Consider the following 56,096-nt stretch of genomic DNA (forward strand, 5'->3'; position numbering starts at 1 on the left):
GAAGGCCTGTCGACCAAGGAGATCATCCGCTGCCTCAAGCGTCTGATCGCCCGCGAGCTCTACTACCTGATCATCAACCCGACATCGGTCGCTGCAACCACTTGACGATCCATAGGAGCATCCCCGGGCACGCCACCGCCCCGCAGCCGAGGGGGCTGCGGGGCGGTGGCGCGGTGGCGCGGTGGCTCAGAGCGTCTCGGCGCAGAAGACCTGGCCCTCGTCGCCGGTGTTGCCGTACCAGAGCGAGACGCCGTCGGTGATGTTCGACTGCGTGGCGGCCTCGAGGCAGACGTCCTGGGCAGCGCTGAACTCGGACTCGGTCATGTCGTCGTCGGTGCCGAAGATGCGGAACTGGGCGTCGTCGGAGTCGCAGTCGACGACGTCGTAGGAGGACCCGTCCTGCTGGACGCAGTCGCCGACCTCGGGGGCGCCGCCGCCGAGGAAGCTGCGCACCAGGACGCCGACCACGATCACGGCCACGACGCCGGCGATGATCGGCAGGACGCGGGCCAGGCCCGACTTCTTGGCCGGCTGCTGCGGCTGGGCGCCGGGGGCACCCCACGGCTGCTGACCGGGCTGGCCGAACTGCTGGGGCTGGCCGTACTGACCGGGCTGGCCAGGCTGCTGGGGCTGGCCGTACTGACCGGGCTGGCCCGGCTGCTGGGGCTGGCCACCGGGAGGCGCCCACTGCTGCCCCGACTGCGCGGACTGGTCGGGGCCGGACGAGCCGGACGGCGGCTGCTGCCCCCAGCCCTGGCCGGAGTTCGGGCCGGGGTTCTGCGGCTGGTCGCCTGAGCCGGGCGTGGTCACGAAGGTCCTCCAGGGGTTCGACGGGCCCGCCGATCATGCCTGCCGGACCGTCCAGTCCGCACACCGGGGCCGCACAGCATCACCCGTCTGCGGGAACGGTCCCGGGTCGCCGCACGTGGTCAGTGGTGTGGACGGACTCCGGCTCCTGCTCAACCTCGTCTGGCTGGTGTTCCAGGGCTGGGTCCTGGCGCTGGCCTACCTCGTCGCGGGCGCGCTGGCCTGCCTCACCGTGGTGGGCATCCCGTTCGGCATCGCCGCCTTCCGGTTGGCGTTCTTCGTCGTCCTGCCCTTCGGGCGCACCACCGTCGCCGACCCGCACGCGGGGCTCGCCTCGGCGCTGGGCAACCTCGCCTGGTTCGTCGTCGCGGGGTGGTGGCTGGCGCTGCTGCACATCCTGTCGGGCATCGCGTTCTGCCTGACGATCATCGGCATCCCGTTCGGAGTGGCGTCGTTCAAGCTCGCCCTGGTGGGGCTGTTCCCGCTGGGCAAGCGGGTGGTCGAGACCCGGGCGCCGCACTCGTGGTTCGGCGCCGGCCAGGCGGTGGCCGCGCCCCGTTGACCGGCTGCGCGGCGGGGCCGGGGCGCGGATGATCGACGGCATGACCACCGCAACCTGGAACGGCACCGTCATCGCCGAGTCCGACGACATCGTCACCGTCGAGGGCAACGCCTACTTCCCGCTGAGCTCGGTGCGCGAGGGCGTGCTGACCCCGACCGACACCACCAGCCACTGCCCCTGGAAGGGCGACGCCAGCTACTTCTCGGTCGAGGCGGGCGGGCAGACCAACACCGACGCCGCGTGGACCTACCGCGAGCCCAAGGAGGCCGCGAAGCAGATCACCGACCGCGTCGCGTTCTGGAAGGGCGTCACGGTCAGCTGAGCGGGGTCAGCTGACCGTCTCGCGCCGGGCATCCGCCCACACGGACGGGACGTCCGGCGTGAGCCCGGCCAGCTCGGCCGCCGTCGGGCCGTCGTCGTGGGTCTCGACCACCTCGCCCTGCCACGGGGAGGGCTGGTCGATGAGCACGAGCGCGTGCTGGGCCATGGCCAGCGAGGGTGCCGCCTCGGCGATCACTGCCAGGTCGGCGTGCAGCTGCCGATGCACCGTGGTCAGCCGTCGCAGCGCCGCCCGGCAGGAGGCCCGGTCGCCGGTCTCGGTCCACACGAGCTGGTCGACCAGCACGCGCTGGTCGGCCACCGCGTCGACGAACTCGGCGCCGCCGGCGAGCCGGTTGAGCAGGTCGAGGTGGGCCTGGTGCCGGAACCCGGCGGGTTCCCGGCCCGGCTCGCGCTTGGTGCCCACCCATGCCTTGTGCGCGGCCAGCCCGTGCTGGGCGAACCGGCGTTCGGCCTTGGCGGCGAACCGCTGGTCGCGCAGCTCCCAGGTGGCGTGCGAGTCGTCGATGCGGAAGAAGAGCAGGGCGAAGCCGCGGCGGTTCAGCTCGCGCATGCGGGCGAAGGGCAACGGGACGACGTCACCGCCCACCGTGCAGCAGTAGAGCGCGCGGTCGGTCAGGACGGCGGTGCGGGCGTCGTCGCCGACGGGGACGTCGAGGGAGTCCGACAGCGGGACGCACTCGCTGACCGCCAGGACCGACTCGCCGTCGGCCAGCGCGGACACCAGCCGTGTCGGCGCGCGTCGTGTTCCCCAGCTCACCCCTCCGTTGTCGGCCGACACGCCGGGTCATCAAGCCGAAACGGCCCTCCTGGGTGACGGAGTCCAGCCGCCCGGGGGACGCCGGGAAAACCAGGAGCGCGGAGCGTCACGAGCGGGTTGACTCCGTCCCCGGCCGGCGCCGGCCCCCACCCCATCGACCAGGGAAGGACCATGCACACCATCAACGGACGCCTGCTCAGCTGGGCGTCCATCCTGGAGGACACCACCCGCGAGCAGGCGCAGCGCACGGCCACGATGCCGTTCGTCTTCCCGCACGTGGCCCTCATGCCCGACGCCCACCTCGGCCTCGGCGCGACCGTCGGCTCGGTCATCCCGACCGACGGCGCGATCATCCCCGCCGCGGTCGGGGTCGACATCGGCTGCGGCATGGCCGCCGTCCGGACGCAGTTCACCGCCGACGACCTGGCCGGCCGCGAGCTGTCGCCGCTGCACGCGCAGATCAGCCGCTCGGTCCCGCTGTCAGCCGGTGGCCGGAACCAGAAGACCCGCGCGTCGGCCGAGCCGCGCATCGCCGAGCTGCGCGCGATGCCGGGCATCGAGCAGGCCGACGTCGTCGCGAAGCACTGGCCGCAGCAGCTGGGCTCGCTCGGCTCGGGCAACCACTTCATCGAGGTCAGCCTCGACGAGTCCGACCGGGTCTGGGCGTTCCTGCACTCGGGCTCGCGCGGGGTGGGCAACAAGCTCGCCCAGCGGCACATCGCGGTGGCCCGCGAGCAGTGCCGCCGGCGGTTCGTCGAGCTGCCCGACCGGGACCTCGCCTACCTGGTGGAGGGCGAGCCGGAGTTCGACGCCTACCTCGAGGCCCTGCTGTGGGCGCAGCGGTTCGCCTACCTCAACCGCGAGGAGATGATGGACCGGGTGCTCGACCAGCTCGGCCGGTTCCTGCAGGCCGACGTCGAGCGCGTGGAGGCGATCCGGTGCCACCACAACTACACCGCCCGCGAGCGGCACTTCGGGCGCGAGGTGTGGCTGTCCCGCAAGGGCGCGATCTCCGCGCGGCCCGGTGAGCCGGGGCTGATCCCGGGCTCGATGGGTGCGGCGTCCTACGTCGTCGCGGGCAAGGGCGACGTCCGGTCGCTGCACTCGGCCCCGCACGGGGCCGGGCGGAGCCACAGCCGGACGGCGGCGCGGAAGCTGTTCGACCGGGCCGACCTCGACGCGCGCATGGCCGGGGTGGCGTGGGGCGAGTCCGACGCGTTCCTCGACGAGCACCCCGACGCCTACAAGCCGATCGACCAGGTGATGGCCGACGCGGCCGACCTCGTCGAGGTGCGGCACGTGCTGCGCCAGGTCGTGAACGTCAAGGGCAACTGAGCGGCGCCGGGGTGGGAGGTGGTCCTGCACGGTGGGAGGTCATCGGCGACGACCTCCCACCGGCAGGGACCACCTCCCACCCCGGTGTGCGGGCGCGTCAGCTGACGCCGACGGCCTCCTTGGCCAGCGCGGCGAGCTGGGTCTGCGCCGCGGAGACCACGGACGCGCGGTCCTTGTGGGCCTCCTCGTAGCGGATGACCGCCTCGATGTCGGCGGCGTCGTCCAGCTTCTTGACGGCGTCGACGGCCTTGCCGACGGTCAGCTCGTCGTAGGAGGGAATGGGCAGCTCGCCGGCCTCGAGGGCACCGAGCTCGCGACGGGTCCCGTGCAGCGCCTCGGCGGTGTCGCGGGCGCCCTCGCGGCGGGCCTGCTGCTCGGCCTCCTTCAGCGAGGCGTCGCGGCCGACGGCGAGCGACTCGCGCACCGCGCCGGCGAAGGTGGTCGCCCGGGACGCGGCCGCGTTGATCTTGGCCTGGGCGCTGTCGCCGGCCTGCTGGGTGGTGTCGATGACCTTGTTGACCGAGTCGGCGACGTAGCGGGCGGGCAGGGCCGCCAGGCGGGTGGCGCCGCCGGCGACGCGCTGCAGCGGGGTGGCCCGCAGCGCGGCGGGCCCGCCGAGCGCGGTCTCGGCCAGCACGACGGTGAGCCACTCGACGGTGGCGGTGTGCGCGGCCACCAGGCGCTCGGCCAGCCGGGTGATGCGGGGCAGCTCGGCGGTCTCGGCCAGCACCTTGAGGTAGGTGGCGCGGTCGAGCAGCTGGTGCTCCAGCGAGAGGTCGGACAGCAGAGCCTCGTCGAGCGGGCCGGCCTGCTCGACCGTGGCCTTGACGATGGCGCCGAGCCGGCCGAGGGCCGGGGTGACGACGTCGGGCACGCCGCCCAGGTCGCGCAGCGCGCGGGTGATGTCCTCGGCGCGGGCAAATGCGTTGTCGGCGTTCTGCTGCAGTTCGCGACGGACGGCCTCGGTGCGGGCCTGCGCGATGCGGGTGCGGGCGACCTGCTCCTCGGTCTGGGTGAGCAGGAGGAGGGCGCGCAGCTGGGCGGTGAGCGTGGTCGTGTCGGCCATGACATCTCCCTGGGGGTGTGGACTGTGGGCCGACCACAGTCTTCCCTGGTGCTAGCCGCAGCAAGCATGGAGCTAGCGGTGTTCTCCGTCACCCGTTCGTGTGACGGTCGGGACAGGTGGGACGACGGGGCGCGGGGACACGGCGCACCTCCCCGGTGCGCCCGCCGCGCGGGGGCACGCTGGGCGCATGGGGTTCGTCTACGGCACGGCGCGGGCCGAGGTGATGGTCGGTTCGCTGGTCGGTGCCGGCGCGCGGCCGACGCTGATCGGCCCCGTGCACGCCACCATCGGCAGCGCCGCGGGCGGCCGCCGCAACTCCCTCTGCGGCGCCTGGGTCACCCACGACGACGACGTCCCGTGGCCCCCGGACCCGCGCGAGCTCGGCGCCCTGTGCCCCACCTGCGCCGAGCTGGCGCAGTGGTGACCGTCAGGCGCTGACTGTCGCCAGGGCCTCGGCGAGCAGCTGCACCGAGCGCAGCCGCTGCTCCACCGTCGGCGAGGCGTGCCCGACGATCAGCTCGTCGGCGTCGGCGAACCGGCGGAACTCGACCAGCTGCTCGCGCACCTGCGCCGGGGTGCCGACCGCCGAGTGGGTCAGCATCGCGTCGATCTGGCGACCGGCGCCGGACTCCATGAGCAGGTCGGCCTCCTCCTCGCTGAAGTCCTTGCCGCGGCCGAACAGCCGGGTCGCGCGGTCCCGGCGCATGGCCGCGAACTGGGCGCGGGCGTCGTCCTCGGTGTCGGCGGCGACGACGTTGACCCCGGCGATGACGTGCGGAGCGGCCAGCTGCGCCGAGGGCTGGAAGTCGCGGCGGTAGAGCTCGACGGCCGCCTCCAGGGCCTGCGGGGCGAAGTGCGAGGCGTGCCCGTAGGGCAACCCCAGCGCGGCGGCCAGCTGGGCGCCGAAGGTGGAGGACCCGAGGATGTACAGCGGGACGTTGGACCCCTTGCCGGGGAACGCGTCGACGCCGGGCACCCGGGTGGCCCCGGTCAGGTAGGCCTGCAGCTCCAGCACGTCCTGCGGGAAGCGGTCGCTGGAGCGCGGGTCGGTGCGCATCGCGTACATCGTGTTCTGGTCCGAGCCCGGGGCCCGGCCCAGGCCCAGGTCGATGCGGCCGGGGTACATCGCGTCGAGGGTGCCGAACTGCTCGGCGATCACCAGCGGCGAGTGGTTGGGCAGCATGACCCCGCCGGCACCCAGCCGGATCGTCGACGTCTGCGCACCGACGTGGCTGATGAGCACGCTGGTCGCCGAGGAGGCGATGGCGTCCATGTTGTGGTGCTCGGCGTACCAGACCCGGGTGTAGCCGTGCTCCTCCGCGGCCTGCGCCAGGGCGACGCTGTTCGCGATGGACTGCCCCACCGACTCCCCGCGCGCGACGGGGGCGAGGTCGAGGACGGAGAGCGGGAACGACATCGGTACGGCCTTTCGCAGAGGGTGTCTCTGCTGGGGACCAGCGCGCCGCCCCCGCTCCGCATTCCCTACGGGCGGCCGCCGGCGATGTCACGGGCGGTCGCGGCGGACCCGGTGTCCAGGCCCTGGGTGGGGTCCGAGCGGTGCAGTCGGGCCTGGTCGTCGATCCACTGCTGGTGGGCGTCCCAGGCCAGGCCGGCGTCGCCGTCCAGGGCGGTGGCGATGTCGGACCAGGTGGCACCCTCGCGCAGGGCCGCGTGCATGCCCAGGTGCCGGCTGTCGTGGGCCTTGCGGTAGACGACCTCGCCGAGCGCCAGCAGCTCGAGGGCCTCGTGCCGGTCCAGCGAGGTGCCGGTGTTGCGCAGGTCGGCGAGGAAGTCGTCGGCGTCGTCGGGGGCCGTCGCCTCGACCACGCCGGCGTCGCGCCGGGCCAGGAAGTCGATGCGGTTCGCGGCCACCTGCAGGGTGACCTCGTCCTCGAGGTCGCGGGGGCTGATGGTCATGCCGACAGCGTCCCGCACTCGTAGCCTGCCCGCATGGCTGCCCGCACCGCGTCCGGTTCCGTCGTCGTCCCCGCTCCCCCGGCCGAGGTCTTCACCCTGCTGGCCGACCCGCGCCGGCACGCCGAGATCGACGGGTCGGGCACCGTGCAGAGCATCGTGGACGCACCCGAGCGCCTCGAGCTGGGCTCGACGTTCTCGGTGGCCATGCAGATGGGCGCGAAGTACCGGACGACGAACACGGTGGTCGAGTTCGAGCCCGACCGGCGGATCGCCTGGAAGCACTTCGCGCCGCACCGCTGGCGCTACGAACTGGAGCCGGTCGAGGGCGGGACCCGGGTCACCGAGACCTGGGACGCCTCCCGCTACAACGCGGTGACCTTCCTGCCGGTGCGGGCCTTGGGCTTCCCCGCGAAGGCGCAGCAGGGCATCGACGGCACCCTGCAGCGCCTGCGCGAACGGTTCAGCTGACGCCCGAGGTCCCCCTGACCGGTCGTGGGGACTGCGGTTCAGCCCTTGCGGCCCCGCTTGGCCCGGGCGTCGGCGATGAACCGCTTGGCCTTCGCCTGGTTCTCGGGCTTGCGGGCGGCGGCGATGAGCTTCTGCGCCGCGGCGCCCTTGAGCAGTCCGCTGAGCATCCCCACGGGGTGCCTCCTGAGGTCGTGTCGACGATGGAGGTGCTCGGGTGCGCCGGGGGCCGCAGGTGCACACGCCAACCGGTCCGTCGCGCACCGGACCGTCCGCGCCGCCCCTGCGCGCAGGATGTCGTGGGTCACATCTAGGGTCCGGCCATGACGCTCTCGACGTTGCTGACCGGCGGTTCGTTCTTCGAGGGCCCCCGGTGGCACCAGGGCCATTGGTGGGTCTCGGACTTCTACCGCGGCACGGTCAGCCGGGTGACGCCGTCGGGCGAGGAGACCGTCGCCCTGGAGGTGCACACGCAGCCCTCGGGGTCGGGTCGGCTGCCCGACGGCTCGCTGGTGGTCGTCTCGATGACCGACCAGCGGGTCCTGCGGTGGGACAGCAGCACGCTGGCCACCTACGCCGCACTGGCGCCCTACTGCGGCGGGCTGCTGAACGACCTGGTGGTCGACGCCGCCGGGCACGTGTTCGTGGGCGACTTCGGCTTCGACCTCATGGGCGGCGGGGCGCCGGGCCCGGCGTCGCTCAAGCGGGTCGACCCCGACGGCACCGTCACCGTCGTCGCGGAGGACCTGCTGTTCCCCAACGGGATGGCCATCACCGGGGACGGCGGCACGCTGGTGGTCGGGGAGACCTTCGGCAACCGGTGCACCGCCTTCGACCTGGCCGCCGACGGGTCGCTGTCGAACCGCCGGGTGTGGGCGGAGTTCGGCCCGGTGCCCACCGGCGGCACCCTCGACGAGGTGCTCGGGCAGGTCGTGGTCGCCCCCGACGGCTGCACCGGCGACGCCGAGGGCCACCTGTGGGTGGCCGACGCGGTCGGCGGCCGGGCGGTGCGGGTGGCCGAGGGCGGCGAGGTGGTCGACGAGGTCCGCGCCCCCGACGGGCTGGGGGTCTACGCCTGCGCCCTGGGTGGGGACGACGGCCGCACCCTGCTGCTGTGCTGCGCGCCGGACTTCCTCGAGCACAACCGCCGCGCGGCCCGCGAGGCGGTGCTGCTCACCACCCAGGTGGAGGTCCCGCACGCCGGCCGCCCCTGACCTGCGCCCCCCTCCCCCGCCGATGATCACGGACCTGTGCCACCGACACGCCGGGTCGGGGCCGCCCCAGGTCCGTGATCAACGGCGGGTGGGCGGCCCGGCGGCGTCGCGGGCGGTCTGCCAGAACTCCTCGGGGCCGTCGTGCGGGCCGGTCATCACCCGCTGGGTGAGCAGGACGGCGACCAGGTCCGGCGTCGGGTCGACGTAGCCGCTCGTGCCGGTGCCGCCGACCCAGCCGAACCGGCCGGGCGTCGTCCACGGGTCGGTGACCTCGAGGGTGACCTCCAAGTTGCCGGTGGCCCAGGTCCGGCCGGGGCCGAGGAAGGCCTGCGCGGCGGCGCGCTGGCCGTCGGTGAGCCCGTCGCGGAGGACGTCGGCGGCTCGCACCCCGCCGGGCAGCGCGTCGTCGGCGACCGCGCCGAGGAAGGCGCACACGTCCGCGGCGGTGGACACCAGCCCGCCGCCCAGGGAGGGGAACACCGGCGGCCGGGACCACACGCCGTCGGGTGGGTCGAGCACCTCGAGCCCGTCCGGGCCGGGGGTGTACTGCACGGGCAGCGGGTCGGGCGACCAGAAGCCGGTGCCGGTGAGGCCGAGCGGGCCGGTGACCCGCTCGACGAGCAGCTCGGGCAGCGACCGGCCGGTCATCCGGGCGAGCAGGACGCCGAGCAGGTCGCTGCCGGTGTGGTAACGCCAGCCCTCCCCCGGCTGGTCGGACAGCGGCAGCGAGGACAGCCGCTGCACCCAGGTGTCGGGGTCCAGCGCCGGGGGCAGCGGGCCGGGGCTGACGCCCCGCTCCCACATCGCGTGCGCCAGCGGCGAGGTGTCCATCCGCAGGCCGGTGCCGCAGGTCATGTGCAGCAGGTCGCGCACCGTGATCGGCCGCTGCGCCGGGACGGTGTCGGTGAGCTCGGCGTCCGGGTGGCGCAGCACTCGCGGTGCGGCCAGCTCGGGCAGCCAGCGGGCCGCACCGGCGTGCAGGTCCAGGACACCGTCGGCGGCCAGCGCCAGCGCCAACAGGCCGCCGAACGGCTTGCTGAGCGAGGCCAGCCGGAACGGCGTCTGCGGGGTCACCGGGTCGTCCCCGCCGACGGCGAGCGTGCCGGCCGCGTGCACCGTCGTCGTCCTGGCCTGCCGGACGGCGACGACGGCGCCGGGGTACCGACCCTCGGCGACGTGCCGGTCGACGAGGGTGAACAGCGCGGTGGGGTCCATGCGGTGCAGACCGCCCCGGCGGGCGTCGCTCATCGCGGTCTTCGGTGTCGACATGACGCCACGTCGACACAGGGACGTCGCGCCGGTCAGCAGGCGGGCACCACCGGCAGCCCGCGGGACACCGCCCCCAGCCAGGCGCTGAACAGCGGCAGGCTCTGCGGGAGCCCGGTCACGTGCTCGGCGGGCAGCACGTCCAGCCGGGTGGTCGCGCCGGCCGCGCACCAACTCCGGTGGAGTTCCTGCGCCTGGCCCAGGGCCACGATCTCGTCGGCGCCGGCGTGCGACTGGTAGACCGGGACGGTCGGCGCCGGGCGAGCCCCGAGGTCGTTCTCGGCGATGACCGCGGCGATGTCGGGCTCGGCGAGCAGCTGCTCCAGCGTCGACCCGTCGGCGGTGTAGTCGCCCACCGACGTGAACGCAGTGGTGAGGGTGCCTGCACCGCCGACGCACTCACTGCGCAGCTGCGCCACGACCTGGCGTCCGCGGTCGTTCAGCCGCTCGTCGAGCCGGATCGCGTCGGGGTAGGCGGCGTCCAGCCCGATGACGCCCAGCAGCCCGAAGTAGGCCGCGGGACCGCCGTCCAGGCTCTGCGCGAGCGCACCGAGGTCGGCCGGGACGCCGCCGACGGCGGCGCCGGTGACGTGCAGCTCCGGGGCGTACTGCGGCGCGAGCGAGGCCGCCCAGGCCGCGCCCCCGCCGCCCTGCGAGTAGCCCTGCAGCAGCACCGGCGAGGCGTCGGTGCTGCGTGCACCCGGGACGGCGGAGGCGGCGCGGGCCAGGTCGAGGACGGCGTGGGCCATCGACGGGCCGGTCGTGTAGGTCGGCGACCCACCGTTCAGGTAGCCGTCGTAGTCGGTGACGGCGACCGTGAAGCCCTGCGCCAGCCCGGCCGCGACCGCCGCCGACTCGTACTCGGTGCCGGCGACGAACTGCTTGCTCGGCGCGCACTGCGGCCCCAGGCCCTGCGTGCCGGGGGCGATGGTCAGCACCGTGCCGGCGCGGCTGGAGAGGGTGGGGGTGAAGACGGTGCCGGAGACGACCTGCGGGTCCCCGGTCGCCGACGTGGAGGTGTAGAGGACCGTCTGCGCGGTGAAGGGCAGCACGCCGGCCAGCGGGACGGCGGCCGGCCGGGTGCGCAGCACGGTGCCCGGCGCCCCGGTGGGTGCCGGCGGGTCGTAGAAGGGGTCGACCTGCGCGGTGGGCGCCGGGACGGCGGTGGCCGGGGTCAGGTCCCCGACCTCGGGTGCGGCCTGGGCGGGGGTGGCGCCGAGGGCGACGGTGCCGGCGGTGAGCGCGGCGAGGGCGAGGCGACGGGACATGGGGGCGACTCCGGTGTCGGTTGTCCGTGACGGTCACCCGCACCAACGAGCGGGAGTGCTCCAGGTCACGCGCCGGCGAGCTCGGCCAGCCGGTCCAGGAACGGCAGCTGGCCCTTCACCAGCTTGGTGCGCGCGGTGGGCAGGTCAAGCCACGCGGCCCGGTCGAGCTCGGGGAACGTCTGCAACCGGCCCGAGCGCGGTGGCCACTCGAGCTCGAAGGTGTTGCTGACGACCGCGTCGGCGTCCAGGTCGCCCTCGGCTGCCCAGACCGTGAGCACCTTCGAGCCGCGGACGACGCCGAGCGGGATCAGCCCGGCCGGGGCGGGGTGGCCGGTCTCCTCGGCGAACTCGCGGCGGGCGGCGGTCTCGGCGTCCTCCTCCTCGCCGTGCTCGCCCTTGGGGATCGACCAGGCGTGGTCGTCCTTGCGGGCCCAGAACGGCCCACCCATGTGGCCCAGCAGCACCTGCAGCTGGGGCGTCCGGCGGAACAGCAGGATCCCGGCACTGCGGCGAGGAGGCACGCGTCCATCCTCACCGATGAGTCCGGAACCGCCCTACGGTCTCCCCCACCATGACCCACCCGACCACGCACACCCTCGACGCCCCCGGCGCGACGCTCTCCTACGAGGTCCACGGCAGCGGGCCGGTGCTGCTCATGGTCGGGCACCCCATGACCGCCGACGGGTTCCGCGCGCTGGCCGACCAGTTCCCCGACCGCACCGTCGTGCTGCACGACCCGCGCGGCACCGGGGGCAGCCCGATGCCCGATCCGACGCAGCCCCCCGACGTCGACGTGCTGGCCGAGGACCTGTCCCGCGTGCTCGCCGCGGTGGGTCAGGGCCCGGCCGACGTGTTCGGCTCCAGCGGCGGCGCGATCACCGCGCTGGCCCTGGCCGCGGCCCACCCCGACCAGGTGCGCACGGTGGTCGCGCACGAGCCGCCGCTGGTCGAGCACCTGGCCGACGCCGACGCCGTCCGCGCGCAGCTGGCCGAGGTCGCCGCCACCCACCGCGAGCACGGCGCGGGCGCGGCGATGGGTGCCTTCGCCGCGGTCGCCGGGTTCGCGTTGCCCGAGCCCGCCCCCGACGCACCCCCGCCACCGGCGCCCTCGGAGGCCGACCAGCGCGCGATGGCCCGCATGCTGCTGGGCATCGAGAGCGTGTGCACCTACCGGCTCGACGCCGCCGCGCTGCCTCCCGGCCGGGTGCGCATCGGGGTCGGGGCGTGGTCGGGCGAGCAGGTCCTCACCGGGCGCACGTCACGCGCGGAGGCGGCACACGTGGGCGTCCCGCTGGTCGAGTTCCCCGGCGGGCACGGCGGCTTCGTCACCGAGCAGGGCGGCGACGCCGTGGCCTTCGCCGCCGTGCTGCGGGGTCTGCTGGAGTGATCAGCCGGCGGGCTGCCAGCCCAGGGCAGGACCGAGCCGGGTGGCCGTGTCGGTGAGGATCTGCACGTAGTCCTCGTGGTCGAAGCTGAACGGCAGCGCGAACGCGACCTCGGTGACCTGCCGGAAGCCGGCGTGGGCGTGCAGCTGCTCGGCGATCTGCTCCGACGTCCCCACGAGGTCGGGGGCGAACAACAACTTGCCCGGGCCCTGCGGCTCGCGGGTGCGCGGCAGCCGGGCGGCGGCGTAGGCGGCGTACTTCTCGCGCTGCGCGGCGGTGGCGGTGTCGGTCGGGACGACGACCAGCCCCTGGGACACCCGCCCGTCGGGGTTCCGGTCGAGGTAGGCAGCGATCTGCTCGCCCTGGATGGCGGCGAAGTCGGTGCCGGTCGCCCCGGTGACGACGCTGGAGGTCAGCAGGTTCAGGCCCTGCTCGGCGGCCCAGGTGGCCGAGCGCAGGCTGCCCGCGCCGTACCAGACCCGTTCCCGCAGACCAGGGCTGTGCGGCTGCACCCGGTCGGAGAACACCTCGATGCCCTGGGTGCCGGCCGTCGCCACCGGCTCACCCCCCACCGCGCGCAGGAAGCGGTCGACGCGGGTGTAGCTGAAGTCCTCGACGTCGGCGGTGTCGGGGTAGAGCACGTCCTTGACGTCGTCCCAGCGCATGGGCGGGCCGACGCTGATGCCGGGGTTGACCCGCCCGCCGCTCAGCAGGTCGACGGTGGCGAGGTCCTCGGCCAGCCGCAGCGGGTTCTCCCACGCCAGCGGGGTGACCGCCGTCCCCAGCTCGATGCGGGAGGTGCGCTGCGACGCCGCGGCCATGATCGCGACGGGTGAGGAGACGCCGTGCTGCAGGTGCCGGTGCCGCAGCCACGCCGAGTCGAAGCCGAGGTCCTCCCCCAGCTGGATCTGGGTGAGCAGGGCCTCCATGCCCGGGCGCGGGTCGTCGCCGTCGAAGGTCCCGATGGTGAGGAAGCCGAGCTTGCGCAGGGGCACGTCAGCGGTGGGCACGCCGGGTGAACCCCGGAGGGGCGCAGTGCCTTCCCGGGGTCCGCCGCGCCGAGTGGCGGCTGAGGGTCCCAGATCGGCGCGACCTGGACCCTGAGACGCCACTCGACCGCATTCGGGGTCTCGGCCTCCCGGCGCCCCCGGCCACCCGGCCTCCCCCGGCGCCCCCGGCCACCCCCGGCATGGGAGCCCCTGCACCCGGCCACGGGCCCCATCACCGGGTGCATGGGCTCCCATGCCAGCTTCGGGGCGGGGCGGGGCGGGCGGCGGGGCGGGCGCGGGCGGGCGGCGGGCGGCGCGGGCGGGGCGTCAGCTCCAGCGGGGGTCGGGGGGCAGCCGGGGGTTGAGGAGGTGGGCGACCAGCGCCGTCCAGCCGGTCTGGTGGGTGGCGCCCAGGCCCTCGCCGGTGTCGCCGTCGAAGAACTCGCTGAACGTCGGGTGCTCGCGCCACAGCGGGGAGTCCGAGGACTCGATGCGGTCGCCGTCGGCGGGGCGTTTGCCGTCGACCGGGCGGAACAAGGCGGTCAGCCCGTTGTCGATGAGGTCGGCGGCGTCGACCAGCGTGCACTGGTTGCCCGAGCCGGTGGGCAGCTCGATGGTGAACGAGTCGCCGTAGAACCGGCCCAGCGTGCGCAGCTTGTCGGCCAGCAGCACGTTCACCGGGAACCAGACCGGCCCGCGCCAGTTGGAGTTGCCGCCGAACAGCGCGGTGCGCGACTCCCCCGGCTCGTACTCGATGCGGGCGTCGCGGCCACCGACCTTGGCGATGACCTCACCGGTGGACTTCGACAGCGACCGGATGCCGAACGGGGACAGGAACTCCTCGGTGTCGAACATCCGGGTCAGGATGCGGCGCAGCCGGTCCTTGTCCACCAGCGAGAGCAGCATCTTGCGGCCGTCGGGGGCCGAGCGGCTGCGCAGCGGGGCGACCAGCTCGGGACGGCGACGCTGCAGCCAGCGCAGCCGTTCGGTGACGTCGGGGACCTCGTGGGTGATCCAGTGCGGCACCTCGGTCACGCCCAGGATGGGCAGCAGGCCGACCATCGAGCGCACCCTCAGCGGCTGGCCCTCGCCGTCGGGGGCCACGAGGACGTCGTAGAAGAAGCCGTCCTCCTCGTCCCACAGCGACACCTCGTTGGAGCCGAAGGCGTTCATGGCCTCGGCGATCGACAGGAAGTGCTCGAGGAACTTCGTCGCCGTCCCGTCCCAGGCCTTGTCGTACCGCGACAGCTCCAGGGCGATCTTGAACATCTGCTGGCAGTAGAACGCCATCCAGCTCGTGGCGTCGCTCTGCTCCAACCGGTACCCCGGGGGCAGCGGCGCGGAGCGGTCGAACAGCGCGATGTTGTCCATCCCGAGGAAGCCGCCCTCGAAGACGTTGGACCCGTCGGCGTCCTTGCGGTTGACCCACCAGGAGAAGTTGAGCAGCAGCTTGGTGAACACCCGCACGAGGAACTCGCGGTCGCGGTAGCCGTCGATGCGGTAGACGTGCCAGGCGGCCCAGGCGTGCACCGGCGGGTTCACGTCGCCGAAGGCCCACTCGTAGGCCGGCAGCTGGCCGTTGGGGTGCATGGCCCACTCGCGGCACATGAGCACGAGCTGCTCCTTGGCGAAGTCGGGGTCGACGTGCGCCAGGGGGATGGTGTGGAAGGCGGTGTCCCAGGCGGCGAACCAGGGGTACTCCCACTCGTCGGGCATCGAGATCACGTCGGCCAGTGCGACGTGCCGCCACGTGGTGTTCCGCCGTCCCTTCTTCGCCCGGTCGGCGGGCGCGGGGATGTCGGGGTCGCCGTCGAGCCACTGCGAGACGTCGAAGCGGTACAGCTGCTTGGTCCACAGCAGGCCGGCGTAGGCGCGGCGGGCGACATGCCGGTCCTCGTCGGACAGGCCGGGGTGGATGACGGTGGCGTAGAAGGCGTCGGCCTCGGCGCGGCGGTCGGTGACGGTGGCGTCGAAGGACTCGCCGAACATGCCGTCGTAGGGCTCGTCGGTGGTCAGCCGCAGCTTGACGGTGACGGTCTCACCCGGGCCGACTGAGTCCCAGCGGTACCAGAACGCGGCCTTGGTGCCCGAGTCGCTGGGGTTGATGCCGCTCTTGTCGCCGTGCACGACGCGGCGGTTGACGCCGTCCTTGGGGTACTTGCTGTCGTTGCGGGAGGCGCCGAACAGCGTGACCTTGTCGGTCTCGTTGTCGCAGCACAGCACCTTCGGTGCGCCCTCGGCGGCCAGCCAGTACCGGCCGAGGAAGCCGTGCTCGGCCTCGACGGCCTCCAGCCCGGACGCCGTCAGCGTGGGCGCCAGCAGCTGGGTGAGGTGGCCCTGGCGCTTGTCCCCGCCCCAGGACCAGGTGTTGCGGAACCAGACCTGCGGCAGCAGGTGCAGCGGGGCGGGGTCGGGCCCGTGGTTGGTGGCGGTGACGGTGATGCAGATGTCGTCGTGGTCGGCCTTGGCGTAGGTGACCTGGACGTCGAAGAAGCGGTCCTCGTCGAGGACGCCGGTGTCGGCGAGCTCGTACTCCCGCTCCATGCGCGAGCGCTTCCTGTTCTCCTCCCGCAGCTTCGCGTAGGGGTACTCGGCCTGCGGGTAGCGGTAGAGCCACTGCACCCACGAGTGGGTGGGCGTGCCGTCGACGGCCCACCAGTGCTCCTTGGCGTCCTCGCCGTGGTTGCCCTCGTCGTTGGTCAGGCCGAACAGCCGCTCCTTGAGGATCGGGTCCTTGCCGTTCCAGAGCGCGACCGAGAAGTTGAGGAAGCCGTAGCGGTCGCAGAACCCGCCGAGGCCGTCCTCACCCCACCGGTAGGCGCGGGCCACCGCGTGGTCGAACGGGAACCCTGCCCAGGCGTCGCCGTCGGCGGAGTAGTCCTCGCGGACCGTGCCCCACTGCCGGCCGGCCAGGTAGGGGCCCCACATGCGCCACGGCGAGTTCTGGTCGGTGGACTCGGCCAGCCGGGCGTGCTCGGCGCTGCGCGGGTCGACGGCGTCCTGCGGCCCCGGCGGCGGGGCCACCGGGATGTCCTTGACGCTGGGGACACGGGGGCGGGTCGGTGGCACCGGGACACGGTGCCACGTCCGGGACGACGGTCCTACGACCGACGCCACCCCGACGTCCGGACGACGGGGCCAGGACCGCCTCAGCCGACCCGCGCACCTCCGCCGTCACGGCGGGCCGTCCTCGGGTCCACCGCCTGGACGGCGAGCTCGGCCCGTCCCCGACCGGCCTCCTTGGCCGCGTAGAGCGCGCGGTCGGCCCGGCGCATGAGCTGGGCCCCGCTCTCCCGGGGGCCCAGCTGGGCGACCCCGCACGAGGTGCCGACACCCGCGGTCGCGGCGCGCAGCCGGTCCACGAGGGCCAGGGCGCGCGGGCCGGCCCACCCGGGGAGCAGGAGGGCGAACTCGTCCCCGCCGTGCCGGGCGAGCACCGCACCGGGCGGCAGGTCGGCACGCCAGGCCTGGGCGACCCGCCGGAGCAGCTCGTCGCCCGCGGCGTGCCCTCCGGTGTCGTTGACCTGCTTGAAGTGGTCGAGGTCCAGCAGCGCCGCCGAGAGCACGGCGCCGGGGCGGACCAGCTCGCGCAGCGCCTCGTCGAAGCCACGTCGGTTGACCAGCCAGGTCAGCGGGTCCACGGTCGCCCGCGAGGCCTCGGCGACCAGCCGACGGGTGACCAGGCCGACCGTGGTGACCGCCACGAGCACCGCGGCCGCGGTGGTGGGCCGGACGTCGCCGCGCAGCAGCAGTGCCAGCAGCACCAGCAGCTCGGCCCCGACCAGGTGGGCCACCGCCCAGCGCAGCGGGAAGAAGAACACGGCGTCGACGCCGACGAAGGTGATGATGGCGGCGAACACCACCGCCGCGACGTCCCCGGGGGCGAGGAACGCGGCCAGGGCGATCAGCACGGTCGCCGCGGCCACCGGGACGTGGAAGAACGGCCGGGGAATCCGGGCCCCCCACCGGGCCAGCGCCAGGCCGCTCAGGACGGCGGTGGCACCCAGCCCCGCCACGGCCCAGCGGCGGGGTCCGTCGGGCACGCCGCCGGCCACGCCGAGCAGGCCGCACGCCCCGCCGAGCACGTAGAACAGGGCCAGCGTGTCGGCCATGACCCGCGAGGTGGCCACCTCGGGTGCGCGCCCGCTCATGCCGGTGCCCCGGCGGCGAGCTCGACCCGGCCGCGCCCGGCCGACTTCGCCGCGTAGAGCGCACCGTCGGCGCGGCGCAGCGTCTGCGCCACCGTGTCGCCGGGGCGGTGCTCGGCGACCCCGCACGACAGCCCGATGCCGGCCAGGTGGTCGCAGACGCGCCACACGTCGGTCACCGCCTGCTCCCCCGACCGCCCCGGGAGCAGCAGCACGAACTCGTCGCCGCCCTGCCGGGCCAGCACCGCGCCGGCGGGCAGCACCCGGGCCGGCACCGCGGCGACCCGGAGCAGCACCCGGTCACCGGCCTCGTGCCCGGCGAGGTCGTTGACCTCCTTGAAGTGGTCCAGGTCCAGCAGGGCCACCGAGAAGGTGCCGTCGGCGGCCACGAGGTCCTGCAGCCGGTCGTCGGTGCTGCGCCGGTTGGGCAGGCCGGTGAGGGGGTCGCGGCGGGCACCGAGCGCGCGCTCGGACAACCGGGCGGTCACCACCCCGAGGGCGAGCAGGATCGCGTCGAGGGCCAGGACGGTCGCCACGTGGACGTCGCCGCGCAGCAGCAGGGTGACGTTGGACAGCAGCACCAGGGCGGGCATGTGCCGGCGCACCCAGGCCACCGGGAAGAAGTAGCTGACCTCCACCACGACCAGGCCCAGCAGCACCGACACCGCGAGCGCGGCCTGGGGCTGATCGGGCACCAGCTGGGCCAGCCCGAGGCAGACGCCCCCGGTGTGCACGAGCGCACCGAGCACCCGCCGGCGCAACCGGGGACCGACCAGCACGAGCAGGGCGGTGCCGCCGAACCCGACGAGCAGCAGGACACCCATCGCGACGGCCCGGACGAGGTCGTACTCCAGGTCCCAGGCGACGAGGGCCCCGGCGACGGAGGCGCCGGCCCACAGCACGGCCATGGTCTGGGCCATGACCGCGGAGCTGGTGCGCGCCGTCGGTGTCCTCACGCGCGCCCATCGACGTCGTCGTCGGTCGCCTTGACCGGCGGTCACCCGGGCGGGGGAGGCATGCGGCAGGGTGGGCGCGTGCACCACATCGGGATCGACCTGGCCTGGGGCCTGAGCAAGCCGACCGGGTTGGCGGTGCTCGACGACGGCGGCCGGCTGGTGCACGTCAGCGCCGTCCGCACCGATCACCCGTAGAGGACATCGCCGTCGTCGCGCTGGCTGAACTCTGCCCGGTCGACCATGTCGCCCGGGCCAGGCATCGACTTCTCCTCCGTGTCGACCAACGCCTGCGGTGTGACCTCCGCAGGTTCCTCGTCGGGGGCGGACTCTGAACGGTCAGGCTCGGTCACCGGCTCATCTCCTCACGTCAGCCGAGCAGTGCAGGTCAAAACCATCGCCAGCCCCAAGCACCACGTGGCCAACTTCACCCAGTCGGACTTGGCGACCAGGTTGGGTGCGTTCTCGGCGAAGGCTTGCACCTTGGCGCGGAGCACGACATCACTCACCTGTCGCGGCTGCTTGTCGAGCAGTGCGAGCAGCTTGTCCGGGGCGGGGGCGTTGCTCCAGCTGCGTGCAGCCAGTGCAGCTAGGCCCATGATCACCACGCCGGCGTGAGCCACGAGCGCCGCCGCCACCACGAAGCCTGCGGTGTCGGTGGCCAACAGGTAGGAGGCCAGCGCGATGCCGGCTGCGACCAGCCCCGCAGCCTTCGTGTCGAGCTGGGTGATCGTGGCGTGCTGCTGGTCCAGCCGGCGTCCGGCCTCATCACGCAGCAGATCGACGACCTGCGGGTCGGATGCATCGAGCTGCTGGGCCGTCGCGGCGGGCACCTGGTCGACGCGGGTCTCCGTGCAGCGCCTGGGCGGCAGCAAACCGGCCACCCGGTGCCGAACCGGCCCGCGGTCAGCGTCGTCTCCCTGAGCCACGAACCGGACTGTGCCACGGGCCCCCGACATTCCTGACCCTCGGCCACCACCTCCGTTCCCGACAAGGCAGGGTGGGCGCGTGCACCACATCGGGATCGACCTGGCCTGGGGCCTGAGCAAGCCGACCGGGCTGGCGGTACTCGACGACGGCGGCCGGTTGGTGCACGTCAGCGCCGTCCGCACCGACGACGAGGTGCTGGCCGCGTTGGAGCCCTACGTCGCCGGTCCGTGCATCGTCGCGATCGACGCACCGCTGCTGGTGACCAACGAGACCGGCAACCGGCGGGCCGAGCGCGAGCTGAACGCCGACTTCGCGAAGTTCCAGGCCGGGGCGCACCCCACTAACCAGGGCAAGCCCGAGTTCACCGACGGCGACACCCGGGGTGGTCGGCTGGTGCGCAAGCTGGGCCTGGACCCCGACCCGCGCTCGGGTCGCGCGCGGCGCGCGGTCGAGGTCTACCCGCACGCGGCGACGGTGGCGCTGTTCCGGCTGGGCCGGACGCTGAAGTACAAGAACAAGCCCGGGCGCACCGTCGACGGCCTGCGCGCCGAGCTGCTGGTGCTGATGGGCCACCTCGAGGGCGTGCCCGAGCTGCACCTCGGCCCCGCGTGGGTGGCCCTGCGCACCGCGGTGGAGAACGCCACGCGCAAGAGCGAGCTGCGGGTGGTGGAGGACCAGGTCGACGCGGTGGTGTGCGCCTACACGGGGTGGATCGCCGTCCGTCGTCCCGAGGAGGTGACCACCTACGGCAACGCCGCCGAGGGGGCGATCGTGACCCCGACGCTGCCCCCGGACCTGGTGCCCGGGCCGGCGCCGGTCGCGGTCGACCCGGCGCTGGCGGCGATCCAGGCCTACGCCGACGGGTTCGCCGGCACCGCCGCGGCCGCCGAGCAGGCGCTCGCGCTGGTCACCGGGCTGCTCGACGAGGCCGGCATCAACTACCTGTCGATCACCGGGCGGGCCAAGACGGTCGCCTCCTTCGCCGAGAAGGCGACCCGCGAGGTCGACGGCGTGCGGCTGTACCCGGACCCGGCGCGCGACATCGGGGACACCGTCGGCGTGCGGGTGATCCTGTACGTGCAGAGCGACGTGGTCGCCGTCGCCGACCTGCTCGGTGACCAGGTGGTCGTGCACGACGACCGCGACCTGGGCTCGCAGACCGCGCGCGAGGGGCGCTTCGGCTACTCCAGCCGGCACCTGCAGATCGGGCTGGACGCCGCCCGCGCCGCCGAGTGGCCGGCCCTGGTCGACCGGCGGGTGCAGGTGCAGGTGCGCACCGTGCTGCAGCATGCGTGGGCCGAGTTCGAGCACGACATCCGCTACAAGGGCACCGTGCCGGCCGAGCACGCCTCGGAGTTCGACCGCCGGTTCACCCTCGCCGCCGGGTTGCTGGAGCTGGCCGACCAGGAGTTCACCGCCATCCGCGACCGGCTGCGCTCCCCCGTGGCCGCGGCCGCCGAGGACGACCCGGACGACCCGCGCATCGCCCCCCGCGAGCTCGGCGCCTTCCTGGCCGGGCAGTACGCCGACGCCGGGTGGTCGCGCCCCGACCACTACGACTGGATCTCGGGGTTGCTGCTGGAGCTGGGCATCACGTCGCTGGTGGAGCTGGGCGAGGTGCTGCGGACGGCGGACGAGGTCGGCATCGCCGAGCGCATGGGGTACCGCTACCCGCCCGGTGCCGTGCGCCGCCTCGACGACGCCCTGCTGGCCGGCTTCGGGCAGCGCTACGTCGACCTGCACGGCAACGCCCACCGCCGCGCCGCCCTCGCCGCCCGTCTGGACAAGCTCACGGGCTGACCGCGCACTGCTGCCGTTCGGCCCGGGCCGGTGCGGACGGTGTCAGTCGTAGGGGTTCGTGAGGACGGCGCGCGCCTCCACCGCGACCAGCTGGACGACGGGACCGTCGGTGGTGGTCGTGCCGGCCACCTCGACCGGGGCGCTGCCGTCGACGGTGAACGTGCCGCCCCAGGTCACGGTCAGGTAGCTGTCGTAGGTACCCGAGGTGTAGTCGTAGGTGACCGTCTGGTCCGGGTACGGAGCGCCGGGTCCCTCGGAGGTGACGACCGCGCCGCCGTCGCCGGTGTGCCAGGTGAACTCCCGCGCCTCGGCGGTGATGACCACCTGGAAGCCGCGGATGTCGACGGTGAACACCTGCTCCACCGGGGCGTCGGTGAAGAAGATGGTCGGCAGCCCGACCAGGACGGTGCCCCCGGGCGGCTGAACGGACGTCGTCAACTGCGGCAGCGGCAGCGCCTTGAAGTACTGGAACACCTCCGCCGGCGTCGGCGCCGGGTTCAGCTCCGTGACGTCGACGCAGGTTGTCCCCTCTGTCACCCAGGGCCCATACCCCGCCCCGACTGCTACGCCGGGCGGGGGTCCTTGACCGTCCACCGGCCCACCCCCCTCTGTGGCGAGCCGCTGATGCTGAACGACGTACAGGCCGATTGCACGGCCCTCAACTGTCGGACAGGGGTTCGCCCCCGGGGTGCAACCTCCGAGATTTACGTCATCAACCTGACATGGCGTCTGCAGCCTCCACCGATAAGGCGGCGGAGCCGGCGGCGAATTCGACGCGACTCGCACGACGCCCGGGGCCGATACGAACGCAGCCTCAATCCCAATGGAACCCCCAGAAGCGCCGACGTCAACACAGCTCAGATTCGGACAAGGGGCGGCCAGCGCCGGAGCGGCAAAAGCTGGTAGCAACGCCAACGCGACGAGCCCGGCCACGATCGCGCGGCGCATCAGCCGACTGTCAGTTGGGTCATTTGCCATGACGAGGTCTGCGGTGACCACTCGGTCAGGCCGCCGCTGGCCGGGAACTCGGCAGCTGGGGCTGAAAGTGCTTGTTGTACGGCACCGGCCGCATCCAGCACCGTGAACTCGTCCTGCGCCAGCGACACGACGAATTCGGCCTGCGCACCGTCGAGCGTCGGCGGGGCAATGGACACGATCGAAATGGCGCCACCTTGCACGGTGAAGTTTTGCTCGGCCAACGAGCGAAGGCCCTGACTGAGAACAGCGCAAGTCTCACAACCCTGAGAAAAAGAATCCAAGTACTGAACGTCGAGATCACTCTGCGCTCGGTTTATCAGCTGTATGTAGTACCGAACGAAGGCGGCTGCGCCGGCTTCGGTTTGTTCGCGGGCTTCGGGTGGGACGGGGAAGTCGGCGGGGCCGAGGGGTTCCAGCGTGGGCTCGGCAGACGTGCTCGCCGCCGTCGGCAGGGTGTCGCTGGGGGTCCCCGGGTCCGAGCACCCGGTCAGCGCCAGACCAGCCACGGCCACCACCGTCACCCACCCGCTCCGACGCACCGCACGCTCCCGTGATCATCGACCAGTCCGCGGAGTCTATGCAGGTCGAGCGGGGGTCGGAACTCCCTGTGGACGGTGCGGCTTGCCACTCCGCCCCCGGTGCTCCCCCAGCCGGCCGCGCACCAGCGCAGGGACCGCGGGCGGTCCCGGTCGGTCAACAACCCGCGGTCGCGTCGCCCGGCGCCACATCCGAGCGGGGGCGGACGGGGCACGGCTAGGGTCGCGGCCGTGCGCCCGCCCCTCACCGAAGACGACCTCGAGGCCACCGAGGGGCACCGCTCCCCCGCCGCGCACCGCGAGCTGGCCGACACCCTGCTGGGGTGGGCGACCGAGGTGCACCCCGACGACGAGGTATCCACCGCGGAGGTGCTGGCCCAGGCGGGTTGGCACCTGGACCTGGCCGGGGAGACCGACGCCGCGCTCGCCGTCTTCCGCCGGTCGTTGGCCGCCGACGGCACCGTGGAGCCCGACGTCCGCTGCTCGATCGTGGCGGTGCTGCTGGCCTCCGACCGCCCCGACGAGGCACGTGCGGTGGCCGAGGACTTCCGCCGGTCGCGCCCCGCGCCGGCCGAGTGCGCGGCGATGGCGGAGGTGTTCGAGGTGGGCGGTGACCTGGAGCAGGCGGCCCGGTGGACGGCGATCGGGCTGACCCGGCTCGAGCTGACCGTGGACGACGAGCTCGACGACTGGGAGGCGGAGTACCTGCTGCGCACCCGGGCGCGGGTGCGCGCCGCCCAGGGCCTCCCGCTGGACTGACCGTGACCGACGCCGCGCTCCCGCCCCTGCTGCTGCTCGACGTGGACGGCGTCCTCAACGCGGTGGGCGGCACGACCCCGGGCCGCGAGCGGGGGGTGTTCGCCGGCTACACCCTGTCCTGGGACCCGTCGGTGACCGGGCGGCTGGCCGAGTGGCACCGCGACGGCCGGGTGGAGCTGCAGTGGCTGACCACCTGGGCGCGCCACGCCGACGAGCTGCTGGCCGACCCGATGGGCCTGCCGCGCGGGCTGCGGGTGCACGAGCGCCCCGACGGCGCCGGGCCAACCGGGTTCACCGGCACCCTGGCCGGCGCCCCGCGCTGGTGGAAGCTGGCTGCGGCCCGCGCGGTGGTCGACGAGGACCCGAACCGCCGGGTCGTCTGGGTCGACGACGACCTCGCACTGCAGGCCGAGGACACCCAGGCCTGGTTGGCCGAGCACGGCCACGTGCTGGTGGTGGCCCCCGAGCTGGCCGAGGGGCTCACCCACGAGCACCTCGACGCCGTCGAGCGCTGGCTGGACGGCGAGTAGCCGACGACGGACGGTGCGCCCGCGGCGTGTCGCGGGTCGGTCAGCCCCAGCTGCCGGCGCGGGCCGCGGCGGTGTTCGGGTCCTCCAGCGGGCGGTTCCACCAGCGTCCGGGGGCGGTGGGCACCGGCAAGGCGGCGCGCAGCTGCTCGTGGAGGTCGTCGTCCAGGTCGGTGCTGACGTCGTCCTCACCCGGGTCGGCCCGGCGCACGAGCGCACCGACCGCCTGCACGACCAGCGTGCCCAACCCGATGAGCAACCACAGGGTGGCCAGCGCGGACAGCGGGGGGACGAACGAGCCGAGCAGCAGCGGGGCCACGACGCCCCACAGCAGGACGCGGGTCGAGACGGTGTCGGCGGGTCGGTCCACGGGGTGCTCCAGGTGAGGGGTTCCGGTCCCGGTGTGATCGGGGCGGGCGCCACCGCGGTTGAGCGGTCCTCACCCGTTCGCGGGGGGGGCCGCTAGCGTCGGGCCCGTGAGCACGCTCGAGGACTGGCAGCGTCTGGGCGCGGGGCCGCTGGGCCCCCGGTACGACCGGGCGCTGGCGATGGCCGCCGACCACCACCGCACGCAGCTGCGCAAGGGCTCGCAGGTGCCCTACCTCTCGCACCTGCTGTCGGTGAGCGCGCTGGTGCTCGAGCACGGCGGCACCGAGGACCAGGCGATCGCCGGCCTCCTGCACGACGCCGTCGAGGACGCCCCCGCGGGGCAGGGGCCCGCCGTCCTGGCGTCGATCGAGGCCGAGTTCGGCGCGGCGGTGGCCGCGATGGTCGCCGCGTGCAGTGACAACCCGAACGACGGGTCGGCCGAGCTGCCGTGGCGGCGACGCAAGGAGGCCTACGTCGCAACGCTGGTGAACAAGCCCGACGACGCCCTGCTGGTCACCGCCTGCGACAAGGTGCACAACGGGTCGCGCATCGCCGCCGACGCCGCGACCTACGGCCCGCAGTTCTTCACCCGGTTCGCCGGCGGCCGCGACGGGCTGCGCTGGTACTACGCAGCCTGCCGCGACGCGATCGCCGCCCGCATGCCCGGCGCCCCGGTCGTGCGGGCCCTGACCCGGGTGGTCGACGACCTGGCCAGGGTCGGGTAGGTCAGAACTCCTCGTAGCGCGTGGGGTCCTGGTCGTAGGTGCGGCCGTCGGGCCGGCCCAGCGCGGTGATGCGGTCCACCTCGTCGGCGGTGAGGGCCAGGTCGGCCGCGGCGAGGTTCTCGGCCTGCCGCTGCGGCCCGGCCGCCTTCGGCAACGGCAGCGCACCCCGCGCGATCGACCAGGCCAGGGCGACCTGCGCGGGAGTGGCGTCGTGGGCGGCCGCGACCTCGGCGAGCACGGGGTGGTCGAGCAGGTCGTTGCCGCGTCCCAGCGGCGTCCAGGCCTCGGTGATGATGCCGTGCTCGGCGCCGTAGGCCAGCAGCTCGGCCTGCGGGAAGTAGGGGTGCAGCTCGATCTGGTTGACCTGAGGCAGCTCGCCGGTCTCGGCCCGCAGGCGGTCGAGGTGCTCGGGTTCGAAGTTGCAGACGCCGATGGCCTTGACCAGGCCGCGGTCGCGGGCCTCGATGAGCGCGCCCCAGGCCTCGACGTACTGGTCGACGCCGGGGTTGGGCCAGTGGATGAGGTACAGGTCGAGGACGTCGAGGCCGGTGCGCAGCAGGCTCTCCTCGATCGTGGTGATCGCCTCGTCGTGGGCGTGGTGCCGGCCGGGCAGCTTCGAGGTGATGACCAGGTCGTCGCGGCGGCCGGAGTCGCGCACCGCCTTGCCCACGGCGCCCTCGTTCTCGTAGTTGAACGCCGAGTCCAGCAGGGTCCAGCCGCCGTCGATGGCCGTGCGGATCGCCTCGACGCCGTCGGTGCCGTTGAGCCGGTAGGTGCCGAGGCCGAGCGCGGGCAGGGTGAGCCCGCCGTGGGCGGTGAAGGTCTGCATGGCCTCAGTCAACCGGCGGGGTCCGACATCCGCAGAGCCTGTGGACAAGATCACCCCGGTTCGGCGATCTGCGGCACCCTGCCCGCCATGACCGCAATCCCCCGCCCCACCGTCCCCGTCACCGACCATGCCGAGCTCACCGGGCGCTGGCTCGGGCTGCTCGGGTCCGCCGGCCCGGCACCCACCCGCACGCTGCACCTGAGCTGGCTGCTGCCCGACGGCACCTCGGCGCCGCTGCTGGTGCCCATCGACGGCGTGCCCACCGAGCCCGACCGCGTCCTGCTGGAGAACGTGGTCGGCTTCCACACCGCGGTGGCCGAGGCCGAGCACGTCGCACCCGACGAGCTGCACCTCGCGCTGTACCTGGAGCGACCGGGTCCGATCGGCCCCGACGACGACGCCTGGGCTGCCGCCGTCGAGGCGGTGCTGCGCGGCCGCCACGGGGTCGACTGCAGCCTGCACGCCGGTGACGGCCGGTCGGCGACCTCGCTGCTGCCCCGGACGTCGTGGCCGCACCACCCGTGAGGCACACCCCACTTCCCCCTGCCTCACCTGGTGGCTACATTCATCGAGACTTCGTGGCCACCAGGGGGACGGCATGACGAGCATCGGGATCCGCGAGCTGCGCGACGGCCTCAGCCGGCACATCGCCGCGGTGCGGGAGGGCGAGACCATCACCGTGACCGACCACGGCACCCCGGTCGCCAGGATCGTCCCGATCGGCAAGCCCAGCGCGTTCGACCAGCTGGTGGCCGACGGCGTGATCGAGCTGCCGACAGCACCGCGCCGACCCCTGCCCGACCCCATCACGCCGGCCGACCCCACGCTGCGGCTGTCGGAACAGGTCATCGCCGACCGCGGGTGAACATCTACCTCGACACCTCCGCGCTGGTGCCCCTGATCGTCGAAGAGCCGGGCACGGCGGCCTGCCGTGAGCTGTGGGAGCGGGCGGACCTGGCCGTGAGCTCGGCGGTCACCTGGGTGGAGGCCACCGCGGCCCTCGCCCGGGCGGCGCGGCACGGCCGGCTCACGGCCGAGCAGCTGGCCACCGCACTGCAGTCGCTCGACGCCGTCTGGGCACGGGTGGCCGTCGTGCCGGCCGACGAGCAGCGGCTGGACGCGGCGGCGCAGGCCGCGCGCCGGCACGCCCTCCGGGGGTACGACGCGGTGCACTGCGCCTGCGCGGTGTCCGTCTCGGGCGACGACGTCCTCGCCGCCAGCGGGGACCAGGAGTTGCTCACCGCCTGGCGCGCCGAGGGCCTCGCCGTCGTGGACACCACCCGGTGAGCGAGCCGGAGAACCGGCTCGACCTCTACCGCTACGTCGGGTCGGCCGAGCTGAGCGCCGACTACCTGGCGATCATGCGGCTGTTCAGCTCCGGGCTGCTCATCGACCTGTCCGCCGTCGAGATCGCCGAGCGCCTGGACACCCCCGGTCTCGACGCCGACACCGTCGAGGACCGGTGCGGAGCCCTGGTCCGCTGGGGCAACCTGGTCCGTTCGGTGCGCGACGCCCGGGTGCGCACGATCGCCGACTGGAGGCACGCCCGCACCCGCTACCAGATCTCCAAACTGGGTGGCCGGGTGCAGCGCCAGGTCGAGGAGCTGCTGGCCACCACCGAGGGCGCCCGGGAGGTCGCCCGGGAGCTGCTCGCCGGTACCGCCGACCGGCTCGGGGTGATCCGGGACCTCGCCGTTGCCGAGCCCGCCGACCCCGAGCGGTTGGCCGCCGAGGTCACGACCCTGTTCAGCAACCAACGGGTGTTCCTCGACAGCCTGGCCGACTTCTACGCCTACCTGGCCACCGTGCTCTCCCGGTACGACCTGGCCGGCGACGAGTACGCCACCTTCAAGGGCGTGCTGCTGGACTACGTCGAGCTGCTGGGCTCCGACGTCACCCGGCACGCCCCGTTGGTCACCGAGCGGCTGGCCGAGCTCGAGCCCCACCTGCCCGCCGTCCTGCAGCGGCTGGCCCTGCTGCCTGGCCTGTCCGGCACCGCGGTGGAACGGCTGCCCGGCCGCCGGGCACAGGACTGGACCGAGTTCTCCGCCTGGTTCACCGGGGCGCGGTCGGGCCCGGAGCGGTTGCGCGCGGCCGCCGAGCAGGCACTGGGGCAGCTCCTCACCAACGCCAAGCGGATGGTCTCCTCGGGTGGTACCGGCCTCTCCCGCCGCGACGACCTGCTGCGGCTGGCCACGCTCTTCGCCGCACCCGGCACCGACGAGGAGACCGCGCACCGGCTGTGGGCGGCGGCGTTCGGTGCGGCCCCCGCCCGGCACCTGGCCCTCGGGCTGGAGGACGACGACGGCCGCATCCCACCGGCCACCTCCTGGTGGGACGCACCGCCGGTCGACGTCCCGGTCTCCGTGCGCGAGCAGGGTGACCGCGCGGCCCGCGGGCGCTCTGCGCGGGTACCCGACCCCGGGCTGGACCGCGAACGGCTGCTCGCCGAGGCCGCGACCGAGGCGGCCGCCCGGCGCGCCGCCGCCGGTGAGCTGGCCGCGGCCGGTCGGCTCGACGGCGCCACCCTCTCCCCCGCCGCCCGCGACCTGGTGCTCGACCAGCTGGCGCAGGTGCTCGCCGTCGACCAGCTCCTGGTCGAGCCCGCCAGCCGCACGGACGTCGACCTCGGGGTCACCCTGCACGTCGCACCCGGCGGTGCGACCGTGGTCGACTCCGCCGACGGCCGGACGACGGTCCACGGTCTCACCCTCACCGTGGAGCCGGCATGAGCGCTGGTAGGGGCACCGTCACGACCTCGGCGCACGACGCCGCGGAGCGCCGCACCGCCGCCCGGGCGCTGCTGCTCACCCCGGTGCTCACCACCGCGCAGCACCCCGACACGATGCGCCTGGTCCGCCGGCACGCACCCGCGCTGCGATCGCTGTTCGGCGCGCAGCTGGGCTACACGCTGGTCGTCGAGTCGACCTTCGCCCGCCTGCTCAAGACCGCACCCGAGCCGGGCATGCCGGTGCGCCCGGCCCGCCGGGCCGACGGCACCCCGTTCACCGCCCGCGGCTACGTCCACCTGTGCCTGGTGACCGCCGCGCTGCTGGCGCCGACGACCGGGGAGCAGGTGCTGCTGTCGAACCTGGTCGAGCAGGTCCGGGCCGACGCCGCCGGTCTGGGCATCGACATCCCCGACACGCTGACCGAGCGGCGGTCGCTGGTCGCCGCGCTCGACCTCATGGTCCGCTGGGGCGTGATCGCCGAGACCGACGGGACGGCGGCCGGCTGGGCCGAGCGGCAGGACGAAGCCTTGCTGACCGTGCACCGCCCCCTGCTGCCCTACCTGCTCACCGGCCCGCTGCCCAGCGGCGCTGACGCGCGGTCGGTGATCGACGCCGCTCCGGACCCGCAGCCCAGGCGGCGACTGCGCCGGATGCTCGCCGAGCACCCGGTCGTGCTGCGCACCGACCTGGACGCCGAGACCGCCGACGTGCTCTCCCGCGAGCGCACCGCACTCGCCGGCCAGCTGGACGACGCCTTCGGGTTGGTGCTGGAGACCCGCGCCGAGGGGGTGCTCGCGCACGACCCGGAGGCCACCCTCAGCGACGTCACCTTCCCCGGCACCGGCACCGTGCGGCAGGCCGCGCTGCTGCTGGTGGAGCAGCTGGTGATCGAGCACCTGCCCGACCCCGACGCCAAGGCCGCCACCGGCGCGCACCCGCCCTCGGTGCTGGTGCCGTGGCCCGAGGTCGACCGGCTGCTGGCGACGCTGCTGGCCGACTACGGCAAGGGGTGGAAGGCCCAGCTGCGCGACGACCCGACCCGACTCCGCGACGAGGTGCTCGACCTGCTCACGTCCCTGTCCCTGACCACCCCGAGCCCCGACGGCGTGCACGTGCACGCCGTCGCCGCGCGGTACCGCACCGAGGTGACCCACCACCGGGCCACCCCCAAGCCGGTGCCACCCGAGGAACCGGGCCTGTTCGACATCGGGGGCGCACCGTGACCGAGCGCTGGAGGCTGCACCGGGCCGGCATCCAGAACGTCTGGCACTACCTGGACACCGAGTTCGTGCTCACCGGCGGCCGCATGGTGCTGCGCGGCACGAACGGGTCGGGTAAGTCACGCGCCCTGGAGCTGCTGCTGCCCTTCCTGCTGGACGCCGACCGGCGCCGGATGGACTCCAGCGGGTCGGCCGCGGTCAACCTCGACCGGCTGATGCGGGTCGGCGACCCCGGCACCACCAACCGGGTCGGTTACCTGTGGCTGGAGTTGATCCAGGGCATGGACCGCTACCTGACCCTGGGGGCGCACCTGCGCTGGTCGGCCAACACCGGCTCGGTCACCGTCTCGTGGTTCCTCACCGAGCTGCGCGTGGGCCACGAGCTGCGACTGCTCGACCCCGACCGGCACCCACTGCGCCGCGAGGACCTCGCCCAGCTGCTCGGCCCCGATGTGCTCACCACTGTCGCCGACACCCACCGGGAGCGGGTCCGGGAGCGGGTGTTCGGGCTGGTCGACGCGCAGGCCGGCGAACGGTTCGACGGCCTCACCCAGCTGCTGCACACCCTGCGCTCCCCCGACGTCGGCAACCGGATCGACGAGGGCCGGCTGCCCGCGCTGCTGTCGGACGCGTTGCCGCCGCTGTCCCAGGCCACCCTCGACGCTGCCGGGTCCAAGCTCGACGAGATCTCCGAGACCCGCGCGCTGCAGGACCGCCTCGAGCGCAGCGTGGCCGATCTCGAGACCTTCCTCGCCGCCTACCGCCGCTACGCCCAGGGCGAGCTGGGCGCTGCCACCGACCGGACCCGGGTCGCCGTCCGGGAGCTGACCCGGGCCGAGAAGCGCGACGCCGCCACCCGCGCTGCGCTGACCACGGCCGAGTCCGACGACGCCCGGGCCGAGGCACAGCTGGCCCAGTGCCGAGAGCAGCTGGTCGAGGTGCAGGCGACCCTGGTCGGGCTGCAGCAGTCGGCCGACCGGCAGGACCTGCTGGAACGCGCCCGCACGGTGACGGCGCACCGCGGCACGGCCGACCAGGCCGCCGGCCGTGCCGACGACGCCCGCCGCGGCGAGGACGCCGCGGCCGACCGCCTGACCCGCGTGGCCCGCACCGCGATCGAGGTGGCCGGCCGGACGAGCGAGCGGATGGCAGCTCTCGCGGAGCGGGCCCGGGACGCCGGGGTGCCCGACCCGCTGCCGGGCGAGGTCGTCGTCCGGATGGTGGAGGAGGTGGGCGCCGTCGAGGCCGTGCGGCTGCAGCCCGACCTGGACGCCGAGCCGGTGGGTCGACCGACGCTGACAGGCCTGGACCTGGGCGGTGTCGACCTCGACGCCTGGCGGGCCGGTGCCGGGGTGGTCCGGCAAGCCGCGCGGGACCGCCGGCAGCAGCTCGACGCCCGATGGGCCGAGCATCGTCGACTGGCGGGGGCCGAGGGTGTCGTCGTGCAGGCCGAGCGCAGCCGGGACGACGCCGTGGGCCGCGAGCAGGAGGCCGGCCTGCGGCGGGACGATGCGGTTGACGCCGAGAACGCAGCGCGCACGTCGCTGCGGGAGCGGTGGTCCGCCTGGACCCAGGCGCCCGAGACCGTCGCGCAGCTGGGCGGGGTGGACTGGTCGGTGACGCCGGTCGGGGCCTGGCTGGCCGAGGGGCCCGACGACCTGGATGCCCTCGACGGCGCGGCCGCCGACGCCGCCGTCCCGGCGATCGAGGAGCTGCAGATCGAGGCGGCCGAGCTGCGGGTGCGGGTCCAGGAGCGCCGGATGCGGGTCACCGGGCTGGAGGCCGAGCGGACCGCGCTGCTGGCCGAGCGGGACCCCGAACCCGCCCGGCCGCCGTGGAGCGGCCCGGTCGACGGTGTCCCGCTCTGGCGGTCGGTCGACTTCCGAGCGGGCCTGACCACGGAGGTGCAGGCCGGGCTCGAGGCTGCGCTGCTGGCGTCAGGGCTGCTCACCGCGGTCGTGCGGGCCGACGGTGCGGCCGCGGACGGCGAGCTGCTGGTCGACGCCGGTGGTCCGACGGCGGCGCGCCCGCTGTCGCAGGTACTGGTGCCCGACCCCGACGGTGGCCTGCCGAGCGGACAGGTGGCCGCCGTGCTGGACCGGATCGGCTGGGGCGACCGGTCGGGCCCCTGCTGGGTCGATGCCGACGGCAGCTTCCGGCTCGGTGCGCTCACCGGCCGGCACACCGCACCGCACGCCCGGCACATCGGGACGACGGCGCGGGCCCGGCACCGGGCCGAGGAGCTGGCCCGGGTGGACGCCGAGCTGGCCGCGCTGGCCGACGAGCTGGCGAGGCTGGGGACCCGGGCGTCGTCCCTGGCGGCTGCCGTGGACGCCGTGCGGGCCCACGTGCGCACGGCCCCTCGATCGACGGCGCTGCGGGAGACGATCACCCGTCGCGGGGCCGCCGAGGCCGACGTCGCCCGGGAGGCCGCGACCGCGCAGCGGCTGGCCCGAGCGGCCGCGGAACAACGGGCGCGGTGGGACGTCGAGCAGGCCCGGCACGCCGAGCTGTGCGGCCGCCTCGGCGTGCCCGCCGACGAGCAGCGGCTGGCCACCGCCCGTGAACGCGCCGGTCAGACGACGTCCGAGGCCGAGTCCGTGTCGGTGGCGCTCGGGGACCTGGCCCGGGCGGTGCAGGCCGTCGCGGCCGAGGGGGCCGCGCTGGACGAGGCTCGCGGGAGCCGGGTGGCCGCCGAAGCCGCCGCGGAACGGGACCGGGAGCGGTGGCACGTCGCGGCGACCGAGCTGGCCGCCGCAGAGCTGGCCGCCGGCCTGGACGCCGACGCGGCCCGCGCCGAACTGCGCGCGGCCGAGCAAGCGGTGTCCGCGGCGCAGATCGCGGTGCGGGACGCCGATCGGGACCGGCTGGCCGCACTGGGCACCCTGACCCGGGCCCAGGGGGACGCCGCGACCGCGGCTGCCGCGGTGGCGCAGGCCCGGGAGGCGGCCGGGTCGGCGGACGAGCTGTTGCGACGCCGCGCCCAGCTGCCCGGGCTGGCCGAGGCGGCGGGGATCGGCGAGCTGCCGGCCGCGGGGTCGCTGGTCGACGTCCTCACCGCCGGTCTGCCCGACCCCGTGCCCGAGCCGGACCCCGACGCCTACCTCAAGGCGCTGCTGAGGCTGGAGAACCAGCGCGACCCCGGTGACTACGACCTGCTCACCCGGGTCGAGGACGGGGTGAACCTGGTCGAGATCGGTGAAGCGGCCGGACGGCGGCCCCTGCCGGCCGCGGTCGCCGAGCTGGTCCGTCGGCGGGACCTCGGGCGATCGGCGCTGACGGAGCGCGAACAGCGGGTCTTCACGACCTTCGTGCTCGGGTCGGTGGCCGACGAGCTGCGGCACCAGCTGCAGTGGTCGACGCAGCAGGTCGAGCGGATGAACGCCCGGCTGGCCGGGATCCGCACCAGCCACGGGATCGGGGTGGAGATCCGCTGGCCGCTGGCCGACGACGTCGCCGGGTCGGCCGCGCGGATCGAGGAGCTGGTGCTGCAGCGTTCCTCGGCCCGCGCGGCCGACGCGACCGCAGAGCTGACCGCGCTGCTGCGCGCGCGGGTGGAGGAGGAGCTGCGCACCGACCCGGCGCAGGGCTACGCCACGGCACTGCGGGCGGCGCTGGACCACCGGTCGTGGCACGAGGTGCAGGTCTTCATCGTCGGGCCGGGCGACGCGCCCCCCAGGAAGATCAGCCGCCGGGCGCGGCTGTCCCAGGGCGAGACCCGGGTGGTCAGCTACCTGGCCCTGTTCGCCGCGGCCGACGCGTTCTTCACCGGGTTGCCCAGCCCGGAGGCGCTGCGGCTGATCCTGCTCGACGACGCCTTCGCGAAGGTCGACGAGCGCACCATCGGCGAGCTCATGGCTCAGCTGGTGCGGCTGGACCTCGACTTCGTCATGACCGGCCATGCGCTGTGGGGGTTCGGGCCGGACGTGCCGTCGTTGGACGTGTACGAGGTGCGCCGCGCGGAAGGCACGGCGGCGATCACCACCCGGGTGCACTGGGACGGCACCACCCGGCACGTGTTCACGTGACCCTGCTCGACGAACTGGCCCACCCGTCGCTCGGCACGTTCTGGAGCGCGGCCCGGAGGCAGCTGGAGCGCACCGGCCTGGAGCCGGCCGGCACGGTCGTGGTGGAGCTGGACGACGCCGGCGCCGACCTGCTCGGCGGCGTGCTGGGGGTGCGGATGCGGCCGGGTCGCCGGCGCATCGCACTGGCCGACCTGGACGCCGTGCTGCGGGGTTCCCCGGCGGCGGTGTCGCTGGTCGAGGCGGCCATGGCGCTGCACGGGCCCCTGCGCGACCTGCCCGCCGAGCGGGCTGCTCGCGAGTCTGCCCGGGAGACGTCGGCCGCGGACTGGGCTGCGCTCGTGGCGCCGCTGTCCGGGGCGTGGGTACCGGTGTGGACCGAGGGGCTGCGGGCCGCCGGCCTGCTGCGCTCGGCCCCGGCGGCGCTGGCGGCTGCGGTCGCCGCCGTCCGCACGGTGGACGTCGACCCCCTCCCGCGCACGCTCGGTGAGCTCGCAGCCGCCGTGACCGGGGACGCGCACGGCCTCGACCCCGGACGGCGGGCGGGCGCGGTCGCCGTCCGGGGGGTGGCCGCACGGGCCGGGGAGCCCGCACCGACCACGGCGGCCGACCGCGCTCGACTGTGGGCCGAGGTCGGGGTGCGCACCGACGACGTCTCCGGGACGGCGCTCGTGCTGGGGTGGCGGCCGCCGGGGACCTCGGCGTGGGCGGTGTCGATGCGGGCGCGGGCCGACCTCGGGGTGCCGACGCACGTGACGCTGCGGGAGCTGCGGGTGGCTCCCCGGCCGTGGGCGGCACCCGACGACGTCGTGCACGCGTGCGAGAACCCGCAGGTGGTGCAGGCCGCAGCCGACCGGGTGCTGAGTGGGCCGTTGATCTGCCTGCAGGGCAACCCGTCGGCGGCTGGGTCGCTGCTGGTGGAGGGGTTGCTGGCCGACGGTGCCGTCGTCCGTTACCACGGGGACTTCGACTGGCCGGGCGTCGCGATCGCCGGCCGGGTGCTGGCAGTGGGGGCTCGGCCGTGGCGGCTGTCGGTCGTGGACTACCGGGCCGCCGTCCCGGCCGCGGGGGTGCCGCTCACCGGACGGCCCGTGGTCACCCCGTGGGACCCGGAGCTGGCCTCGGCCATGGCCGACACGGGGATCGCCGTGCACGAGGAGGCCGTCATCGACCTCCTGCTCACCGATCTGGGCTGAGGTCAGACGGCCCGGGCGCGGTCGAGGGCGGCGACCAGCTCGGGCAGCGGTACGGGGCGGCCGGCCAGCCAGCCCTGCGCGTAGGTGCACCCGACCCGGCGGACCAGCTCGAGCTGCTCGGCGGTCTCCACGCCCTCGGCGACGACGTCCAGCTCCAGCGCGTGGGCGAGGCCGACGATGCTGCGCAGCATCTGGGCCCGCCGCGGCGCCGTGGTGACGGTGGCGGTGAAGTCGGCGTCGACCTTGAGGATGTCGGCGGGCAGGGTGTCCAGGCGGCTGAGCGAGGAGTAGCCGGTGCCGAAGTCGTCGATGGCGACGAGCACCCCGACGGCCCGCAGCGAGTGCAGCGCCGACACGGCGGCCAGCGAGTCGGCGTCCAGCACGCTCTCGGTGACCTCCAGGACGGTCTCCGATGCCGGCCAGCCGGTCTCGGCCAGCACCGCCCGCACGCGGTCGGGGTAGCAGGGGTCGGCGAGCTCGAGGCCGGAGACGTTGATGCCCAGGCGCAACCGCCGTCCGGTCGAGGCGTGCAGCTCGGCCAGCTGCGTGCAGGCCGAGCGCAGCACCGCCTCCCCCAGGCGGTCGACGAGCCCGTGCTCCTCGGCCACCGCCACGAGGTCCTGGGCGGGCACCGGGCCGTGGCCGGGCCGGTGCCACCGGACGAGCACCTCGACACCGACGACCAGGCCGGTGCCCAGCTGCAGGATGGGCTGGAACTGGGTGCGCAGCTCCCCGGCGTCGAGTGCGGCAGCGAGGTCGCGGACCAGGTCGGGGGTCTCGTCGCCGTCCAGGACGCAGCGGTCCCGACCGGCGGACTTGGCCGCGAACAGCGCCCGCTCGGCCCGGCGGACGACCTGGGCGGAGCTGTCGCCCAGCACGTACTCGGCGATCCCCGCCGACAAGGCCGGTCCCGGCTTCGCGGTGCGCACGCCCTCCACGAGCGACCGGGCCTGCTGCCCGGTCATCCCGGGGAGCAGGACGGCGAACTCGTCGCCGCTGACCCGGGCCACGGCCGCGCCGGGCGGCAGGGCACGGCGCCAGGTGTCGGCGACCAGCCGCAGTGCCCGGTCACCGGCCTCGGGCCCGAGGCTGTCGTTCAGCTCCTCGAAGTGGTCCAGGTCGAGCAGGGCGACCGACAGCCGGCCACCGCTGGCGGGCAGACCGGCGACCTCGGCGTGCAGCGCGAGGTCGAGCCCGCGCCGGTTGAGCAGGTCGGTGAGCGGGTCGCGCTCGGCGGACGAGGCGCGCGCGACGAGGGTGCTGGTGACCACCCCGAGCGCGATGAGGACGGCGTCCAGGCCGACCACGGTCGCGAGCTCGACCCCGTCGCGGGTCACCAGCGCAGCGGTGGCCCCGGACAGGGCCAGCAGGGCGTGCGCGGTGGCCAGCAGCCGGTCGAAGAACAGGTAGGCGTCGAGGACGAGGAAGGACAGGACGGAGGCGGCCACGACCGCGCTCACCGGGTCGGGGGCGACCAGCACCGCACAGCTGACCAGCGCCGAGCCGACGACCAGGGGCACGTGGAAGGCGACCCGCGGCCAGCACCTACCCCACCGGTGCAGGACCGCGGCACCGACGAGGGCGGCGACGCACAGCGCGAGCAGCGCCGGGTGGAACCCCGCGCCCAGGACGACCAGCACGCCGGCGATGCCGCCCACCAGGTAGGACGTCGAGAGGGTGGCCGCCATGGCTCGGGGGGTCGCCACCTCGGGTGTGCGTCGGTGGTCCACGCCCCCAGTATTCGACACCGATCCAGTTCCGCTACAGCTGAACCGGATCCCGTGGTGCGGGCCGCGTCCCCCACTCCGCCCGGACGGCTGTCACCGGGGAGAGGAAGCGGGTGGCCAGGTGGTCGGCCGGGGCCGGGCGGTCGTAGAACCAGCCCTGCGCGAACCGGCAGCCCATCTGCTGCAGCACGGTGTGCTGCTCGGCGGTCTCCACGCCCTCGACGACCACCTCCACCGCGAGTGCGTCGGCCAGGGACAGCAGGCTGCGCAGCACCTGCACGCGGCGGGGTGAGGTGGTCAGGGTGGCGGTGAAGGTGGCGTCGACCTTGAGGTGGTCGACCGGGAGGGTGTCCAGGCGGCTCAGCGAGGAGTAGCCGGTGCCGAAGTCGTCGACGGCGGCGTGCAGGCCGGCTCTCCGGAGGGCGGCCAGGCCGTCGGTGGCCGCCGAGGACTCGGCGTCCAGGACGCTCTCGGTGATCTCCAGGACCAGCCACTCGGCGGGCCAGTCGCGCTCGGCGAGCACGGCCAGGACACGCTGGGGGTACGCCGGGTCGGTGAGCTCGCAGCCCGAGACGTTCACGCCCAGGACCAGCTGGGTCCCGGTGGTGTCGCGGATGCGGGCCAGGTCGGCGACCGCGGTGCGCAGCACGTGCTGCCCGAGTGCGCCGACCAGGCCGTGCTGCTCGGCGACCGGGACGAACACATCGGGCCCGATCGGGCCGTGCACGGGGTGGGTCCACCGGGCCAGTGCCTCCACCCCGACGCAGGCACCGGACGAGACGTCGACGACGCCCTGGTAGACGACCTGCACGTCTCCGGCGTCCAGGGCGGCCGCGAGGTCGGCGGCGAGCTCCGCGCCGGGGCCGCCGTCCAGCTCGACCCGCCCCCGCCCGGCGCGCTTGGCGTCGTAAAGAGCCCGGTCGGCGCGGCGCACGAGGTCGGCGGGGCCGTCGGCGGCCGCCAGCTCGGCGACGCCGACGGACAGCTGCCCGGCCGCGCCGACCGCGGCGCCCCGGACCAGGTCGAGGGCGTCGGTGCCGGTCACCCCGGGCAACAGCAGCGCGAACTCGTCACCGCCGTGCCGGGCGAGCACCGCCGAGCGGGGCAGCGCGCGCTGCCAGTGCTCGGCCACCGCGCACAGCAGCGCGTCGCCGGCGGCGTGGCCGGAGGTGTCGTTGACCTGCTTGAAGTGGTCGAGGTCGAGCAGCGCCGCCGACAGGGGCGTGCCGGTGCGCCGGCAGGTGTCGATCAGCTCGTCGAGCGCGTCGTCGAAGCCGCGGCGGTTGCGCAGCCCCGTGAGGGCGTCGCGGCTGGCGCTGGATGCCCGGCTGACCAGCTGTGCGGTGACCAGGGCCAGCGCGAGGACGACGACGTCGAGGGCGAGGACGGTGCCGGGGTGGACCGCCCCCTGCACGACCAGCCCCACGCTGACCGCGGTGACGGCGACGACCACGTGCGCGACGGCGACCGGTCGGGCGAAGAAGAAGTGCGCGTCGACCGCGACGAACGCCGTCATGGCGGCGACCACCACAGCGGTGGTGGGGTCGGGGGCGACGGCGGCGACCGCGGCGAGCAGGACGGCCGCCCCGCTGACCGGGACGTGGAAGACCCCGCGCGGCCAGCGGGGCAGCCACCGCGCCAGCACCCCGGCCGCGAGGAGGGCGGCGGTGCCGAAGACGACGAGGACGCCCCTGCCCGGCCCGGCCGACGACGCGCCGGCAGCCGCCCCGTAGGAGGCCACGGCGCCGAGCACGTAGAAGGTGGTGAGGGTGCGCGCGATGACGCGCGGGGTCGCCACCTCGGGCGCCTGCCACCTGCTCACACCCCGACGTTCGACCTCCGCGCCCCGCGGGACGAGCGGGATCGGCCGATCCCCTCCGTGCGGGTGAGGCTCAGCGCTGGAAGGCGTGCCAGACCGCGGAGACGTCCTCGTCGCCGTGCCCGGCGTCGGCCGCGCCGGAGTACAGGCTGGCGAGGGCGTCGAGCAGCGTGCTGTCGACACCGGGCACCTGCGCGGCGAGCCGGACGTCCTTGAGCAACCCGGTCACCTCGAAGGACGGCGTGAAGTCGCGGTCGATCACCGCCTTGCCCTTCATCTGCAGGTAGGGCGTGTCGACGGCGCTGCCCTCGATGGCCGCCAGCAGGTCGGCGGGGTCGACGCCGAGCTTGTCGGCGAGGGTCAGCGACTGGCCGATGCCGGCGGTGACGGTGGCGATCCAGGCGTTGGCGGCGATCTTCAGCGCGGACGCCTTCGGGGGTGCGCCGAGCCGGACGGTCTTGACGGAGATGGCGTCGAGGACGGGCTGGACGGCGTCGACGTCGGCGTCGTCCCCTGCCACGAGGGCGGTGAGCTTGCCCTGCTCGGCGGGGGCCTTGGTGCCGAGCACGGGGGCGTCGAGGAACCGGACGCCGGCATCGGTCGCCCGCTGCGCGAACTCCTCCGCGGCGTCGGGGCCGGTGGTGGAGGACTGCATCCAGATGGCGCCCTCGCGCATGGCCGGCAGTACGTCGTCGGCGACCGACCGCACGGAGTCGGCGTCGAAGAGCATGGTGAGGACGGCGTCCGCGCCCTCGACCGCCTCGGCCGCGGTCGCGGCGGCCCGGTCACCGAAGGGCTCGGCCTTCTCCGGGCTGCGGTTCCACACCCGGACGTCGAGGCCGGCGTCCACGAGCCGCTGCGCCATGGCAGCTCCCATCGTGCCGAGCCCGAGCACCGCTACCGACTGCACTGCCACTGTTCTCTCCTCAGGTCTGTTGTGGCCTCAGTCTTCGGGCACCTCGGTCGCTTCGCACACCCAGGCGCTGAACACCGGGACGCCGTGCCACGGCCCGCCCTCGTGGTCCAGTGCGACGGCGACGACGGCGTGCGGGTGCCCGAAGCGGAGCGTGACCTCGCGCAGCAGCCCGGGCCGCATGGGCGGCGGGCCGCTGGCGCGGAGGGCCAGCACGCTGACCGCAGCCGCCCGGAACCCGGTCCTGCTGAACTCCGCCGTCGCCACCTGCTTGACCTCGGCCTCCAGCGGACTGCCCGGCGGCAGCAGGGCCAGGAGAGCCGCCGCGCCGTCGGCGATGCCGGGCTGGCGCACGAGGTCGTGCGTGCTGTCGGCCTCCCAGGCCGGGAGGTAGGCGTGCACCTGGGCCATCCGGTCCTGCGGCAGGGGCACCTCGCGCTCGGTGACGGCGATGACCGGCCCGTCACCCAGTGGCAGGTCGAAGGGGTCGACGACTGCCACTGGGTGCCGGCTCGCCGCCCTGGTCGCGAGTTCGTGGGCCATGGCGAGCACGTCGGCGGGCGCCACGCCGGGGTCGGCCGCGACGGTCGCGACCAGGAGGTCGGTGGCGGCGCGGTGCACGACGAGCGCGACGTCGCCGGCGGTCGAGGTGCGGACGACGGACCGCTCGCTGTCCCGGGCGGCGCTCAGCACGCGCCGGACACCGTCCGCGAGCGGCGCACCCGCGCCCAGCAGACGCGCCGGGACGACGTCCAACGGCGTGGACCACGAGACGTCGAGGGCCAGGGCGTTGGCGAGGAGCAGCAGCGCGCCCTCGACATCCACGGGGAAGGTGTCGACCTGGCCGTCGGTGGCCCGCCGCGCCCACTCGTCGGCCTCGGCCTGGGTGGGGATGCGGGTGTCGAACGTCGTCCCGGCGGGGAGGGCGCCGGCCCACTCGACGATCGCCGCGGTGGTGACGTCGAGGTCGGCCCAGGCCGCGGCCTCGGCGTGCACGGCGGCGTGCGGCGAGCCGAGCAGCTCGGCGACCAGCCGGACGGCGTCGTCGACCGGCACGCCGAGGGCATCGGTGAGGCGGTCGGCGACGGGCGAGCCGGGTTCCGCTGCCGGTGCGGCGAGGGCCACCAGCAGCCAGGCCCCCAGCGGCGACGCGACCCAGTGCTCACCCTCGACCGCGCGGTGGAAACGCTCGGCGTAGCGGCGGACCAGGCTGGGCAGCTGCTGATCAACCGGCGTCGAAAGCCCGAGCTCGTCCGGAGACCGTCGTGCGGGCAGCTTCGGCGTCATGGGACCACCCTGCCCGGTCGCTACCGGCGACGTCGACCGATGGTCGGACCGGGGAACGGCGTGCGCGGGTCCGGATCCAGTCAGCCATCGAGGGTCCCGGCCGGGGCGATCCACCGCTGCAGGAAGCCCGGGTGGACACGGGCGACGTGCTCGAAGTCGCGGTCGTAGTGCAGTACCGCAGCCCGGTTGGCGACGGCGTACGCCGCGATCACGGTGTCCAGAGCGCCGACGGCGCGGAACAACCCGTTGCGGAAGAGGGCTCCCTGGATGTCGAGGACGTCGGTCGCCGACGGGTGCACGCTGCACTGCGCGAAGGCGGCCAGGGCCCCGGCAACCACGTCGTGGTCTGCCGCGCTGCGTGCGCTGAACCCGGCTTCCGCAGCGACAGGCGCGCACACCAGCAGAGCCTCCGCCCCGTGAGCAGCTCGGATCCGGTCCACCTCGGCCCGCACCGGAGGTTGGCGCATGCGCTGCCAGACGCTGTTGTCGACGATGAACCGCGACAGCGCCACCTCGTCGGTCACGGTGAAGGGTGGACCTTGTGCGGGTCGGGGTCGAGGTCGAGGTCGAGCGCAGCGAGGGCGTCGAGCGCAGCGGTCTGCCGCCGCAGGGCAACCAGCTCACGGAGAGCCTCGTGCACCGTGGCCTTGGTCGTCGTCGTGCCGAGGAGTTCACGGGCCTGCGCCAGCAGTTCCTTGTCGATGTCCACCGTCGTGACGGTCACGCCAACCTCCTCTATGCATGGAACGACCACATCGTATTCAGGAACCTGCGATCAGTCGAACCAGAGGTCCCACCGCGGCTGGGCGCACTGCACCGGCCCGAGCCGACCCCCGCCGGCACGGGTCCAGCTCGCCGATCCCCCAGGGCCGGTCCGGTTCGCCGTGCATGCCGGTGGGGATCAGCGACCACAGCCCGGTGCCGGGGTGGGCTCCGGCGTGCGGCGGCGGACGAGCGGCATGCGGACAGCGGGCCAGTCGGGCGTCGTCCACAAGGGCCCCCGCGAGGGGTTCGCGCTCTGCCACCCTGCGGCCGTGCCGACTCCCCCACCGCACCCCGGCTCCTCGTCCGAGGAGCTGACGGCGCGGACGCGGCGGGGTGCGGAAGCGGTACAACGGGCCGGAGATGACGGTGCGCCGACGGCTGCACGCGGCGGAACTGGTGAAGCTGGAGACCAACCAGCTGCGCGACCTCTCCGTCACCGCCCAGCTCGGGGGGATGGGCTGGACCGTCCTCCGCTTCTGGGAGCACGAGGACCCGGACGACGTCGCCGCCGCGGTCACTCGCCGGGTGCGCCTGCTGAGATGGACCCCCACCCCTCGACATCGGAGGCACCGTGACCGTGGACCGCCTGGACCGAGCCGTCGGCGCCGTCGTCGGGTCCGCCGTGGGCGATGCCCTGGGCGCACCGTTCGAGTTCGGCCCGCCCGGCCAGTTCTCCGCGCGCTTCCCCGAGGGCCACGCTGGCGGCGACGAGATGTGCGGCGGCGGATCGCTCGGGTGGGCGCCCGGCGAGTTCACCGACGACACCCAGATGGCCATCGCGCTGGCCACCTCGCTGGTGGAACGCGGCGGGCTCGACGAGGCCGACGTGTTCGACCGGTTCCGCCGCTGGGCCGCCGCCGACCCGCCGGACATCGGCAACCAGACCCGCGCGGTCATGGGCTCGGGCCGACCGTGGGACGTTGCCGCGGCCGAGCACTTCGCCCGCTCGGGCCACGCCGCCGGCAACGGCTCGCTGATGCGGACGACGCCCGCCGCCGTCTTCTTCGCCCGCCACGGCCGGGACGCCACCATGGACGCCGCCCGCCGCATCTCGGCACTCACCCACGGCGACCCGTCGGCCGGCGAGGGCTGCGCGGTCTTCCACGAGCTGGTGCGGGCGGCCCTGGACGGCGAGGACCCGCTGGCCGCCATCCCCGAGGCGCTGGACCACGTCACTGCCGAGCACCGGGAGCGGTGGGCCACCGTGCTCGACCCGGCCTGGACGCCGGCCGACGCCACCGAGGGCAACGGCGCCGTGTGGCCGACGCTGGGTCAAGCCGCGTGGGCGCTGCGCGGTGCGACGTCGCTGCCGGAGGTGCTGCGCCGGGTCATCGACCTGGGCGGCGACACCGACACGGTCTCCGCGGTCGCCGGTGGCCTGGCTGGCGCGGTGTTCGGCGCCGAGGGCATCCCGGAGCGGTGGACGGCGGTCCTGCACGGCCGGGTGCCGGGGCTCGGTGACCACCGGTGGACCGGGCAGGACCTGCGCAACCTGGCGATGAGGCTTGCGGGAGGCTGACTACTCGCAGCCCACCCCGTCGTTGTCGCGGTCGAACTTGGACTGCCATCCCGGGTCGCCCGGGTAGATCGGTGCCGCGCCTGCTGCTCGGACGGCGTCGCAGTTCTTGTAGTAAGGCGCCGCGCCATCCCCACCAGCACCTGAACCGCTGCCCGAGGACGGGACTGCTGGCGCGGGCGCGGGCGCGGGCACCGGGACCGGCGCCGTCCAGGTGTAGGAGCAGTCCGCCGTGACGGTCTGGCCGGCGACGTCGGTCAGCACGGCCCGGACGACGAAGGTGCCCGCCGACGGGTACCGGTGCGTGAAGATCGCACCCAGGTTCTGGTCGTCGTTGGTGTAGACCTCGCCGTCTCCGTAGTCGATGGTCACCTGGTAGGGCGCGGTGGCCACGATCTGCTGGCCGAACACGGGCGTGGAGCCCGACCCGGCACCGGGGCAGGTCATCGACATGACGGGCGCCGGCGGCAACGCCGGGGCCGTGGTGGTCGGGGCAGCCGTGGTGGTGGGCGCGGCGGTGGTCGCGCGCGGTGTCGTGGGCGCGGCCGTCGACGGCGACGCGGCAACCTGCTCCGGCGCGGCCTCGGCGTCGGCCGCGGGAGCGAGCGATCCCCCAATGCCCGTCACCACGAAGCCGGCGGCGGCGACGCCGGCCGCAGCGCGTCGGCTGGCGATGCCCAACCCGGCGACCTTGCCCCGGAGCAGGGCCCAGGCCCCGACCGCCAGCACGACCAGACCGAGGGCGCTCAGGCCGCCGCTCAGTCCACCGGCCACGAAGGCCGACAGCACGAACAGCGCCACCAGCCCGAGGAGGACCAACCGCCTCCTGCTCGGATCACCACCCGGCGCCTTCGACGGTCCGTCCTGTCCCCCGCGTCCCCACGTCATGCCCGCAGTCTGCATCGAAACTGCACCGTTTGGTTCCACCAACCGATGCGCGTCGTACCCGTCGCACCACCCATCCCACGGGTCCGTCCTGCATCGCGGTCGACTGGTCGTCGGGCTCGTTGCGCCCCGGTAGGACCATTGACGACCGCCGCCTCGCGGAACCCGCGTCACGAGGACGATGCCGCTGGACCTCAGCCCAGCCCGAACGCGTCGGCGAGCCTGTCCAGAGTGAACTTGTTGCGCAGCTTGCATGCGCTGTTCTGGTTGGCGAACATGCCCTTCGCCCACACGGCGTCGCTCCGGTCGCGGGTCTCCGCCCACTGCACCCCGACGACGAACTCGCGGGCGTCCTCCCCCGTGGGCAGGTCCTGGTGCTGGTACGCGGCCCGCAGAGGCAGGTCAGCCAGACGTGTCGCCTCACCGTCGGACACGGCGAGCGCCTCGTCGAACGGTCTCGCCGTCGCGGTCACGGTGCCCACCCCGACGTACCCGGTGCCGGGGATGCAGGCGAAGACCCTGGCCCCGACCGGGAGCTTGCGCAGCGTCCTCGAGAACCACTCCCCGCCGCCGGCGGACACGAACCCGTACTCCCGGGCGTCGTCCCAGCTCCGCAGGCCGCTCTCCTCGCCGAAGCTGACGTACCAGTCGAGCTCGTTCCAGGGCTCGCGCGTGCCCCCCGCTGCCCCTGCGCCCCGTTTGGGTTGGGTGCGGGCCTCGTCCATCAACCAGGTGCGGGCCAGGTAGGACCGTCCGTCGTCGACGAAGTAGCGGAAGAAGACGACGTTGATGGGCAGGTTGAACTCGGCGAGGTACTCGACGATGCGCTCGGTGGCCGAGTCCACCTCGGCCGCTACGACCGTCAACCGGTGCGCGGAGTTGAGCTCGTCGGGCAGCTCAGTCCCGAACGTCGACGCCCACTCCACCTCGAAGGCGACATCCGGCTTGTACGCACGGAAGATGTCCAGGACGTCGTCGTGGGAGAGCGTGCGGGCCCAGGAGCCGTAGTCGAGCGCCTGGGCGACCACGTCCCGAGGGGTCTTGTCCTTCTTCAGCTCCAGGACGTGGATCGCGCCGTCGTCGTCCACGGCGAGGAGGTCGACGAACGTGCCGTGTGCGGTGGGGACCTGCCGCCCGATCAACATCAGAGGCGTGCCCAGGATCGTGGGGTCCGCCTCGATCATGGTCTCCAGCTGGGACTCCAGCGGCACGCCCTGCGGGGACAGCCGCGTCGGGGCACCGCTGTCCACCCGCCACAACCCCATCTCGGTGGGCATCGTTCAGTCCTTCTCGACGATCGATAGGTCGACCGCCTCGGCGGCACCCTCCAGTGCCGTCGCGACCGCTTCGAACTCGGCGAGCGCCGCGGTCAGGTCATCGACGATCTCCCGGGCGATGACCTCCGGCGCCGGCAGGTTGTCCAGGTCGTCGAGCGAGGCGTCCTTGAGCCAAGTGATGTCCAGGTTCGCCTTGTCGCGCGCGACGAGCTCGTCGTATCCGAACGACCGGAACCGCTCGCTCTCCACCCGCTCACCCCGGGCGCCTGCGCGGTAGCTGTCGACGAAGTCGTCGAGGTGCTGACGGCGCAGCGGGTTCTGCTTGAGCGTGAAGTGCTCGTTGGTGCGCAGGTCGTAGACCCACAGCCGTTCGGTCCACGGGTGATCGGCGGCCGGCCGCTTGTCGAAGAAGAGCACGTTCGCCTTCACGCCTTGGGCGTAGAAGATCCCGGTCGGCAGCCGCAGGAGCGTGTGCAGGTCGTAGTCGCGGAGCAGCTTGCGGCGAATGGTCTCGCCAGCACCGCCCTCGAAGAGCACGTTGTCCGGCAGGACGACGGCCGCGCGACCGTTCATCGCCAGGATGGTGGCGATGTGCTGCAGGAAGTTGAGCTGCTTGTTCGCCGTGGTGACGACGAAGTCCTGCCGCTCGATCTCCCGGTCCTCGCGCGCCTCGCGGCCGTCCGCGCCGACCATGGTCAGCGAGGACTTGCGCCCGAACGGCGGGTTGGACAGGACGACGGAGTAGCGCCGGCCGGGGTCGGCGAGCAGGGCGTCCTTGACCTCGATGAGGCTCTCCCCCACCGACCGCCCGATGCCGTGCAGCAGCAGGTTCATCGCGGCCAGCCGGGCGGTGCCGTCGACGAGTTCGACGCCGTGCGCGAAGTCGTCACGGAGGTGGTCGCGCTCCTCGGGCGTGAGGTCCTCGGCGTGCCGGGCGGCGTGCTCGTGGGCGACGAGGAGGAAGCCGCCGGTACCGGCGGCTGGGTCGATGATCCGGTCCCGGGCGGTCGGCTGCAGGCAGTCGACCATCGCCTGGATCAGCGGTCGCGGGGTGAAGTACTGGCCGGCACCGGACTTGATGTCCTCCGCGCCCTTGGCGAGCAGCGACTCGTAGGCGTCGCCCTTGATGTCCACACCGGACGCCGACCAGTTCTCCTTGTCGATCAGGTCGACGACGAGGCGCTTGAGCTTGGCCGGGTCCTGGATGCGGTTCTGCGCCTTGCGGAAGACCACACCGAGGACGCCGGGCTGCCGGGCGAGGTCCTGCAGGATGCGCCGGTAGACGTCTTCGAGCTCGTCCCCGTCGGCGTCGAGCAGCCGCTGCCAGGAGCAGTTGGCCGGGACGATCTTCTCCGGCTTGAGCGGTCGGTTCTCCCGCTCGTGCGCCATCTTGAGGAAGAGCAGGTAGGTGAGCTGCTCGGTGTACTCGATGGTCGAGACGCCGTCGTCGCGCAGGACGTTGCAGTAGCTCCAGAGCTTGTCGACCAACCGCCGTGCTTCGGTCACCGGTCACCCTCGTCGCTCGTCACCCCGGAGACGTTACGGGCCACTACCGGGGCAACCCGGCGAACCTCGTCCATGAGTCCCGGGTACGGGTCCGCCAGCGGCCGACGGGTCGATCGAGCCGCTGTCCGGAGCTGCCGGAGCTGCTCGCCCGCCAGGTAGTAGCGCCCCCTGGTCTGCCCGACCGGGTCGAGCAGACCGAGATCGGCGAGGTGGGCGAGGTCGCGGGTCGCGGTGCGCTGCTCCAGCTCGGTGCGTTTGATGTAGGTGCTGCGCTGCACGCGCAGCCCCAGCACGGCATCGAAGAGCGGATCGGAGACCCGCTCGGGCAGGCGGTGCTGGATGATCAGGGCGTCCAGCGCCGTCCACAGCTCCTCTGCTTCTGCGAAGCGGCGTTGCAGCGTCTGCGCCTGCATGTGGTGGGCGCGCAAATTGAACTTCAGCCAGAGATGGGCGTCGTTCTCCGGATGCCACGCGCCTTGGCCGGTGGCCGCGAGCACGCGGTAGTAGTCGCTGGTGTTGGCACCCAGCCACTCCTCGATGCTGGAGAACGTCGGTTCGATCACCGAGTCCTGCGCGAGCACCATCGTCTGGAGAGCCCGAGCCATCCGGCCGTTGCCGTCGCGGAACGGGTGGATCATCACCAGGTTCAGGTGCGCCATGGCTGCTCGGACCAGCGGATCGACGTCGCGGTCGGTGTTCAGGCCGGCGACGAGGGCATCCATCAGCTCGGGAACCAGGTCGCTGTCGGGGCCCTCGTAGACGGTGGTGTCGGTGACGTCGTCCCGGACGTACACGGCGCGCTGACGGTACTGCCCCGGGCTCTTGGTCAGGTCGTGCTCCAGGAGCATGAAGTGCATGGCGCGCAGCGTCATCGGGTCGACCCGGAAGCCGGGGCTGGTGGCCACCTGCAGCACGTAGGTGAGCACCCGGCGGTAGCCGAGGATCTCCGCCCAGGTCTGCTGGTCGGCCGTCAACGGCGCTTCGTCCTCGACGGCGGCCGCCGCGTCCTGATCGCTGACGGAGTAGCCCTCGATGCTGTTGGAGCCCTGGATGGCGCGTGCTTGTGTCGTTCGCCGGAGGCCGCCACCCCAGCGCCGCGGGGCGCGCAGGACGGAGGCGAGCTCACGGCGCATGCCGTGCACGCCCTCGATCGTCTGGTGGTCGTCCAGGTCGAGCTCGGGGATGGCGAAGAGTCGAGTCATGTCCCTATGTCCCAATCGTTGAGACAGCAACGCTAACGCAGGTGCGCTGATGTCTCAATGTTCAGGACATCAGGACATCGGTCAAAGCGACTCGAAGAAGTCCTCGTCCAGCTGGTGGAGGGTCACGGTGGTCTCCGGCTGGACGCCGACGCCGTGTCGCAGCATCAGCTCGGCCAGCCGCGCGCCGTCGATCAGCTCGATCCGGGCATTGACCCGCTCGGCCTCCGCGCGGGCCCCGGAGGAGAAACTGCTGGTGGTGATGAACACGCCGCGATCGCCCTGCGCGCCCATCAGCGCGCCGACGAACCCCTGGATGGCCGGGCGCTGCACCGACTGGTCCGGCGCGTACCGCTTCGCCTGCAGGTAGATGCGGTCGAGACCCAGCGGGTCCTGGCTGATGATGCCGTCGATGCCGGCGTCACCACTGCGACCCGAGTGCTCGACCATGCCCGAGCGCCCGTAGCCCATCTGCTCCAGCAGGCGGACGACGAGCCGCTCGAACTCCGTCGGCGGCAGGGCCAGCGCCCGCTTCAACAGCTCACCCTCGACCGCCGCCCTGTTCTCGGTCACCGCTTGAGCAAGGAGGTCCTGGGGCGAAGCCGCTTCCGTGTCCGATTTTGAACTGAGTGGCGGCTCACCCTCAGCAACACGTGCGTTGCTACGGGAGCGAAAGTCTCGGTATGACGCGAACTGCAGAAGCACACCAGTGTCGACCCGCTCCGGATGTGCGGCGAGCACATCTTGCCCAGCGGCCGTGATGGTCACCTGTCCGCGGGCCGGTCGGTCGAGAAGGCCGGCTTGGGAGAGGTGGCTGATGGACCAGCCGACTCGGTTGTCCATGGTCCGGGACCGGCCGCTGGGAAGTAGGCCGGCACGTTCCTCCTCGGTCAGCTCGAAGCGGTCGCTCATGGCCGCGACGAGGTCGCGGGTGCGGCGCACCGAACCGTCGCTGACGGCGTCGCGTCGATGTGCTCGTGCTCGGTCACCCCCACCGCGTCGACCAGCACGAACCTGTCCTTGCTCGTCGCGTCCGGCGTGACGAGCTGGAAGTCGGTCTGCGAGATCGTGCGCGATCCGCGGCCCTTCATCTGCTCGAAGTACGAGGCCGAACGCACATCGCGCAGGAAGAAGACGCACTCCAGCGGTCGCACGTCGGTGCCGGTGGCGATCATGTCGACCGTGACGGCCACGCGCAGGGTCGACGAGGTGCGGAACTTCCTCAGGTCACCCTTCGGATCCCGACCGTTGTAGGTGATCTTGGCGGCGAAGTCGTTGCCCGCCCCGAACACCTCGCGGATCGTCGTCACGACCTCTTCGGCATGGTTGTCGTCCTTGCAGAAGATCAGCGTCTTGGGCACCGTCGACCGGCCGGGGAAGATCTCGGTGAACAGCCGGTCGCGGAATGTCTCCAGCACCAGCCGGATCTGACTCTTCGACGTCACCGCCCGGTCCAGCTGGGTACGGGTGTACGGGACGTCGTCGTCCAGTGCTTCGTACCGCTGCACCCGGGTGCGCCGGTCGACCTTGGGCACGACGGTGCCGGCCTCGATGGTGGAGCCGCTCTCGGAGATCTGCGTCCGGATCCGGTAGACGTCGAAGTCGACGTTCACGTTGTCGGCGACGGACTGCGCGTAGGTGTACTCCGACACCAGGTTCTGCTGGAAGAAGCCGAACGTCTGCTTCACCGGTGTGGCAGTGAGCCCGACGATGTGCGCGTCGAAGTACTCCAGCACGCGCCGCCACACCCCGTAGATCGAGCGGTGCGCCTCGTCGACGATGACCAGGTCGAAGGACTCGGGCGGTAGTTCGGCGTTGTAGACGACGTCGACCGGTGCGCCCGGGGTGAAACCGTCGAGCCCGGGGTCGTCCTCGACGGGCACGATCTCGCCACGCAGCGCGGCGTGCACACGCTGGATGGTGGAGATGACGACGGAGGAGGACGAGACCATCCCCGCGCCGGTGAGCATGTCGACGTTGTAGATCTCGGTGAGGCGGCGACCGTCGTCCGGCGTCGCGTAGTTCTGGAACTCCGCCAGGGTCTGCGTGCCGAGGTTGTTGCGGTCGACCAGGAAGAGGATGCGTCGGAAGCCCCCGTGCTTGAGCAGCCGGTAGCAGCTGGTCACCGCCGTGTAGGTCTTCCCCGCGCCGGTGGCCATCTGCACCAGCGAGCGTGCGTGGCGTTGCTCGGCCAGCGACCGCTCGATGCCCTGGATGGCGGTGATCTGCGCCGGCCGCAAGCCCTGGGTGATGAGGTCGGGCATGGTGCGCACCCGGCCGCGCCAGGTCGCGGTCCCCGCATCGTCGTCGGCGTTGCGCACCGTGCGGGCGAGCGTCTCCGGGCGGGGGAACGAGAAGATCGACCGCGCCCGAGGCACCGGGTCGTAGCCGTTGGTGATGTGCAGCTCCGAGCCCGAGGCCTCGAACACGAACGGCAGCCGGTCGTCCAGCGTCAGTGCCCTGAGCCGGACGTCCGCCGGCAGCCCGGCCGCGTAGCGCGCGGACTGCCACTCGACCCCGGAGAGCGTCGTCCCCTCCGGCTTGGCCTCGATGACGCCGACCACGCGCTGGTCGACGTAGAGCACGTAGTCGGCTCGACCGTGACCCGGCGCCATGATGACCTCGCGGACGGCCACGCCCTGACTCGCGAACAGGTTCAGCTCGGACCGGCTCTGCACCGACCAGCCGGCAGCGGTGAGCTGGCGGTCGATGAGCACGCGCGCTCGCTGCTCAGCAGTGAGCTGCTGACTCTCCCCCATGTCGGTCATCGCTCCGTGACACTAAGTGCTTCGACATTCCGCGACCAGTATCGAGACCTCCTCGGCCGGTGCGCCCTGGACCACGACCTCAGGATCGGGTCCGGGAGAGATCGGACCTACGCCAGCCGCAGACCCTTGAACTCCGCCGCCTGGCCGGCGATCGCCTTCTCGGTGGGCAGCCGCTCCATCGACGACGCACCGAAGAACCCGGCGACACCAGTCGTGCGCTCCAACACGTACTGCGCATCAGCCGGATCGGCGATCGGCCCGCCGTGGCACAGCACCAGCACGTCGTCCCGCACCGCCACCGCCGCGTCGCGCAGCTCCTGCACCCGCGCGACCGCGTCGTCCAGGGTCATCGCCGTCTGCGCGCCGATGGTCCCGCTGGTCGTCAGCCCCATGTGCGGCACCAGCACGTCCGCCCCCGCCTCGGTCATGGCCACCGCCTGCTCGGCGTCGAACACGTAGGGCGCCGTCACCAGCCCGCGCTCGTGGGCCGCCCGGATCATCTCGACCTCCAGGTCGAAGCCCATCCCGGTCTCTTCGAGGTTCGCCCGGAACGTGCCGTCGATCAGCCCGACCGTCGGGAAGTTCTGCACCCCCGCGAAGCCGATCCGCACCAGCTCGTCGAGGAACGGACCCATCAGCCGGAACGGGTCGGTGCCGCACACCCCGGCCAGCACCGGGGTGTCCCGCACCACCGGCAGCACCTCGCGCGCCATGTCGACCACGATCGCGTTCGCGTCGCCGTAGGGCATCAGCCCGGCCAGCGACCCCCGGCCGGCCATCCGGTAGCGCCCCGAGTTGTAGATGATCAGCAGGTCGACCCCGCCGGCCTCCGCAGCCTTCGCCGACAGGCCCGTGCCGGCGCCCGCGCCGATGATCGGCCGGCCAGCGGCGGCGGTCTCCCGCAGTCGCGCTCGTGCGGTCGCGGCGTCCATCAGTTCCCTCCAGCGGTGATCAGGGCGTGCAGCCGCTCGGCGGCCAACCGGCCGAAGCCGGGGTCGTTGATCGCGCCGTCCCAGTCGGTGACCGGCACGCCCGTACCGGTCAGACCGTCCCGGACGGCGGTGAAGAGCGCGTCGTCCGCCTCGGGGTCCGCGAACGGACCGCCGGGAACGTCGATGCCGGACACCCCGCCCATCGGCAGCAGCACCTCGGCCGGACCGGTGGCCGCGGCGACCTTGGCCGCGACTCGCCGTCCCAGCTCCGCACTCTCCGCGGGCGTGGTGCGCATCAGCGTGACGGTGGGGTTGTGCACCAGGAATTGGCGGTCGGCGAACTCGGCCGGCACCGTCTCCCGGCCGCCGAAGTTGACCATGTCCAGCGCCCCGACGCTCACCACCTGCGGGATGCCGCGCCGTCCGGCGGCCTCCAGCCGGTGCGGGCCCGCGGTGAGCACCCCGCCGACGAGATCGTCGGCGAGCTCGGTGGTGGTCAGGTCGAGCACGCCTGCGAGCAGCCCCGCGCCGGCCAGGCCCTCCATCGCCCGCCCGCCGGCACCGGTCGCGTGGAAGACCAGCACCTCGTAGCCCAGCTCGGTCAGCCGGGCCCGGGCCTCGTCGACCGCGGGCGTGGTCAGCCCGAACATGCTCGCGCCGATCAGCGGCCTTTCGTCGGCCACCGGCTCCGCCGTCCGCCGCTCGTAGGCGGCCGCCATGCCGGCCGCTGCGGCCGCGGCATTGCCGAGCACCGCACGCGAGATGGAGTTCAGCCCCGAGATGTCGACGACGGAGTACATGAGCGTGACGTCGGACTGCCCGACGTAGGGCGACACGTCCCCCGACGCCATGGTCGACACCAGCACCTTCGGCACCCCGACCGGCAGCGCCTGCATCGCCAGCGCCGCGATCGACGAGCCCCCGGACCCGCCGACGGCCAGCACCGCGTGCAGCCGCCCCTGCTCGAACAGCTCCCGGACGACGACCGCCGCGCCCCGGCCCATCGCGTCCATCACCGCCCCGCGGTCCCGCGCCTCCAGCAGCGGCCCGACGTCCACCCCCGACCGCGAAGCGACCTCGGACGACGGCACGTCGGCCGGCGCCCCCTCGGTGAAGCTGCCGACGTCGACCGACACCACGTTGCACCCCGCGGCCTCGAGCTGCGCGCGCAGCCAGCCGTACTCCTCGCCCTTGGTGTCGAGCGTGCCCAGCAGAACCACGGTCGCCATTGACCGCCTCCTCCCTCGTCGAGCCCAGCGTCGTCCACTCCGCGCACGACCACCACCGCGCGTACTTCCCCGGGGCGGTCCCGGTCCGGGAAGATGCCGCGTGATGACTGCACAGGAGCCCGACCCGCACTCGATCAGACGTCGTCAGGCGGCGTGCGCCGAGGACGTGGCCATCCTCGTCCAGGACCAGGAGCCCGATGAGCTCGAGGGACTGGCTGACCACGTCAGCCGCCAACCTCTCGACCACCTGGACTGAGACGTCATTCAGCCGCGGCGCCCGTCACCTCCGGTTCGACATCGAGGTCGACGGCTTCGGCCGAGATGCGAACCCCGGTCGCCCAGAAGGCGCACCGTTCTGGGCCACCGGGGTTCGAGGGGTCATCGGCGGCGCAGCGAGGCGTCGGTGATCGACGGCGGGGCGTAGCCGGCGTCGTCGGCGCGGATGTTGGTACCCGGCGGCACGATCTCGTCGATGGCGTCCAGGACGTCGTCGGACAGCTCGACGTCCACCGCCGGCAGCTGGCTGGTCAGCTGCTCCATCGTCCGCGGGCCGATGATCGCCGAGGTCACCCCCGGGTGCCGGATCGTGAACGCGATCGCCAGCTGCGGCAGGCTCACCCCGGCCTGCTCCGCCACCCCGGCCAGCGCGTCGGCGGCGTCCAGCTTGCGCTGGTTGACCGGGTCCGACAGGTCGTAGCGGCCGGCCATCCGGCCACCCATCGCCGAGGCGCGATGCGTCTCCGGGGCATCAGCACCCTTGCGCCACTTGCCCGACAGCCATCCACCAGCCAGCGGGCTCCACACCAGCGTGCCCATGCCGTACTCCTGGGTCATCGGCAGCAGCTCGCGCTCGATGCCTCGCACCAGCATCGAGTACGGCGGCTGCTCGGTCACGAACCGGCCGCTGTGCCGCAACGACGCCGCCCATTGCGCCTGCACCACCTGCGAGGGCAGGAACGTCGACGAGCCGAAGTAGCGGATCTTGCCGGCCCGCTGCAGGTCGGTCAGCGCGTCGAGGGTCTCCTCGATGTCGGTGTCCTCCGACGGCCGGTGGATCTGGTAGAGGTCGATGTGGTCGGTCTGCAGCCGCCGCAGGCTGTTCTCCACCTCGGTGACCAGCCACCGCCGGCTATTACCCTGCTGATTGGGGTCCTCCCCCATCGCGCCGTGCGCCTTGGTCGCCAGGACGACGTCGTCCCGCCGTCCACCGGCGAGCGCCTTGCCGACGATCTCCTCGGACTCCCCCGCCGAGTAGACGTCGGCGGTGTCGACGACGTTGATCCCGGCGTCGAGGGCGGCGTGAATGATCTTGACCGACTCGTCGTGGTCGGGGTTGCCCCACGCCCCGAACATCATCGCCCCCAGGCAGAGCGGGCTGACCTTCACACCGGTGCGTCCGAGCGCGCGCATCTCCATGGTGGTTGCACGTCCCCACCATCGCCGTCGGCAAACCCGGCCAGGGAGCTACAGCTGCAGGTGCACCCGCAACGCGTCGTCGAGGTCGCGCATCAGGTCCGGCGGCACCTGGCCCAGCACGGGGCCGATGCGCTGGAGTGCCACGGAGCGCACCTGCTCGGCCTGCGCCTTCGAGTCCTGCCGCAATCCGGTCCGTTCGGCGGGCAGCAAGGTCTGGAAGGAGAACACTCGCGACACGTTGCTGGTCACCGGGACCACGGTGACCACGCCGCGTCCCAGCCGGGACGCCGTGGCGTTGGCCCGGTCGTTGCTCACCAGCACTGCTGGACGTTGCTTGTTGGCCTCGCTCCCACGCACCGGTTCCAGGTCGACCAGCCGTATCTCACCGCGGCGCATCGACGAGACCGTCCCCGAGCGTCGCATCCCACGCAGACCCGTCCCCCGCGGTCTCCCACTCGTCCCAGGCCGCGGCGTACTCCTCGCCCAGCTCCGCCTGCCTCAGCAGGTGGAGCGCGTGCTGGATGACGGCTGACCGCCCCCTCAGACCGGCGGTGCGGGCATAGGCATCCAGCAGGGCGACGTCGTCCTCCGGGAGACTCACGCTCAACTTCATACCCCGAATACTACCCCGAGTAGTAGCAGGGGTAGCAGCGGTGGACGAACCCGGGTCAGCTCAGGCGTGCGTCGTGGGCCGCCCGCACCGCGGCAGGGATTCGCCCCCTCGGGCTCACCTGGATGCCCTGCGCCGAGGCCCATGCCCTGATCTGCGCAGGCGTCGCCTCGGGCTCGGGGACCACACCGCCGGGCGCGAACGTCGACTCCAGCCCTGCCGTCGCCGCCGCACCCGACAGCTCGGCCAGGCACGCACCCAGCCACCGGTAGGCCCACTCCTGCGCCAGTGGCCGGGTCTCGCAGAACACCACCGGCACGCTGGGGAACCGGGCCTGCGCCTCCGCCAGCGCCTCGGCCGCCGCCGCGCCCCGCGCGTTCTCCAGCGCGAACAGCCGGCTGTAGCGGTCCTCGACCACCACCGCCGCCCGGGGCAGCCCGGCGAGCTCGGCCAGGGCGTAGGTCAGCCGCCCGGACAGCAGGCTGTTGCCCAGATCCGCGACACTCTTCCGCTCGACTGCCGCCAGCACCTCGCCGTCCGGACCGCAGACCGCGTAGTCCCCGGCCGAAAGCCGGCGGCGAGTGGTGCTCGCCTGCTGGTGACCGAAGCTCCACGGGTACTTCTCGCCGGTGTCGACGACGATCTCGAGCACCTGACCGGACGCCCGCGCAGTGGGCACCGCCACCCGCGGCCGGGCCTGCTTCGTCGTCGACGGCGACTGCCAGAAGATCATCTCCCGGCCACGGGCCCGGGTGAGCACCAGCTGCGAGCGGTTCATCCGCGACCGCGCGAGCACCAGGTCGATGGCCGGTCCCCGCCGCGAGCAGCTGCGCACCTCGTGCCGCTCGATGACTTCTGCGTCGGCGGGCCAGCTCTCAGCGCGGTGGCAGTAGACCTTCGTCGCGCCCGGCCACGTCTCCCGGGTCTTCAGCACGATGCCGTCGGGCCCCAGCGGCACCCGCACCAGAAAAGGGAGAGACGAGTCGGGTTCGGGGTTGCGGGCCACGAGGAGGTCGTCCGGCACCCCAGCAGCCTCGCAGATTGATATTGACAGCAGCCCTATCGATAGTGATGCTGTCAACATGCGTATCGCTGAGCTGGCCGCCGCGAGCGGGGTCAGCGCGACCTCCATCAAGTGGTACGTCAG

Annotated in this window: 58 protein-coding genes and 1 pseudogene (1 of these 59 running past the window's edge); 21 read left to right on the top strand and 38 right to left on the bottom strand. The window is 73.6% G+C overall.

The annotated features are described in order from the left end of the window. Positions 1–186: 186 nt before the first annotated feature. Positions 187–810: a hypothetical protein gene (locus tag TEK04_RS16690; protein WP_336405481.1), complete on the bottom strand. Its 624-nt coding sequence runs from the start codon at positions 808–810 to the stop codon at positions 187–189. Between the two features lie 127 nt (positions 811–937). Here TEK04_RS16690 and TEK04_RS16695 point away from each other — a divergent pair, with 127 nt between their 5' ends. Next, positions 938–1,369, top strand: coding sequence for a YccF domain-containing protein (locus TEK04_RS16695; RefSeq protein WP_336405482.1), 432 nt, complete (start codon positions 938–940; stop codon positions 1,367–1,369). A gap of 40 nt (positions 1,370–1,409) precedes the next feature. Continuing rightward, positions 1,410–1,691 carry a DUF427 domain-containing protein gene (locus tag TEK04_RS16700; protein WP_336405483.1) on the top strand — a complete coding sequence of 94 codons (282 nt, stop codon included), beginning with the start codon at positions 1,410–1,412 and terminating at the stop codon, positions 1,689–1,691. Positions 1,692–1,697: 6 nt separating this feature from the next. On the opposite strand, the gene TEK04_RS16705 is transcribed toward TEK04_RS16700, so the two are convergent. Then, positions 1,698–2,432: a hypothetical protein gene (locus TEK04_RS16705; protein ID WP_336405484.1), complete on the bottom strand. Its 735-nt coding sequence runs from the start codon at positions 2,430–2,432 to the stop codon at positions 1,698–1,700. 207 nt (positions 2,433–2,639) lie between these two features. Here TEK04_RS16705 and TEK04_RS16710 point away from each other — a divergent pair, with 207 nt between their 5' ends. After that, the gene (locus TEK04_RS16710; protein ID WP_336405485.1) at positions 2,640–3,803 is read left to right on the top strand and encodes an RtcB family protein; all 1,164 of its coding nucleotides are present in this window, start codon (positions 2,640–2,642) and stop codon (positions 3,801–3,803) included. Positions 3,804–3,900: 97 nt separating this feature from the next. Here TEK04_RS16710 and TEK04_RS16715 read toward each other — a convergent pair whose 3' ends face one another. Further along, entirely contained in the window at positions 3,901–4,869 is a 969-nt protein-coding gene (locus TEK04_RS16715) for a ferritin-like domain-containing protein (protein WP_336405486.1), read from the bottom strand. Between the two features lie 187 nt (positions 4,870–5,056). Here TEK04_RS16715 and TEK04_RS16720 point away from each other — a divergent pair, with 187 nt between their 5' ends. Further along, complete coding sequence (locus tag TEK04_RS16720; protein WP_336405487.1) at positions 5,057–5,293, top strand: hypothetical protein; 237 nt, start codon at positions 5,057–5,059, stop codon at positions 5,291–5,293. A gap of 3 nt (positions 5,294–5,296) precedes the next feature. On the opposite strand, the gene TEK04_RS16725 is transcribed toward TEK04_RS16720, so the two are convergent. Continuing rightward, positions 5,297–6,286 carry an LLM class flavin-dependent oxidoreductase gene (locus tag TEK04_RS16725; RefSeq protein WP_336405488.1) on the bottom strand — a complete coding sequence of 330 codons (990 nt, stop codon included), beginning with the start codon at positions 6,284–6,286 and terminating at the stop codon, positions 5,297–5,299. Positions 6,287–6,351: 65 nt separating this feature from the next. Further along, positions 6,352–6,786: a hypothetical protein gene (locus TEK04_RS16730; RefSeq protein WP_336405489.1), complete on the bottom strand. Its 435-nt coding sequence runs from the start codon at positions 6,784–6,786 to the stop codon at positions 6,352–6,354. A 33-nt stretch (positions 6,787–6,819) separates the two neighbouring features. Between TEK04_RS16730 and TEK04_RS16735 the strand changes: the two genes are divergently transcribed. After that, entirely contained in the window at positions 6,820–7,254 is a 435-nt protein-coding gene (locus tag TEK04_RS16735) for an SRPBCC family protein (RefSeq protein ID WP_336405490.1), read from the top strand. Between the two features lie 38 nt (positions 7,255–7,292). Here TEK04_RS16735 and TEK04_RS16740 read toward each other — a convergent pair whose 3' ends face one another. Beyond that, entirely contained in the window at positions 7,293–7,421 is a 129-nt protein-coding gene (locus tag TEK04_RS16740; protein WP_336405491.1) for a hypothetical protein, read from the bottom strand. A gap of 153 nt (positions 7,422–7,574) precedes the next feature. Here TEK04_RS16740 and TEK04_RS16745 point away from each other — a divergent pair, with 153 nt between their 5' ends. After that, positions 7,575–8,465 carry an SMP-30/gluconolactonase/LRE family protein gene (locus TEK04_RS16745; protein WP_336405492.1) on the top strand — a complete coding sequence of 297 codons (891 nt, stop codon included), beginning with the start codon at positions 7,575–7,577 and terminating at the stop codon, positions 8,463–8,465. A gap of 78 nt (positions 8,466–8,543) precedes the next feature. Here TEK04_RS16745 and TEK04_RS16750 read toward each other — a convergent pair whose 3' ends face one another. The 3 genes from TEK04_RS16750 to TEK04_RS16760 all read right to left on the bottom strand — a co-directional run bounded on the left by TEK04_RS16750 (position 8,544) and on the right by TEK04_RS16760 (position 11,520). Then, positions 8,544–9,734 carry a serine hydrolase domain-containing protein gene (locus tag TEK04_RS16750; RefSeq protein WP_336405493.1) on the bottom strand — a complete coding sequence of 397 codons (1,191 nt, stop codon included), beginning with the start codon at positions 9,732–9,734 and terminating at the stop codon, positions 8,544–8,546. A gap of 32 nt (positions 9,735–9,766) precedes the next feature. After that, a complete protein-coding gene (locus tag TEK04_RS16755; RefSeq protein WP_336405494.1) occupies positions 9,767–10,999 on the bottom strand; it encodes a lipase family protein in 1,233 nt (410 codons plus the stop codon). Positions 11,000–11,064: 65 nt separating this feature from the next. Beyond that, positions 11,065–11,520: an NUDIX hydrolase gene (locus TEK04_RS16760; RefSeq protein WP_336405495.1), complete on the bottom strand. Its 456-nt coding sequence runs from the start codon at positions 11,518–11,520 to the stop codon at positions 11,065–11,067. A 50-nt stretch (positions 11,521–11,570) separates the two neighbouring features. Here TEK04_RS16760 and TEK04_RS16765 point away from each other — a divergent pair, with 50 nt between their 5' ends. Next, positions 11,571–12,386, top strand: coding sequence for an alpha/beta fold hydrolase (locus tag TEK04_RS16765; RefSeq protein ID WP_336405496.1), 816 nt, complete (start codon positions 11,571–11,573; stop codon positions 12,384–12,386). On the opposite strand, the gene TEK04_RS16770 is transcribed toward TEK04_RS16765, so the two are convergent. The 6 genes from TEK04_RS16770 to TEK04_RS16795 form a co-directional block, all read right to left on the bottom strand. After that, positions 12,387–13,394 carry an LLM class flavin-dependent oxidoreductase gene (locus TEK04_RS16770; protein ID WP_336405497.1) on the bottom strand — a complete coding sequence of 336 codons (1,008 nt, stop codon included), beginning with the start codon at positions 13,392–13,394 and terminating at the stop codon, positions 12,387–12,389. Between the two features lie 306 nt (positions 13,395–13,700). Next, entirely contained in the window at positions 13,701–16,442 is a 2,742-nt protein-coding gene (locus TEK04_RS16775) for an MGH1-like glycoside hydrolase domain-containing protein (RefSeq protein ID WP_336405498.1), read from the bottom strand. An 80-nt stretch (positions 16,443–16,522) separates the two neighbouring features. Then, positions 16,523–17,524 (bottom strand): diguanylate cyclase domain-containing protein, encoded by a 1,002-nt coding sequence (locus TEK04_RS16780; protein WP_336405499.1) that lies wholly within the window; start codon positions 17,522–17,524, stop codon positions 16,523–16,525. Further along, the gene (locus tag TEK04_RS16785; RefSeq protein WP_336405500.1) at positions 17,521–18,477 is read right to left on the bottom strand and encodes a GGDEF domain-containing protein; all 957 of its coding nucleotides are present in this window, start codon (positions 18,475–18,477) and stop codon (positions 17,521–17,523) included. Before TEK04_RS16785 ends, TEK04_RS16780 begins: the two co-directional genes overlap by 4 nt. Positions 18,478–18,662: 185 nt before the next feature. Further along, positions 18,663–18,827: a hypothetical protein gene (locus TEK04_RS16790; RefSeq protein ID WP_336405501.1), complete on the bottom strand. Its 165-nt coding sequence runs from the start codon at positions 18,825–18,827 to the stop codon at positions 18,663–18,665. A gap of 12 nt (positions 18,828–18,839) precedes the next feature. Beyond that, the gene (locus TEK04_RS16795) at positions 18,840–19,403 is read right to left on the bottom strand and encodes a hypothetical protein (protein ID WP_336405502.1); all 564 of its coding nucleotides are present in this window, start codon (positions 19,401–19,403) and stop codon (positions 18,840–18,842) included. A gap of 79 nt (positions 19,404–19,482) precedes the next feature. Here TEK04_RS16795 and TEK04_RS16800 point away from each other — a divergent pair, with 79 nt between their 5' ends. Further along, positions 19,483–21,204, top strand: coding sequence for a DUF429 domain-containing protein (locus TEK04_RS16800; RefSeq protein ID WP_336405503.1), 1,722 nt, complete (start codon positions 19,483–19,485; stop codon positions 21,202–21,204). Between the two features lie 42 nt (positions 21,205–21,246). Here the strand turns inward: TEK04_RS16800 and TEK04_RS16805 are convergent, their stop codons facing one another. Together TEK04_RS16805 and TEK04_RS16810 are read right to left on the bottom strand one after the other, a co-directional pair. Then, the gene (locus TEK04_RS16805; protein ID WP_336405504.1) at positions 21,247–21,741 is read right to left on the bottom strand and encodes a hypothetical protein; all 495 of its coding nucleotides are present in this window, start codon (positions 21,739–21,741) and stop codon (positions 21,247–21,249) included. 410 nt (positions 21,742–22,151) lie between these two features. Beyond that, positions 22,152–22,688, bottom strand: coding sequence for a DUF6318 family protein (locus TEK04_RS16810; RefSeq protein WP_336405505.1), 537 nt, complete (start codon positions 22,686–22,688; stop codon positions 22,152–22,154). A 261-nt stretch (positions 22,689–22,949) separates the two neighbouring features. Here TEK04_RS16810 and TEK04_RS16815 point away from each other — a divergent pair, with 261 nt between their 5' ends. Together TEK04_RS16815 and TEK04_RS16820 are read left to right on the top strand one after the other, a co-directional pair. Beyond that, positions 22,950–23,477: a hypothetical protein gene (locus tag TEK04_RS16815; RefSeq protein ID WP_336405506.1), complete on the top strand. Its 528-nt coding sequence runs from the start codon at positions 22,950–22,952 to the stop codon at positions 23,475–23,477. A 2-nt stretch (positions 23,478–23,479) separates the two neighbouring features. Continuing rightward, a complete protein-coding gene (locus TEK04_RS16820; RefSeq protein WP_336405507.1) occupies positions 23,480–24,007 on the top strand; it encodes an HAD domain-containing protein in 528 nt (175 codons plus the stop codon). A 40-nt stretch (positions 24,008–24,047) separates the two neighbouring features. Here the strand turns inward: TEK04_RS16820 and TEK04_RS16825 are convergent, their stop codons facing one another. Further along, positions 24,048–24,374, bottom strand: coding sequence for a hypothetical protein (locus TEK04_RS16825; RefSeq protein WP_336405508.1), 327 nt, complete (start codon positions 24,372–24,374; stop codon positions 24,048–24,050). Positions 24,375–24,480: 106 nt separating this feature from the next. Between TEK04_RS16825 and TEK04_RS16830 the strand changes: the two genes are divergently transcribed. Continuing rightward, positions 24,481–25,098 (top strand): HD domain-containing protein, encoded by a 618-nt coding sequence (locus tag TEK04_RS16830; RefSeq protein WP_336405509.1) that lies wholly within the window; start codon positions 24,481–24,483, stop codon positions 25,096–25,098. A 1-nt stretch (position 25,099) separates the two neighbouring features. Here TEK04_RS16830 and TEK04_RS16835 read toward each other — a convergent pair whose 3' ends face one another. Further along, positions 25,100–25,927: an aldo/keto reductase gene (locus TEK04_RS16835; RefSeq protein WP_336405510.1), complete on the bottom strand. Its 828-nt coding sequence runs from the start codon at positions 25,925–25,927 to the stop codon at positions 25,100–25,102. A gap of 87 nt (positions 25,928–26,014) precedes the next feature. Here TEK04_RS16835 and TEK04_RS16840 point away from each other — a divergent pair, with 87 nt between their 5' ends. The 7 genes from TEK04_RS16840 to TEK04_RS16870 all read left to right on the top strand — a co-directional run bounded on the left by TEK04_RS16840 (position 26,015) and on the right by TEK04_RS16870 (position 35,100). Continuing rightward, on the top strand, positions 26,015–26,452 hold the full coding sequence (locus TEK04_RS16840; protein WP_336405511.1) for a hypothetical protein: 438 nt from the start codon (positions 26,015–26,017) through the stop codon (positions 26,450–26,452). A gap of 73 nt (positions 26,453–26,525) precedes the next feature. Further along, entirely contained in the window at positions 26,526–26,792 is a 267-nt protein-coding gene (locus TEK04_RS16845; protein WP_336405512.1) for a type II toxin-antitoxin system Phd/YefM family antitoxin, read from the top strand. After that, the gene (locus TEK04_RS16850; RefSeq protein WP_336405513.1) at positions 26,789–27,214 is read left to right on the top strand and encodes a type II toxin-antitoxin system VapC family toxin; all 426 of its coding nucleotides are present in this window, start codon (positions 26,789–26,791) and stop codon (positions 27,212–27,214) included. Before TEK04_RS16845 ends, TEK04_RS16850 begins: the two co-directional genes overlap by 4 nt. Beyond that, positions 27,211–28,659: a DUF2397 domain-containing protein gene (locus TEK04_RS16855; protein WP_336405514.1), complete on the top strand. Its 1,449-nt coding sequence runs from the start codon at positions 27,211–27,213 to the stop codon at positions 28,657–28,659. The genes TEK04_RS16850 and TEK04_RS16855 overlap by 4 nt, the downstream gene beginning before the upstream one ends. After that, the gene (locus TEK04_RS16860) at positions 28,656–29,882 is read left to right on the top strand and encodes a TIGR02678 family protein (RefSeq protein ID WP_336405515.1); all 1,227 of its coding nucleotides are present in this window, start codon (positions 28,656–28,658) and stop codon (positions 29,880–29,882) included. Before TEK04_RS16855 ends, TEK04_RS16860 begins: the two co-directional genes overlap by 4 nt. Further along, positions 29,879–33,907 (top strand): SbcC/MukB-like Walker B domain-containing protein, encoded by a 4,029-nt coding sequence (locus TEK04_RS16865; protein WP_336405516.1) that lies wholly within the window; start codon positions 29,879–29,881, stop codon positions 33,905–33,907. Before TEK04_RS16860 ends, TEK04_RS16865 begins: the two co-directional genes overlap by 4 nt. Then, entirely contained in the window at positions 33,904–35,100 is a 1,197-nt protein-coding gene (locus tag TEK04_RS16870) for a TIGR02679 family protein (protein WP_336405517.1), read from the top strand. The genes TEK04_RS16865 and TEK04_RS16870 overlap by 4 nt, the downstream gene beginning before the upstream one ends. Positions 35,101–35,102: 2 nt before the next feature. On the opposite strand, the gene TEK04_RS16875 is transcribed toward TEK04_RS16870, so the two are convergent. From TEK04_RS16875 to TEK04_RS16905, 7 genes and pseudogenes are all read right to left on the bottom strand, one after another. After that, positions 35,103–36,806, bottom strand: a complete 1,704-nt coding sequence (locus TEK04_RS16875) for a putative bifunctional diguanylate cyclase/phosphodiesterase (RefSeq protein WP_336405518.1) — start codon at positions 36,804–36,806, stop codon at positions 35,103–35,105. 55 nt (positions 36,807–36,861) lie between these two features. After that, complete coding sequence (locus tag TEK04_RS16880) at positions 36,862–38,649, bottom strand: putative bifunctional diguanylate cyclase/phosphodiesterase (protein WP_336405519.1); 1,788 nt, start codon at positions 38,647–38,649, stop codon at positions 36,862–36,864. A 70-nt stretch (positions 38,650–38,719) separates the two neighbouring features. Beyond that, positions 38,720–39,115 carry an NAD-binding protein gene (locus TEK04_RS16885; protein WP_336405567.1) on the bottom strand — a complete coding sequence of 132 codons (396 nt, stop codon included), beginning with the start codon at positions 39,113–39,115 and terminating at the stop codon, positions 38,720–38,722. After that, positions 39,110–39,565, bottom strand: a pseudogene (locus TEK04_RS16890) (NAD(P)-dependent oxidoreductase); the annotation flags it as partial. The gene TEK04_RS16885 and the pseudogene TEK04_RS16890, both read right to left, overlap by 6 nt. A 24-nt stretch (positions 39,566–39,589) precedes the next feature. Beyond that, positions 39,590–40,846: a hypothetical protein gene (locus TEK04_RS16895; RefSeq protein ID WP_336405520.1), complete on the bottom strand. Its 1,257-nt coding sequence runs from the start codon at positions 40,844–40,846 to the stop codon at positions 39,590–39,592. Positions 40,847–40,926: 80 nt separating this feature from the next. Continuing rightward, entirely contained in the window at positions 40,927–41,370 is a 444-nt protein-coding gene (locus tag TEK04_RS16900; RefSeq protein ID WP_336405521.1) for a PIN domain-containing protein, read from the bottom strand. Beyond that, the gene (locus TEK04_RS16905; RefSeq protein ID WP_336405522.1) at positions 41,367–41,570 is read right to left on the bottom strand and encodes a type II toxin-antitoxin system VapB family antitoxin; all 204 of its coding nucleotides are present in this window, start codon (positions 41,568–41,570) and stop codon (positions 41,367–41,369) included. The genes TEK04_RS16900 and TEK04_RS16905 overlap by 4 nt, the downstream gene beginning before the upstream one ends. Positions 41,571–42,182: 612 nt before the next feature. Here TEK04_RS16905 and TEK04_RS16910 point away from each other — a divergent pair. After that, positions 42,183–43,130 (top strand): ADP-ribosylglycohydrolase family protein, encoded by a 948-nt coding sequence (locus TEK04_RS16910; protein WP_336405523.1) that lies wholly within the window; start codon positions 42,183–42,185, stop codon positions 43,128–43,130. Here the strand turns inward: TEK04_RS16910 and TEK04_RS16915 are convergent, their stop codons facing one another. The 8 genes from TEK04_RS16915 to TEK04_RS16950 form a co-directional block, all read right to left on the bottom strand. Next, positions 43,131–43,946 carry an excalibur calcium-binding domain-containing protein gene (locus tag TEK04_RS16915; protein WP_336405524.1) on the bottom strand — a complete coding sequence of 272 codons (816 nt, stop codon included), beginning with the start codon at positions 43,944–43,946 and terminating at the stop codon, positions 43,131–43,133. Positions 43,947–44,206: 260 nt separating this feature from the next. Beyond that, positions 44,207–45,289: a DUF8606 domain-containing protein gene (locus TEK04_RS16920; protein ID WP_336405525.1), complete on the bottom strand. Its 1,083-nt coding sequence runs from the start codon at positions 45,287–45,289 to the stop codon at positions 44,207–44,209. A 3-nt stretch (positions 45,290–45,292) separates the two neighbouring features. Next, positions 45,293–46,795: a class I SAM-dependent DNA methyltransferase gene (locus tag TEK04_RS16925; RefSeq protein WP_336405526.1), complete on the bottom strand. Its 1,503-nt coding sequence runs from the start codon at positions 46,793–46,795 to the stop codon at positions 45,293–45,295. Then, a complete protein-coding gene (locus TEK04_RS16930) occupies positions 46,792–47,997 on the bottom strand; it encodes a Fic family protein (protein ID WP_336405527.1) in 1,206 nt (401 codons plus the stop codon). Before TEK04_RS16930 ends, TEK04_RS16925 begins: the two co-directional genes overlap by 4 nt. Before the next feature lie 81 nt (positions 47,998–48,078). After that, on the bottom strand, positions 48,079–48,906 hold the full coding sequence (locus tag TEK04_RS16935; protein WP_336405528.1) for a restriction endonuclease: 828 nt from the start codon (positions 48,904–48,906) through the stop codon (positions 48,079–48,081). Then, the gene (locus TEK04_RS16940; RefSeq protein ID WP_336405529.1) at positions 48,903–50,711 is read right to left on the bottom strand and encodes a DEAD/DEAH box helicase family protein; all 1,809 of its coding nucleotides are present in this window, start codon (positions 50,709–50,711) and stop codon (positions 48,903–48,905) included. Before TEK04_RS16940 ends, TEK04_RS16935 begins: the two co-directional genes overlap by 4 nt. A 158-nt stretch (positions 50,712–50,869) precedes the next feature. Continuing rightward, complete coding sequence (locus tag TEK04_RS16945; RefSeq protein WP_336405530.1) at positions 50,870–51,694, bottom strand: phosphoenolpyruvate hydrolase family protein; 825 nt, start codon at positions 51,692–51,694, stop codon at positions 50,870–50,872. Beyond that, a complete protein-coding gene (locus TEK04_RS16950) occupies positions 51,694–52,923 on the bottom strand; it encodes a Tm-1-like ATP-binding domain-containing protein (protein WP_336405531.1) in 1,230 nt (409 codons plus the stop codon). Before TEK04_RS16950 ends, TEK04_RS16945 begins: the two co-directional genes overlap by 1 nt. A gap of 103 nt (positions 52,924–53,026) precedes the next feature. Here TEK04_RS16950 and TEK04_RS16955 point away from each other — a divergent pair, with 103 nt between their 5' ends. After that, positions 53,027–53,179, top strand: coding sequence for a hypothetical protein (locus tag TEK04_RS16955; protein WP_336405532.1), 153 nt, complete (start codon positions 53,027–53,029; stop codon positions 53,177–53,179). A 122-nt stretch (positions 53,180–53,301) separates the two neighbouring features. On the opposite strand, the gene TEK04_RS16960 is transcribed toward TEK04_RS16955, so the two are convergent. The 4 genes from TEK04_RS16960 to TEK04_RS16975 form a co-directional block, all read right to left on the bottom strand. Continuing rightward, positions 53,302–54,333: an aldo/keto reductase gene (locus tag TEK04_RS16960; protein WP_336405533.1), complete on the bottom strand. Its 1,032-nt coding sequence runs from the start codon at positions 54,331–54,333 to the stop codon at positions 53,302–53,304. A gap of 54 nt (positions 54,334–54,387) precedes the next feature. Next, positions 54,388–54,735, bottom strand: coding sequence for a type II toxin-antitoxin system PemK/MazF family toxin (locus tag TEK04_RS16965; RefSeq protein WP_336405534.1), 348 nt, complete (start codon positions 54,733–54,735; stop codon positions 54,388–54,390). After that, entirely contained in the window at positions 54,722–54,940 is a 219-nt protein-coding gene (locus tag TEK04_RS16970) for a DUF8778 family protein (protein WP_336405535.1), read from the bottom strand. Before TEK04_RS16970 ends, TEK04_RS16965 begins: the two co-directional genes overlap by 14 nt. A 67-nt stretch (positions 54,941–55,007) precedes the next feature. Then, positions 55,008–55,973, bottom strand: coding sequence for an ERCC4 domain-containing protein (locus tag TEK04_RS16975; RefSeq protein ID WP_336405536.1), 966 nt, complete (start codon positions 55,971–55,973; stop codon positions 55,008–55,010). Between the two features lie 58 nt (positions 55,974–56,031). Here TEK04_RS16975 and TEK04_RS16980 point away from each other — a divergent pair, with 58 nt between their 5' ends. Beyond that, positions 56,032–56,096, top strand: partial view of a MerR family transcriptional regulator gene (locus TEK04_RS16980; protein WP_336405537.1) — the 5' end (the start) only. 568 nt of this gene lie beyond the right edge of the window; only the first 65 of its 633 coding nucleotides appear in the window; it begins with the start codon at positions 56,032–56,034; its stop codon lies beyond the right edge, outside the window.

Source organism: Klenkia sesuvii (assembly GCF_037083825.1).
GTDB classification, from domain to species: domain Bacteria; phylum Actinomycetota; class Actinomycetes; order Mycobacteriales; family Geodermatophilaceae; genus Klenkia; species Klenkia sesuvii.

Excerpts from the sequence above, each read along its gene's own strand:
- TEK04_RS16965 (WP_336405534.1), bottom strand. The coding sequence starts at position 54,735 with ATGCGCCGCGGTGAGATACGGCTGGTCGACCTGGAACCGGTGCGTGGG.
- TEK04_RS16945 (WP_336405530.1), bottom strand. The coding sequence starts at position 51,694 with ATGGACGCCGCGACCGCACGAGCGCGACTGCGGGAGACCGCCGCCGCT.
- TEK04_RS16845 (WP_336405512.1), top strand. The coding sequence starts at position 26,526 with ATGACGAGCATCGGGATCCGCGAGCTGCGCGACGGCCTCAGCCGGCAC.
- TEK04_RS16725 (WP_336405488.1), bottom strand. The coding sequence starts at position 6,286 with ATGTCGTTCCCGCTCTCCGTCCTCGACCTCGCCCCCGTCGCGCGCGGG.
- TEK04_RS16710 (WP_336405485.1), top strand. The coding sequence starts at position 2,640 with ATGCACACCATCAACGGACGCCTGCTCAGCTGGGCGTCCATCCTGGAG.
- TEK04_RS16935 (WP_336405528.1), bottom strand. The coding sequence starts at position 48,906 with ATGAGCGACCGCTTCGAGCTGACCGAGGAGGAACGTGCCGGCCTACTT.
- TEK04_RS16700 (WP_336405483.1), top strand. The coding sequence starts at position 1,410 with ATGACCACCGCAACCTGGAACGGCACCGTCATCGCCGAGTCCGACGAC.
- TEK04_RS16780 (WP_336405499.1), bottom strand. The coding sequence starts at position 17,524 with ATGAGCGGGCGCGCACCCGAGGTGGCCACCTCGCGGGTCATGGCCGAC.
- TEK04_RS16745 (WP_336405492.1), top strand. The coding sequence starts at position 7,575 with ATGACGCTCTCGACGTTGCTGACCGGCGGTTCGTTCTTCGAGGGCCCC.
- TEK04_RS16735 (WP_336405490.1), top strand. The coding sequence starts at position 6,820 with ATGGCTGCCCGCACCGCGTCCGGTTCCGTCGTCGTCCCCGCTCCCCCG.
- TEK04_RS16740 (WP_336405491.1), bottom strand. The coding sequence starts at position 7,421 with ATGCTCAGCGGACTGCTCAAGGGCGCCGCGGCGCAGAAGCTCATCGCC.
- TEK04_RS16835 (WP_336405510.1), bottom strand. The coding sequence starts at position 25,927 with ATGCAGACCTTCACCGCCCACGGCGGGCTCACCCTGCCCGCGCTCGGC.
- TEK04_RS16840 (WP_336405511.1), top strand. The coding sequence starts at position 26,015 with ATGACCGCAATCCCCCGCCCCACCGTCCCCGTCACCGACCATGCCGAG.
- TEK04_RS16720 (WP_336405487.1), top strand. The coding sequence starts at position 5,057 with ATGGGGTTCGTCTACGGCACGGCGCGGGCCGAGGTGATGGTCGGTTCG.
- TEK04_RS16895 (WP_336405520.1), bottom strand. The coding sequence starts at position 40,846 with ATGACGCCGAAGCTGCCCGCACGACGGTCTCCGGACGAGCTCGGGCTT.
- TEK04_RS16920 (WP_336405525.1), bottom strand. The coding sequence starts at position 45,289 with ATGCCCACCGAGATGGGGTTGTGGCGGGTGGACAGCGGTGCCCCGACG.
- TEK04_RS16755 (WP_336405494.1), bottom strand. The coding sequence starts at position 10,999 with ATGTCCCGTCGCCTCGCCCTCGCCGCGCTCACCGCCGGCACCGTCGCC.
- TEK04_RS16950 (WP_336405531.1), bottom strand. The coding sequence starts at position 52,923 with ATGGCGACCGTGGTTCTGCTGGGCACGCTCGACACCAAGGGCGAGGAG.
- TEK04_RS16765 (WP_336405496.1), top strand. The coding sequence starts at position 11,571 with ATGACCCACCCGACCACGCACACCCTCGACGCCCCCGGCGCGACGCTC.
- TEK04_RS16860 (WP_336405515.1), top strand. The coding sequence starts at position 28,656 with ATGAGCGCTGGTAGGGGCACCGTCACGACCTCGGCGCACGACGCCGCG.
- TEK04_RS16730 (WP_336405489.1), bottom strand. The coding sequence starts at position 6,786 with ATGACCATCAGCCCCCGCGACCTCGAGGACGAGGTCACCCTGCAGGTG.
- TEK04_RS16930 (WP_336405527.1), bottom strand. The coding sequence starts at position 47,997 with ATGACTCGACTCTTCGCCATCCCCGAGCTCGACCTGGACGACCACCAG.
- TEK04_RS16960 (WP_336405533.1), bottom strand. The coding sequence starts at position 54,333 with ATGCGCGCGCTCGGACGCACCGGTGTGAAGGTCAGCCCGCTCTGCCTG.
- TEK04_RS16750 (WP_336405493.1), bottom strand. The coding sequence starts at position 9,734 with ATGTCGACACCGAAGACCGCGATGAGCGACGCCCGCCGGGGCGGTCTG.
- TEK04_RS16955 (WP_336405532.1), top strand. The coding sequence starts at position 53,027 with ATGACTGCACAGGAGCCCGACCCGCACTCGATCAGACGTCGTCAGGCG.
- TEK04_RS16715 (WP_336405486.1), bottom strand. The coding sequence starts at position 4,869 with ATGGCCGACACGACCACGCTCACCGCCCAGCTGCGCGCCCTCCTCCTG.